Below are 54,038 nucleotides of genomic sequence, written 5' to 3' on the forward strand. Positions count from 1 at the left end.
CCGCTCCAGATCCTCCAGGGCGACCTTGTTCCGCCCGAACCGGTCGCGGGCGTCGAGCAGTGCTTCGAACAGGCTTTTGCGCGTCCGCGCGATATCGAATTCCGCCACGGGCGCTCTCTTTCGCTCAGCCTGCCGAGCCTTCGCGGATCGGCGCCTGGTAGGCGAGGCCCATGTCCCACGGGAAATAGATCCAGGTGTCCTGGCTGACCTCCGTCACGAAGGTGTCGATCAGCGGGCGCCCGGCCGGCTTGGCGTACACGGCCGCGAAATGGGCATTCGGCAGCATGTCGCGGACGATCTTGGCGGTCTTGCCGGTATCGGTGAGGTCGTCGATCACGAGCACGCCCTGCCCCTTGCCGTCGCCGATCGCCTTTACGGAAGGCGCGATGTCCTTCAGCACCTGCAACTCGCCCTGGTTCTTGTAGTCGTGATAGCTGGCGATGCAGACGCTCTCGATCAGGCGCACATCGAGTTCACGCGCCACGATGGCGGCGGGCACCAGGCCGCCGCGGGTGATGCAGACGATCGCCTCGAACGGGCCTGCCGAGGCCAGACGCCACGCGAGCGCGCGGCAATCGCGGTGGAACTGGTCCCAGGAGACGGGGAAGGCTTTCGGAGAGGTGGGGGACATCGGTTTGCTCGTGTGGCTGTCGTGATGAGGACGGGTTACAGGGGGGCCCGGTCGCCTTTCAGGCGGCCGAGCAGATCGCGGATAGCGGCGGCGGCGCTGCCGACGGCGGCGGGGTCCTTGCCCCGCACGACGATCTGGTTGCGAAAGCCGCTCGCGGAGAACGAGGGATAGGAGCCGATGGAGAGACCCGGATGCGCGGCAGCGATCTGAGTTAGACCTTCGGCATAGATGCCTTCGGCGAGGCCCTCGGCCTCGATGGTTTCAATGACCATGCGCGCGCCGGTCCGGAGCGTCGGCGCGATATTGTCGAGCATGGCCTGCATGATCGCGGGCACGCCTGCCATGACGAAGACATTGCCGATCCGGAAACCCGGAGCCTTGGAAATGGGGTTCTCGATGAGATCGGCCCCCTCCGGAATGCGGGCCATGCGCATCCGCGCCTCGTTCAGCTCCTCTGGCGTATAGCGCTCCCGCAGCATCCCGACGGCGCGCGGATCATGGCCGATGCCGACGCCGAAGGCCTTGGCCAAGGAATCGGCGGTGATGTCGTCATGGGTCGGGCCGATACCGCCCGTGGTGAAGAGATACGTGTAGCGGCTGCGCAGGGCGTTGACCGCGGAGACGATCTCCTCCTCGACGTCCGGCACGATGCGGACCTCGCGCAGGTCGATGCCGATGCCGGTCAGGTACTCGGCAATATAGCCTGTGTTCTTATCCTTGGTGCGGCCCGTGAGGATCTCATCGCCGATGATGAGAAGGGCGGCTGTGACGGAGACGGCCATGCGCATCGATCCCTTTTGAGGGCCTTTACCTTCAGAAACGGCAATTCTCAAGCAAGGGTTCAGTTGAAGACGACGCTTCTCCCCTGCTACGGGGGTCTGCATCAGCAACGATGGATTTCAATGCGTTTTCAGGAAACCCTGCTCGAAGGACGTCTCATCGAGCGCTACAAGCGATTTCTGGCCGATGTGGAACTCGATTCCGGTGAGGTCGTGACGGCCCATTGCGCCAATCCCGGCGCGATGATGGGCCTCAAGGAGCCCGGCAGCCGAGTGCTCCTCTCCCGGGCCTCCAACCCGGCCCGCAAGCTCAAGTACAACTGGGAATTCGTGGAGGTCGCCGCCGGCGGCGGCCCCCTGCAGCTCATCGGCATCAACACCTCCCGCCCCAACCTGCTCGTGGCGGAGGCCCTGCGCGAGGGGCGCCTTGCGCCGTTCGCGCATTACGATCGGGTCCGGCCGGAGGTGAAGTACGGCCGGAACAGCCGGGTGGATTTCCTCCTGGAGAAGGACGGGCAGCCGCCCTGCTATCTCGAGGTCAAGAACTGCCACCTGATGCGGGAGGCCGGCTTCGCGGAGTTCCCGGATTGCGTGGCGGCCCGCAGCGCCAAGCATCTCTACGAACTCGCGGACATGGCCGCCAGCGGAGCCAGGGCCGCCCTCGTCTATGTCATTCAAATGAACGCCGAGCGTTTCGATGTGGCCCGCGACATCGACCCGGCCTACGACAAGGCGTTCCGCCATGCCCTTGCGTCAGGCGTCGAATCCTATGCCTATGTCTGCAGGATCACGCCGCAGGAGGTCACCATCGACCGGCCGGTGGAGATCGTCACGCCGCGGTAGGGCTCCGTTGGAACAATAAGGGCGCACAGTCATACCCTCGTCATGACCGTCCCCGGACCTGAGCCGGGAATGATGCTGAGAGTTGGGAAAGTCCTACGCCCGCTCGAAAACCAGGTTCATGCGCGTCCGGAGGATCTTGCGATACCCCTTTTCCTTCAGCAGCTTCGGCACATCCACCTGCCAGCGGTCCGGAACGTCGGGGATGATGAGGAGCGCGGGATAGAGCGAGGCCGGGGCGTCGCGGAAGAACGGATCGAGGATCAGGTCCTCGGCCCCCTCCACGTCGAGCTTGACCGCGTCGAGATGAGCGAAACCCTCCTGACTTGCGAGATCGAGCAGGGTCACGGCGGGCACCCGGATCGTCTCGGTCTGGCTCGAATTCACGATCTTGAGGCTCGCCTCGCCTTTGTTGAGGGGGTCGAGGAAGAGCGTGAGCTCGCCGGTCTTGTCGGCGATGGCGCAGGCTACCGCCTTGATCGTCCCGAAGGGGTTCAGGCGGATATTGTGGATGAGCCGGTCGAAAATCTCGGGCTGCGGCTCCACGGCCAGGATCCGGGAGGAGGCGTCCACCTTCCGGGCCACGAGGAGCGAATACCAACCCACGTTCGAGCCGACGTCCACGAAGGTGAACCCCGGCCTGTTGCGGGCGGCGATGAGCTTGATTTCTTCGAGGTCGAAATATTGCGGAGTAAAGAGAATCCGCCGCTCGCAGACGTTCTTGTAGGGAACGACCCGCATGCGCACCCCGAAGGTCTCCAGATCGAGGGGCTGATCCTTGAGCGACCTCATGACCACCCGGCGCAGCATCATGGCGATGCGCCTCGCCACCCAGCCGCCCGGCAGACCGCGCGTGCGGTCGATCACCCAACGGGTGAGGCCTGAAGGCGCAAATGTCCCGAAGGGACGGGGGTCATTCATTACGGAAGTATCCAAAGCCCAAACCGGATGAACAGGGTTGCTCATGACACCCCTGAGGCTTATTCGCAAGCCATCGAACCAGGATCCTTGCTTGCGCCGGGCAAGATGATCCTTACATTCGGGCTTGAAAGCAAGGATCCAGAATGACCGAGACCGACATTGTCGAGCGCAAGCGCTCAGGCGATATCCCGCTTCATGGCCCCGAGGATTTCGAGGGAATGCGGCGCGCCGGGCGAATGGTGGCCGAGTGCCTGGACATGCTCACGGAGCATGTGAAGTCCGGCGTGACCACCGAATACCTCGACCGGCTCGCTTTCGAGTTCATCCGCGACAACGGCGCCTATCCGGCCTGCCTGCACTACCGCGGCTATACCAAGACGATCTGCACCTCGATCAACCACGTCGTCTGCCACGGCATCCCCAACGACAAGCCCCTGCGGGACGGCGACATCATGAATGTCGACGTGACCCTGATCCTGGACGGATGGCACGGCGATTCGAGCCGCATGTACTATGTGGGCGAAGTGCCCCGCCGAGCACAGCGCCTTTGCGAGATCACCTACGAATGCCTCCTGCGCGGGATCGCGGTCGTGAAGCCGGGCGCCACCACCAACGACATCGGGGCCGCCATCCAGGCCTATGCGGAGGCCGAGCGCTGCTCCGTCGTGCGCGATTTCTGCGGCCACGGCATCGGCAAGACCTTCCACGCCTCCCCGACGATCCTCCATTATGTGGAGCCGGCCTACAACGTGGTGCTGGAACCGGGCATGTTCTTCACCATCGAGCCCATGATCAACTTGGGCAGACCGCAGGTGAAAGTGCTCGCTGACGGCTGGACCGCCGTGACCCGCGACCGTTCCCTGTCGGCCCAGTTCGAGCACATGGTCGGCGTGACGGAAACCGGGGTGGAGGTCTTCACCTACTCGCCCAAGGGGCTGGACAAGCCACCGTACAATCTTGGCTGAGCATGAAGCCATAAAGCAACTTTGTATCTTATCGCCGCTGAGCTAAAGCTTCTTCGTTCCTTTGTCAGAGAGCGAAGATTCCTGCCAGCATGAGCGGCGACGACACTCCCCATTATCACGGCCATCGCGACCGCCTGCGCGCCCGTTTCATGGAGATCGGCGGCGATGCGCTGCCGGATTACGAGCTCCTGGAGTTGGTGCTCTTCCGCTCCATTCCCCGCCGCGACGTGAAGCCGCTGGCGAAGGACCTCCTCCGGCGCTTCGGCACCTTCGCCGAGGTTCTGACGGCCTCCCCCGGGCGTCTCCTGGAGGTCGAGGGAATCAGCGAGAAGGTCGTGGCCGACCTGAAGATCGTCGAGGCCTCGGCCCGCCGCCTGGCCAGGGGCGAAGTGGCGAAGCGGCCGGTTCTGTCATCCTGGGCATCGGTGCTCGATTACTGCCGCACGGCCATGGCCTTCATGGACAAGGAGCAGTTCCGCCTGCTCTTCCTCGACAAGCGCAATGCGCTGATCGCCGACGAGGTGCAGCAATCGGGAACCGTGGACCATACCCCGGTCTATCCCCGAGAGGTGGTGAAGCGGGCCCTCGAGCTCTCCGCCTCCGCCCTGATTTTGGTGCACAATCACCCCTCGGGCGATCCCACCCCCTCCTCCGCCGACATCAAGATGACCCGGGAGATCATCGACGTGGCGAAGCCTCTGGGCATCACGGTTCATGACCACATCATCGTCAGCCGCGAGGGCCACGCCAGCCTGAAGGGGCTGCGCCTCATCTGAGATCCGGGAGCCTGAACGGCCTTTATTCAGAGGAACGTGTCGAGCCCGGTAAAGATGGCGTAGACGAAGCCGAGGCTGAGCACCATGCCGATGGAGCCGACGATCAGCCCGCCGATGATGACCAGGCCGTCCCGCTCCACGAGGCCCAGGCCGACGAGGCAGACGGCCAAGCCGAGCGGGATCTGCCCCACGAAGGGAGGGGCGAAGAGGAGCCCCAGGGCCATGATCAGGATGATCGCGCCCATGACGCGCATGGCGAGCGGCGTGTCGAGGAAGGTCATGCGCGGCCGCGAGAAACGCTCCAGCTTCCGGAAGGCCGGCATGGCCCGGGCCACGGCCCGTTCCACGTCCGCGCTGGCCAGAGAGCGGTTCAAGAGCGCCCCAGGGAGCCAGGGCGCGTCGCGGCCGAAAAGGATCTGGATGGCGACCAGGGCCAGCAGCAGGCCGCAGACCAGCGGGATCGGCGGCGGCATGGGCAGACAGTTCGGCAGACCGAGCAGAACGATGAGGAGAGCGAAGGCGCGGTCCTGCAGGACGGCCATGATGTCGCGTACGGTCAGGCGATCGCCCGGCTGGGAGGCAAGGGCAAGCAGGATTTGCGATGTTCGAGCGTTAGAAAACAAGGAGTCCTGGCCAGTTCGAGGCGACGAGCCTCTCTATCCCATCGGACTCAAAAGTGAAATGCACTTTTGGGTACCATCCTATGCGCTTTCTCAAGGATGGGACGCGCTAATGAAGGTTGATCTCCCCCGAAACGGCCCTGAACTCGGCCGGGCGGATCAACTGCGCGTGCGTGATCGTGACCGAGTGCAGCGGCCCGGCCAGCTCCCGTTTCCAGAATTCCAGAAAATCGATGAGGACCGGGAAGCGCGGGGCCAGGTCGTAGTCCTGCCAAATATAGGTCTGAAGCAGCGTCGGATGGTCCGGCATCCGGTAGAGTATCTGAGCCGTCGTCAGCCCGTAGCCTTCCATTTGCCGGATGAAATCCTTGGATGCCATGCGAACTCCCTCTCTCATCTCGAGATCCAGAGGCAGGCATCCACCCGATCAGAGGGCGCTCTCCTGCCCTATGCTCAAGGCTAAATCTTGATCATTGCTCCGGGTTCCCGCAAGAGCCCGGAAGGCTCGATCCACCGCGCTCAAGCGGGCGTGATCTGCTTGTGGAAGTAGGTCGTGTCGCAGAGGCCTCCCTGCGGCCACAGGGCATAATTCGGGATGACGCCCACGCGTTGCCAGCCCAGGCGGGCGTAAAGGCGCTCCCCGTCGCTTCCGGTGACGGTATCCAGGACGAGCACCGACTTGCCCGCCAGGCGGGCAGCGTCCTCGGCGGCCTGCATGAGAGCCGCGCCGACGCCGCGCCTCCGGGCCCTGCGATGCACCAGCATCTTGGCGATGTCGGCCCGGTGAGGTTGGTTTTCCGGCTGATCGAGGATCACCTGGACGGTTCCCACGATCGCTCCGCCCGCCTCGGCCACGAGCAGGATGCGCTCGCCGAAGGCGACGCCATCGGCGACCCTTCTCCAGAAGGACTCCGCCTTGTCCCGCGTCATCGGCAGCATGAAGCTGACGGACGCGCCTCCCTCGACGCAGTCGATCAGAACCTCGGACAGGGCTTCGACCTGTCCGGCGGCTTCGCCCGGCGACAGGGTGCGGATCGTGACGGTGTCGCACAAAGGAACCTCCTCATCGGGTCGAGGACTTGGCGTCGGTGGTCAGCGCCACCAGGTAGCGGGCCGGTTCACCGGACGGATTGCGGAAGACCGTCGGCCGCTCGATGTCCATGCACAGGCAGTCACCGGCGAACAGCCGATGGATCTCGTCGCCGAGGCCCAGCTCGATCTCGCCCTCGACGATCCAGATCTGCTGGCTGACGCCCACGCTGCGGCGACCGGTGTCGTACGCCACGCGTGCGCCGGCCGGCAGGACCACCTCGACGAGTTCCAGAGGAGATGGGAAGCCCGGAGGAGACAGGTTGCGCCGCAGATACCCGCTGTCCGGATCGCGCCAGACGCGCTGGTCGGCTCGGCGGGCCAGGGGCGACGCGACCTCGCTCTCCTTCTCGGCGAACAGGGAAGCGAGCGTGACGCCCAGCCCTGCTGCAAGCTTGTCCAGAACCACCGCCGTCGGGCTGCTCTCCTCACGCTCGATGAGAGAGATCATGGAGCGGCTGACGCCCGTGCGCTCGGCCAAGGCATCGAGCGTCAAACCCCGCTCGATCCGCAATTCGCGGAGCCGGGCGGCGAGATGCGCGTTGATGTTGGAGGTCCCTTCCATGAAGATAGAATGCATTTCCAATATACTAGAGTCAACGGCCCAGCTCCATCGTTCCGGACTGAAACCCGGTTGACGACGATGCTCTGCAGGGGCACAGGAACGTGCCTTCGTTGAGCGCCCAGCCGGAGAGGAGTTCACCCGGAATGCGCTTCGCCTTCGCCGGTATCGATTTTCTCGGGGACGTCTTCGAAACCTTCATCGGCCAGGGTTGGCAGCCCGTGAAGCTGTTCAGTCGCCCCTGCGACAGCATCTACGATTTCAACGAGACCACCGTCGCCCGCGCCCGATCCCTGCGCATCCCGGTTCAGATGTCGCGGATCGTCCCGGCCGACCTCGCGGGGCTGAAGGCTTCGGGCTGCGAGGCTCTCGTCGTGGCGGGCTATCCGTGGCTCGTGAAGGGGTGGGAGCAGCATCTGCCCTATGCGTTGAACTTCCATCCCTCGCCGCTTCCCGACGGGCGCGGCCCCTACCCTCTCTTCAAGGCGATTCTCGACGGGCTTCCGGAATGGGGCGTCACGGCCCATGCTCTCGCGCCTGCTTTCGATACGGGCCCCATTCTGGCTCAGAAGCATTTCAACCTGAGTCCGCAGGAAACCCACGACACTCTGCTCGCCAAGTGCCAGATCGCCGCGAAGGAGATCGCCGCGCAGTTGGCCGAGGATCTTCCCCGGCTTTGGCGCGAGGCACGCCCGCAGGGCCCGGGCACCTACTGGCCGCGGATCACCCAGTCCGAACGAACGATCGACTGGGCGGGAAGCGTCGAGGACGTGCTGCGCACCATCCGGGCCTTCGGCTCCATCGAGGCCTTCGGCCGCGTCGATTCCCGTTACGTGTACGTTTGGGAAGCCTCGGGCTGGCGGGAGGCGCACCGCTACAGGCCGGGAACCCTGGTCCACAAGCACCGCAAACACATGGTTGTGGCGGCGAGCGACGGTCTCGTGCAGATCACAGGCTGGAGTCCTTTCGCGCCGGGACCGGCGCGAGGATCGTGAGCGCGCCGCTCACAACTCGTGATAGAGCCGCCCCTTATAGACGAGCGCAGGATTCGTCTCGCCGAGCCGGATGCTCACAATCTCGCCGATGATGACGTGGTGCGTGGCGACCACCCGCGCATCGCTCAGGCGGCAATCGAAGGAGACGAGGCTGGTCGCAAGGACAGGCGCGCCGGTGACGAGCTTGTCCCACTCGCCCGCCGAGAATCGGGCCGGTCCGTGCAGCTCCGTGCGGCCGGCGAAGACGTCCGCCAGATCCTGATCCGACGCGGCCAGGACGTTCACGCAGAACGCCCTGTTGGCGAGCAGCGCCTGCGCCGAGCGGGCGGCCGTGTTCACGCAGACCAGAAGCGAGGCCGGACTGTCGGTGACGGGCGTGACGGCGGTCGCGGTGAAACCGGCGAGGCCCGAGGGCCCGTCGGTGGTGACCACGTGGACGGCTGCGACAACACGGCTCATGCCCTCACGGAAGAGGACGGGATCGAGGCCATGTGCACCGGTTTCGGCGAGTGGGACAGGAGTCTTCAACATTTTATTCCAAGAAGCCTCTCCCACTCTTTCGAGCAGAGCACAAGGCCGTTGCGATGCATATGGGACTCAAGGAAAGGCTTTGAAAGCCGGCGTTCGTGCCTGCCCTTTATCGGGTCGGACTCTGCTACATATTCCATCAAAGTTGTAGATCCGAGACATAACAGTCCGTTGTCGAATGAAACAGCGTTTGCTACAGACGCGCTTAAGCAAACGTCCGGCTTGGCCTCGCACCCTCATCGTGCTTTGCTGAGCCGTTCCCAAGCAAGACCCGCTTCCAGAGGGCTAAGGGTAGGACATGGAAATTTTTGTGCAGCAGCTCATCAACGGGCTGACGCTGGGGTCGATCTACGGCCTCATCGCCATCGGCTATACGATGGTCTTCGGTATCATCGGCATGGTGAACTTCGCCCACGGCGACGTCTTCATGCTTTCCGCATTCATCGCGCTCATCTTCTTCTTGATCCTGACGACATGGCTCGGGATCTCGTCGGTCGTGCTGGCGCTCTTCATCGTGCTCATCATCGCGATGGTGCTCACCTCCCTGTGGGGCTGGGCGATCGAGCGGGTCGCCTATCGGCCCCTTCGCGGCTCGTTCCGCCTGGCGCCGCTGATCTCGGCCATCGGCGTCTCGATCTTCCTCTCCAACTTCGTTCAGGTCGCCCAGGGCGCGCGCAACAAGCCGACGCCTCCCATGATCCGCGACGTGATCGTCCTGTTCCAGGGGGAGAGCGGGTACAACGTGGCCATCTCCTACAAGCAGATCATCATCATGGTGATGACCGCCGTCCTGCTCTCGATCTTCTGGTACGTGGTCCAGAAGACGTCGCTCGGCCGCGCCCAGCGCGCCTGCGAGCAGGACCGCAAGATGGCCGCCCTCCTCGGCATCAACGTGGACCGCACGATCTCGCTCACCTTCGTGATCGGTGCGTCGCTCGCGGCCGTCGCTGGCACCATGTATCTGCTGTATTATGGCGTCGTGAGTTTCGCCGACGGCTTCGTGCCGGGCGTCAAGGCCTTTACCGCAGCGGTTCTCGGCGGCATCGGCTCCTTGCCGGGCGCGGTTCTCGGCGGGCTGATCATCGGTCTCATCGAGACTTTCTGGTCGGCGTACTTTTCGATCGAGTACAAGGACGTGGCCGCCTTCTCGATCCTGGCCATCGTCTTGATCTTCATGCCCTCCGGTATTCTCGGACGGCCTGAGGTCGAGAAGGTTTAAGGAGCAGCGAGCATGAACGCTCCTTCCATCACCACGACGTCCCAGACGGAAACCGTCACGAAAACATTCGACCTGACGGCCGCTCTCAAGGACGCCTCCAAAACGGCCCTGATCACCTTCGGCCTGTCCATTCCGATCCTGTCCTTCAAGACGGAGCAGAGCGGAGCCGATCTGTTCATCGCCTCCCGCTGGGGCCTCGCCCTGATCGTCACCGCCCTCGTGTTCGGCATGCGCCTTCTGGTTCATGCCTTCACCGCGACGCGCGCCTACCGGCAGGCGATTCCCAGCCCCAGACAGGCGACGGAACTCGTGCACGCCCAGCCGAGCGCGTTCCAGCACGTCTCGAAATTCGCGATTCCCTTCTTCCTGGGCGTGGCGATCGCCTTCCCGGTCCTGATCTATCTCATTCAGGGCGGGCTGAACGAATCCCGCTACTGGATCGATCTCGGAATCCTGATCCTCACCTACGTGATGCTCGGCTGGGGCCTGAACATCGTGGTGGGCCTCGCGGGCCTTCTCGACTTAGGGTACGTCGCCTTCTATGCGGTCGGCGCTTATTCCTATGCCCTCCTGTCGACGACCTTCGGGCTGTCGTTCTGGATCTGCCTGCCGCTCGCGGGAATCCTCGCCGCCTTCTGGGGCATGATCCTGGGCTTCCCGGTGCTGCGCCTGCGCGGCGATTATCTCGCCATCGTGACGCTGGCCTTCGGTGAGATCATCCGCCTCGTTCTCATCAACTGGGTGGACCTGACCAACGGCGCCGCCGGCATTTCCTCGATCCCGCGCGCGACCTTCTTCGGCATCCCGTTCAGTGCGGGTGAAGGCGGCTTCGCGGCGACCTTCGGGCTCGAATTCAACGGCATGCACAGGATCATTTTCTTCTATTACCTGATCCTGGCGCTCGCGCTGCTGACGAACTTCGTCACCATGCGCCTGCGCAAGCTGCCCGTGGGTCGCGCCTGGGAAGCCTTGCGCGAGGATGAGATCGCCTGCCGCTCGCTCGGCATCAACACCACCAACACCAAGCTGACGGCGTTCGCCATCGGCGCGATGTTCGGCGGCTTCGCGGGCTCGTTCTTCGCGGTCCGCCAGGGCTTCGTCTCCCCGGAGAGCTTCAACTTCCTGGAATCGGCGATCATCCTGGCCATCGTGGTCATGGGCGGCATGGGCTCCCAGATCGGCGTCGCCATCGCGGCCATCGTGCTCGTCGGCGGCCCCGAGGTCCTGCGCAACCTGACCTTCCTCAAGGCCGTGTTCGGCGAGGGCTTCGATCCGAACGAGTACCGCCTGCTGATCTTCGGCGCCGGCATGGTGGCGATGATGGTCTGGCGTCCGCGCGGCCTGATCTCGGAACGTGAACCCTCGGTGATCTTGAAAGAGCGCAAGGCCATTTCGGGCTCGCTCGTGAAGGAAGGACACGGCTAATGCGCTGGCTGAAGGATCCCATCCTCGACGTACAGCATCTCACGATGCGCTTCGGCGGCCTCGTCGCCGTCAACGACCTCTCCTTCCAGGCCGGGCGCGGCGACATCACCGCGCTCATCGGTCCGAACGGTGCGGGCAAGACGACCGTCTTCAACTGCATCACCGGCTTCTACAAGCCGACGGAAGGCATGCTCGCGCTGCGCAAGCCCGACGGCTCCCACCTGCTGCTGGAGAGGCTCCCCGGCTTCGACATCAACTGGAAGGCCAAGGTGGCGCGCACCTTCCAGAACATCCGCCTGTTCTCCGGCATGACCGTGCTCGAGAACCTGCTGGTGGCGCAGCACAACCCGCTGATGATCGCCTCCGGCTTCACGTTCCTCGGCGTTCTCGGAATCGGCGGCTACCGCAAGGCCGAGAGGGAAGCCATCGAGAAGGCGAAGTTCTGGCTTGAGAAGACCCGTCTCACGCACCGGGCCGACGATCCGGCCGGCGACCTGCCCTACGGCGACCAGCGCCGCCTGGAGATCGCCCGCGCCATGTGCACGGATCCGCTCCTGCTCTGCCTCGACGAGCCGGCGGCGGGCCTCAATCCGCGCGAGTCGCTGGAGCTGAACGAGCTCCTGCTCTCGATCCGCAAGGATCAGGGCACCTCCATCATCCTGATCGAACACGACATGTCCGTCGTCATGGAGATCTCGGATCACGTGGTGGTGCTCGATTACGGCACCAAAATCTCCGATGGCCCGGCCATCGAGGTGCGGAACGATCCCAGGGTCATCGCCGCCTATCTCGGCGTGGCCGATGAGGAAGAGGTGCAGCAAGTCGTAGCGGAGATCGGCGCATGACCGCTGGAGCAAGCATTCAACAGACCGCGCTCAATGCGGGCCGTCAGCCGCTCCTGAGCGTGCGGGGCGTCAAGACCTATTACGGCAACATCATCGCCCTCAAGGGCGTGGACATGGACGTCCACGAAGGCGAGATCGTCACGCTGATCGGCGCCAACGGCGCCGGCAAGTCGACGCTGATGATGACGATCTTCGGCAACCCGCGGGCGCGGGAAGGCACGATCACCTATGCGGGCCGCGACATCACCAAGATGCCGACCCACGAGATCGCCCAGCTGTCCATCGCCCAATCCCCAGAAGGGCGGCGCATCTTCCCGCGCATGACCGTCTTCGAGAACCTGCAGATGGGAGCCTCGATCAACGGCTTCGCCCATTTCAACCAGGATCTCGAACGGGTCTGCACCCTGTTCCCGCGCCTGAAGGAGCGCCTGCAGCAGCGCGGCGGCACCCTCTCGGGCGGCGAGCAGCAGATGCTGGCCATCGCCCGCGCACTCATGAGCCGCCCCAAGCTCCTCCTCCTGGACGAGCCGTCGCTGGGCCTCGCGCCCCTGATCGTGAAGCAGATCTTCACGATCATCAAGGAACTCAACGAGAAGGACGGCATGACCGTGTTCCTCGTGGAGCAGAACGCCTACCACGCCCTCAAGCTTGCTCACCGCGGCTACGTGATGGTGACGGGCAACATCACCATGAGCGGCACCGGCAAGGAACTGCTGGAGGATCCGCAGGTCCGGGCGGCCTATCTCGAAGGAGGGCATCACTGATGCAGGGCATTCTCTACGAAGAGCCTTCGATCTGGCTCTTTCTTCTCATCACCGTGATCATGGGCGGCTGGGCGGCCTGGATGACCGGGCGGGCTATCGCCCTGACCTGGCGTCCGTTCTGGATGCTCATCCTGTACCTGTTCATCCTCGGGGCGGCGGTGCGCTTCATCCACTTCGCCCTGTTCGGCGGGACGCTGCTGTCGGTCCACTATTACGCTGTGGATACGATCGTCATGCTGATCATCGGCTCGCTCGGCTTCCAGTATCGCCGCGCCCGGATGATGACCACCCAGTACCGCTGGCTCTATGAGCGGAGCGGCCCGTTCTCCTGGCGGGAAAAGGCAGCTGCGACGAAGGGTTAACGTTGCGTACGGACAGATGGGACCGGCTTCCCGCATGTCCGGCGCACTTATGAAGAAAGCGGAGCAACGGATTGACCCTAAAGGGAATTTCCAATTTTAGGACCGCTGCGCCGGCTCAAAAGATTCCCAGGTGACAACCGCTTAAAAAACGGCATGATGTTACCTTGGATGACGGGTTTCCCGTCAAACCGGCTCCTGAGGAAGAGGGGCCTAATAAAACCACCAGAGGAGTGACCTCATGAAAAAACTGCTGTTGACCGGCGTGGCGCTTGGTCTTGGCCTCGCCTTCTCCAGCGCAGCCAGCGCGCAGATCAAGATCGGCGTCGCAGGCCCCATCACCGGCCCGAACGCGGCCTTCGGCGCGCAGCTGAAGAACGGCGTCGAGCAGGCTGTTGCGGACATCAATGCCGCTGGCGGCATCAATGGCCAGAAGCTGGAACTCGTCGTCGGCGACGACGTGTCCGATCCCAAGCAGGGCGTGTCGGTGGCGAACAAGTTCGCGGCCGAAGGCGTGAAGTTCGTGGTCGGCCACTTCAACTCCGGCGTCTCGATCCCCGCCTCCTCCGTGTATGAGGAAGCCGGCATCGTCCAGGTTTCGCCTGCTTCGACCAACCCGCAGTTCACCGAGCGCGGCCTGTGGAACACCTTCCGCACCTGCGGACGCGACGACCAGCAGGGCAGTGTCGCCGGCGCCTACCTCGCCAACAACTTCAAGGGCAAGAAGGTCGCGGTTGTCCACGACAAGACCCCCTACGGCAAGGGCCTCGCGGACGAAACCCAGAAGGCCATGAACGCGAAGGGCCTGAAGGAAGTCGTCTACGAAGGCATCAACCCGGGCGAGAAGGACTACTCGGCTCTCGTCTCGAAGCTGAAGCAGGCCGGCGTCGACGTCGTGTATTACGGCGGCCTCCACACGGAAGCTGGCCTCATCATCCGCCAGATGCGCGACCAGGGCCTGAACGCCCCGCTCATGTCGGGTGACGGCATCGTGTCGGCGGAGTTCACCTCCATCGCCGGCCCGGGCGCCGAAGGCACCCTGATGACCTTCGCTCCCGATCCGCGCAAGAACCCGGCGGCTCAGGAAGTCGTCAAGAAGTTCCGCGCGAAGAACTACGAGCCCGAGGCTTACACCCTGTACTCCTACGCTGCGGCCCAGGTTCTGGCCGAAGCTGCGAAGCAGGCTGGCAGCACCGACGGCAAGAAGGTCGCCGACGCCATGAAGGCCGGCAAGCCCTTCAAGACCGTGATCGGCGATCTCACCTTCGACAAGAAGGGCGACATCACCCGTCCTGACTACGTCATGTATGTCTGGAAGAAGGGCGCCGACGGCAAGATCGACTACACCGGCAACGAGATGAACATGTAATCGATCGGCCTCGAGCCGACCAAACGGACCCGCCCTGGCGACAGGGCGGGTTTTTTCATGGAAGCACGCGCCCGGGAACGATCATGCCAGTCCTGACTCTGCAACTCCTCGAGAGCCCCTATGCGGTCTGCCGCCTTCCCGCGGGCGCTGCCGCGCCCTCCCCTTCGCCCGGCTCGTTCTCCTTGCTCGTCCAGGCCGTCGAGGAAACGACGATGGTCTGCCCTCTCGAGCAGGCTCCCGGCCATGCCGAGGTCGATTCGGGCTGGCGATGCCTTCGCATCCTGCAGGCCTTCGACTTCAGCGTCGCCGGGATTCTCGCCTCCGTCCTCGCCCCTCTCGCGCAAGCGGGCATCGGCATCTTCGCCTCGTCCACGTTCAGCACCGATTACGTGCTCGTGAAAGCGAGCGATCTGGACCGTGCCGTCGAGGCGCTCACAAGGGCCGGGCACACGGTCACGACCTGAACTCAGGCGCGCTCGATGCGAGCCCCGAAGCAGCCGCGCCGGGCGAAATGCGCATCCACGTGCGCCACCTTAGGATCGGCCAGAAAGCGCTCGATCACCCTCACGACCGCATCGCCCTCCGCCACCTCCGCATCGACGATCAGGGCTGCCCCATCATAGGCGCGCAGGGACAGGAGCCTGTCCCTGAGGATGGGAGCGAGTTCGCCCCGGTAATGACCGGCCGAGGCCGAGCGGCTGACGAAGATCGGCCCGCTGGCGCGATAGGGCGACGAGGGCGAGGGCTGGTGGACATGGTTGACGAGGAGGAGTTCCTCCCCCACGGCCACCCGCGTCAACGAGATGCGGCAGGGAAAGGCATCGGCCTCGTCCGCAAGGACCCGCTGTGCGCCGAGAGCCTGAAGCTCTCCGTCACTGAGCTGGAACAGGGGCGCGAAGGTTTCGGCCTCGAGGCCGCGCATTTGAAACGTCATGGATGGTCTCCTTGGTCAGACCCATCCCATGTGCGTCCCTTCCCGCAAGAGCGCGACCCGTTTCCTGTGATGTCGAAAGCGCCTCCCCTTTTCGCGGAGGAAGGCGCTAACCCAGCGTTCCCAGAACCGGAAACGTCTCGAGCAGCCAGAACGACATGTTGGTGATCCAGCCAGCCAGGAAGGCGATGCCGGTGAGGATCATCAGGACGCCCATGACCTTCTCCACGAGCCCGAAGCGGGAGCGCATGCGTTTGAGAAGGGCGACGAAGGGCTTCATGGCGAAGGCGGCGAGCAGGAAGGGGATGCCGAGCCCCGCCGAATAGGCGGCGAGCAGCATGGCGCCATAGGAGACGCTGTTCTCCGATCCGGCGACCGCCAGGATTGCGGCGAGGACCGGTCCGATGCAGGGCGTCCAGCCGAAGGCGAAGGCGAGGCCCATCACATAGGCGCCCCAGAGCCCGACCGGTTTCTCGACCGAGAACCGGGCCTCCCGGTAGAACAGGCCGATCCGGAAGATTCCAAGGAAGTGCAGGCCCATCACGATGATGGCGATGCCTGCGATGGTGCTCAGGACATCGAGATATTGCCGGATCACCTGCCCCAGCGCGGACGCCGTCGCGCCCAGAAGCACGAACACGGTCGCGAACCCGGCCACGAAGAGCAGGGCGGCCAGGACCGCGCGGCGGCGCACGGCCCGGTCATCGCCCGCGTGGAGCTGGTCGAAGGTCGTGCCTGCGAGAAACGACAGGTAGGGCGGCACCAGCGGCAGAACGCACGGGCTGAGAAAGCTGATCAGGCCGCCGAGGGCCGCGGCAGGAAAGGAAACACTGAGCATGACGCCTTCTAGCCTTTTCCGGACAAGGGAGAAAGCCGGTGGAAGCAGGGCTCGCCTGCTTGTGAAGCCGGCCGTTTTGAGGTTGCCTTGAGGGATGACGGATTTGCGCAATCTCATCACCGACGTCGCGGGCCTTCGGGTCGGCAACGCCCAAGACGCGGCTCTCGCCTCGGGCGTCACGGCCGTGCTGTTCGACGAGCCCGCCGTGGCCTCCTACGCCGTCAACGGCGGCGCTCCGGGCACGCGGGAGACGGATCTGCTCGAACCGGACAAGGCCGTGGCCGGGGTCAACGCCATCGTCCTTTCGGGAGGATCCGCCTTCGGCCTCGACGCGGCCAGCGGGGTGCAGGCGTATTTAAGGGAGAAAGGCATCGGCTTTGCGGTCGGCTCCGCACTCGTGCCTCTCGTCCCACAGGCGATCACCTTCGACCTGCTCAATGGCGGCAACAAGGACTGGGGCCGTTTCCCGCCCTATCGCGAGCTCGGCTATGACGCCGCCAAGGCCGCGGATCTCGATTTCTCTCTCGGCACGGCCGGGGGCGGATACGGCGCCACGACTGTCGACCTGAAGGGAGGCCTCGGCTCGGCGAGCGCCGTGACGGGCGCGGGCCACACGGTCGGCGCGCTCGTCATCGTCAACGCCCTGGCCTCGACCGTGATCGGCGACGGGCCCCATTTCTGGGCCGGGGCTTTCGAAGAGGACCGCGAGTTTGGCGGCCTGGGGCTCCCGCCCCGGATCACGCCGGAGATGCGCAAGCTCGACTGGAAGGGCCGCGTCAGGCAGACGCCTCCTCCCCTGTCCACGACCATCGCTCTCGTGGCTACGGACGCGGTCCTCACCAAGGCGCAGGCCAAGCGCCTCGCGGTCGTGTCCCATGACGGCCTCGCCAAGGGCCTGCGCTTCGCGCATGCGCTCTTCGACGGCGACACGGTCTTCTCGGCCGCGACCGGACGCAAGCCTATGAAGGACGAGGCGGCGGACTTCATCGAGATCGGCGCGCTTGCGAGCGACTGCCTCGCCCGCGCCATCGCCCGCGGCATCTACGAGGCGACCGCCCTGCCCTTCGATGGAGCGCTGCCCGCCTGGAAGGACAGATTCGGCGGGCTCGTAAAGATTTAAGTTGAATTCGTCATGGCCGGGCTTGTCCCGGCCATCCACGCCTTGAGAACCGCCCTGGCATAAAGACGTGGATGCCCGGCTCAAGGCCGGGCATGACGGGAACTCTCAGAACCGCTCGACGCGGTACGGCTTCGGATCCACCACCGGGGTCTCGCCCGTGATCATTTCGGCGAGCAGGCGGCCCGTGACGGGGCCGAGGGTCAGGCCGTGATGGGCGTGGCCGAAGCCGAACCACAGGTTCTTGTGGCGGGGGGCCTTGCCGATGATCGGCATCATGTCCGGCGTGCAGGGGCGCATGCCCATCCACGGTTCCGGATCGACCCTCTCGCCGAGCGGGAAGAACTCGCGGGCGATCGGCTCGGCGCGGGCGAGCTGGACCGGCGTCTTGGGCGCATCGCGGACGGCGAATTCCGCACCCGTGGTGAGGCGGATGCCCTTCACCATGGGGGCCAGGAAGTAGCCGCGGTCGAAATCCAGGGTCGGCTTGTTGAGGACCGCGTTGCCTTCCGGCTTGTAGTGCATGTGATAGCCGCGCTTGACCGCGAGCGGCAGATTGTAACCCAGACGCTTCGTCACCACGTCGGCCCAGGCCCCGAGGGCGACGACCACCGCGTCCGCCTCCACGGGCCCCTTCTCGGTCTGGACGCGCCATCCGGTCGGGGTTTCCTCCAGGGTCTTGGCGTCGCCTGCGGCCAGTTCGCCGCCGAGGCGCTCGAAGAGGCCCACATAGCCCATGGTGAGCGCGTGGGGATCGGAGACGCTTGCCGGGTCGGTCCAGTGAATGCCGCCCTTGGTCTCGACCTTCAGATGAGGTTCGCTGTCCGCGACGCCCTTGGTGTCGAGAGCGTTGAAATTCACGCCGAAATCACGCTTCACCTCTTCCGCGTCGTGGAACTGCTCGTCCCGGGTCTTTTCGTCGCGGAAGACCTTGAGCCAGCCCGTCGGGCGGATCAGGTGCGTGGAGCCCGATTCCTCGGCCAGCGCCATGTGCTCGGTGACGCTGCGCTCGATGAGCGGCGCGTACATGCGCGCGATCGCCTTGTGCTGGGCCGGACGGGAATGCATCCAGTACTGGAGCAGGAACGGGGCGATCTTCGGAAGCGCGCTCCAGTGATAATGGGCGTCGATGGTGTTGTTCAGGGCATAGCGCAGCAGCGCCCCGAAATCGTGCGGAAACCCGTAGGGATACACGCCCTCGCGCTGGATGAGGCCGGCATTGCCGAAGGAGGTTTCCTCACCGGGCTTGCGCCTGTCGACGAGGAGGACCGACCGGCCGCGTTTCTGCAAGTGCACGGCAATCGACACGCCGACGATGCCGGCGCCAAGAACAACCACATCCTTACGCATGAAGCCCTGCCTCTGTTGTTTCCTCTCGCGGAGAGAGCGGAGCTTTTCGCTCCGTTTCAGAAGGACTTCTACTCCCCTTCCAGAGAGGCCGCCATGCAATTCGTGCGGGAGAAGCGCCTCTCCCCAGGCAAGTGGTATCGGATTGGATCATGACATCCGCGAAACCCCGTTGCCGTCGAGGAAAGCGCGTGCTACCGCGCGTCCCATGACACGCCCGCTTCTCATCGCCCCCTCCATTCTCGCCTCCGACTTCTCCAAGCTCGGCGAGGAAATCCGCGCCATCGACGCCGCCGGCGCCGACTGGATCCACATCGACGTGATGGACGGCCATTTCGTGCCCAACATCACCATCGGCCCCGATGTGGTGAAGGCCCTTCGCCCCCACACCGCGAAGGCGTTCGACGTCCATCTGATGATCGCCCCGGTCGACCCCTACCTCGAGGCCTTCGCCAAGGCGGGCGCGGACATCATCAGCATCCATGCGGAAGCAGGGCCCCACCTGCACAGGTCCCTCCAGACCATCCGCAAGCTCGGCAAGAAGGCGGGCATCGTCCTCAACCCGGGCACCCATGAGGCCGCGATCGAGCCGGTGCTCGACGACGTGGACCTGATCCTCCTCATGACGGTCAATCCCGGCTTCGGCGGCCAGGCCTTCATCCCTTCCGTCTGCCCGAAGCTCCGGCGGATCAAGGCCATGGTCGGCAACCGGGACATCGACATCGAGATCGACGGCGGCGTCACCCCCGAAACAGCCCCGCTGGTCGCGGAAGCAGGCGCCAACGTCCTTGTGGCCGGCTCCGCCGTGTTCAAGGGCGGCCCCGACGCCTACGCGCCCAACATGGCAGCCATTCGCGAGGCCGCTACGAAAGCCCGTTGAGGTCGAAAGGCCATCATGCCGCCGCGTGGGCACATCACCCGCGCGGAAGAGAACGCTCCCATTCTCAATCCCGCTCGAGCTGCTGGTGTGCATGAAGGTAGTCGGGGTTGTACTGCCCCACCTGCTGGAGGCGCTGCCAGTCGATGATGATCAGGGTCTTGCCGCGTGAGGTGATCAGCCCCTCGGCGCGAAGGTCCTGAAGCACCCGGTTCACATGGACGGTGCTGGTGCCGAAAGCGTCCCCCAGCTCCTCCTGGGTGATCGGTAGTTCGTAGCTGTTGCCCTGCGTCAGACCGATCGCATCGAGACGGTCCCGCAACTCGCAGAAGAAATGCGCGAAACGTTCGCGCGCCTCCATCCGTCCGAGCGTCGTCATCCAGGCCCGATGGACGGCAGCATCGATGAGGGTCGTGAACCAGAGCGCACGGGTCAGGTACGGGTACTTCTTCGTGATGTCCTTCAGGTCGCTGTGGGCCACCATGGCCACCGTGCAGGTGGTGAGGGCCGCAACCCCATCGTCGATCGGGTGGAGCAGAAAGCTGTGCAGGTCTGCGAAATCGCCCGGAACATGCAAGGCGGTAATCTGGCGCCTCCCATCAGGGGAATGGTTGTTGCGGATGGCAAAGCCGGACATGATGAGGCTGCTGTAGGGCGGGCTGCTGCCCTCTCGCACGATGTCCTGGCGCGGCTCGTAGCGGGCCGTTCGGGATGAAATCTGCCGAAGGACCTCCTTCTCCTCCTCGGTCAGAGGGCCGTGCCGTTCGAGCCTGCCGATCAGCGAGTGGGACATGGTGGTTCCCCCCAAAGATTATGGTTTGGATGAGAACGTAGCGTCAGTGGAGGCTGCAGCAAGCAAGGCCCTTTGCAGGCGCGGAGGCAGGGCCTCGACGAAGGGGATCGTCATCAATTCCCGCCCCGCCTCGTCCGTGATGACGAGGGCATCGTCGAGCCAATCGTCACTTCCCTGTCGAATGACCGCGCCGAGAAGATCCCGAATGCTGGCAAGGGCCTCGGCCCGGGCGGCGTTGAGGTTCGGGCGCTCGACGCCTTCCGGATCTTCGATGATCTGTTCGCCTTGGCGGATATGGCGGTAATACCGAGGCATGCACCCCAACGAAGGCCTCCCTTCGTTGTTCCGTCAATCATCCGCACGATGGCCTCGCATAGCCCAAACGGGCCTTTCCCCGGGATGCCGGTGGCGGCGCCATCAGAGAAAGCCCAGTTGGAGGAACGAGCATCCAGGGGCGGCACGAACGAATTTGTCGAAGGGCCCCACATTTCAGGACCCGCTCCGAATGAGCCCGAAGAACAAGCACTTGGATGGCTTTCGAGGATACGGCATCGGCACGCCGAGAGCCCACGAGGCTTGTCATCGCCACGGTCATCACATAGTCACCACTCAATCGTCCCTGGAACCGTTCTCCCGACCGTTGGCGCCGCCCCTCAAAGGCGGAAAGGCAACGGTTTCCAACGGTTTCGTTGAGCATCGCGTCTTGCCCGCTGGAGAAGAGCAATGATTCCCCGCTACAGCCGTCCCGAGATGGTGGCCATCTGGTCGCCCGAGTCCAAGTTCCGCATCTGGTTCGAGATCGAGGCCCATGCCACCACGGCGCTCGCCAACCTCGGCGTGGTGCCGAAGGACGCGGCGGAGAAGGTCTGGGAGATGGGCTCCAAGGCCACCTTCGACGTGGAGCGCATCGATTCCATCGAGCGCGAGGTGAAGCACGACGTCATCGCCTTCCTGACCCATCTGGCCGAGATCGTGGGCCCCGAGGCCCGCTTCGTCCACCAGGGCATGACCTCCTCGGACGTGCTGGACACCACCTTCAACGTGCAGCTCGCGCGCGCCACCGACATCCTGCTGCGGGACATGGACGAACTGCTCGCCGCCATCAAGCGCCGCGCCTTCGAGCACAAGATGACGCCGACCATCGGGCGCTCCCACGGCATCCATGCGGAGCCCACCACCTTCGGCCTCAAGCTCGCCCAGGCCTATGCGGAGTTCGAGCGCTGCAAGCTGCGCCTGATCGAGGCGCAGCGGGAGATTTCCACCTGCGCCATCTCGGGAGCCGTCGGCACCTTCGCCAATATCGACCCGAGCGTGGAAGAATACGTGGCCGAGCAGATGGGTCTGCAGGTCGAGCCCGTCTCGACACAGGTCATCCCGCGCGACCGTCACGCCATGTATTTCGCGACGCTGGGCGTGATCGCCTCCTCCATCGAGCGCCTGGCGACGGAAGTGCGCCACCTCCAGCGCAGCGAAGTCCTCGAAGCGGAAGAATATTTCTCGGCGGGCCAGAAGGGCTCCTCCGCCATGCCGCACAAGCGCAACCCGGTGCTCACGGAAAACCTCACAGGCCTTGCCCGCATGGTGCGCGCCTATGCGCTGCCCGCCATGGAGAACGTGGCGCTCTGGCACGAGCGGGACATCTCGCATTCCTCCGTCGAGCGCATGATCGGCCCCGATGCGACGGTAACCCTCGACTTCGCACTGGCGCGCCTCACGGGCGTCATCGACAAGCTCGTGGTCTATCCCGAGAACATGCAGAAAAACCTGGACCGCCTCGGCGGCCTCGTGCACTCGCAGCGCGTTCTGCTGGCCCTCACCCAGAAGGGCGCCTCCCGCGAGGACGCCTATCGCTTGGTCCAGCGCAACGCCATGCCGGTCTGGCGCGGCGAGGGCGACTTCCTGACCCTCCTCAAGAACGATGCCGACGTGACCAAGTACCTGTCCCCCGAGGAGATCGAAACCTGTTTCGATTTGGGGTACCACTTCAAGCACGTGGACACGATCTTTACGCGGGTCTTCGGTTCCGCAGGGGCATAGCTCGGCTCTGGACATTTTTGCCTAAAGCGCAACAATCCCCGTGCAGGCGATCAATGGCACGGGGATTAGGTCCATGCTGTCAGAGAAGATCCTCGCCACCGCTTTCGCGCGCGCCGTGAAGCGGGGCACCCTCCGGATGACCACCGCCAAAGGGCAGAATTTCACCTTCGGCGATGGCGGCCCCCCGGAAGTCGCGATCCGGTTCACGGACAGCGCGGCCGAAACGGCCCTTTGCCTCCATCCCGAGCTGAAGCTCGGCGAGCTGTTCATGGAGGGCAGGCTCGTCATCCAGGAAGGCGATATCCTGGGCCTTCTCCAGCTCCTGCTGCAGGATACGCGCGGCGAGCTCGACGATCTCCCCCTCCACCGCCTGCGCAAGATCCGGCAATGGCTGACGCGGCGCGGCGAGAACGACGCCACCCGCTCCAAGCGGAACGTCGCCCACCATTACGACCTCGACGGGCGGCTCTATTCCCTCTTCCTCGACAGCGACAAGCAGTATTCCTGCGCCTATTTCGACCATCCGGATGCGAGCCTCGAAGAGGCCCAGGCCGCCAAGAAACGGCACATAGCGGCGAAGCTCCTGGTGGAGCAGGGCCACAGCGTGCTCGATATCGGCTCGGGCTGGGGCGGCATGGCGCTCTATCTCGCACGGGTGGCCGGTGCGGCTTCGGTGAAGGGCGTAACCCTGTCGGAGGAACAGCTCGACGTCTCGCGCAAGCGCGCGGCCGCGGCGGGCATCGGCGAGCGGGTGAAGTTCGAGCTCGAGGATTACCGCGCCACGAGCGGGCGCTTCGACCGCATCGTTTCGGTCGGCATGTTCGAGCATGTGGGCCTGGCGTCCTACGACGAATATTTCCAGACCTCCCGCAAGCTCCTGAAGGACGACGGGGTGATGCTGCTGCACACCATCGGCCGCACCGGGACGCCCTACCCGACCAATCCCTGGATCGCCCGCTACATCTTCCCGGGCGGCCACCTGCCGACCCTGTCGGAAATGATGCCGTCCGTCGAGCGCGCGGGGCTGATGATCACCGATGTCGAGATCCTGCGCCTGCACTACGCCTACACGCTCCAGGCCTGGCGCGAGCGCTTCATGGCCCATCGGGACGAGGTTCTGAAGCTCTACGACGAGCGCTTCTGCCGGATGTGGGAATGCTACCTCGCTATGTCGGAATCGGCCTTCCGCTGGCAGGATGCGGTGGTGTTCCAGGTCCAGCTGACCAAGCGCAACGACGTGGTGCCCCTGACCCGCGACTACATCGCAGAGCGGGAGGCCGCGCTCAAAGAGGCCGAGAGGATGGAGTTGAAGCGCAGCGCTTGAACGAGCAGGCCTCCGCCTTTATCTCGAAGGCATGAAAACCTCCGATTGCGACATCCTCATCGTCCCCGGCCATAAAAATTCCGGCATCGACCACTGGCAGAGCCGGTGGGAGCGCCAGCTCTCGACCGCATGGCGCGTCGAGCAGGAGAACTGGGACGCTCCCAACAAGGACAAGTGGGTCGAGCGGATCGCTCAGGATGTGAAGCGCGCCGAAAAGCCGGTCGTGCTGGTCGGCCACAGCCTCGGCGTCCTGGCCATCGTCCACGCCGCTCCGCTCCTCCCCCCCAACAAGGTGCAGGGGGCCTTTCTGGTGAGCATGCCGGATGTGGAGAGGCCCGATTTCATGCCCGCCATCGATCGCGCTTTCGCACCGATCCCGCGCGATCCTCTGCCCTTCCCTTCGGTGCTGGTGGCAAGCCGCACCGATCCGCATTGCGACTACGACAAGGCGGAAGACATCGCCTATGCCTGGGGCGCGTCCATTGTCGATGCGGGCGATGCCGGGCACCTGAACACGGAGAGCGGGCACGGCCCCTGGCCCGAAGGCCTGATGCGCTTCGCCGGCTTCCTCAAGCGACTGGCATAGAAAAGCCCGACATCTCGGAGGATGTCGGGCTGCCGCTCGGATCGGATCCGATCGCTTGCTTATTGCGTGGCGAGGACCGGGTCCGGAACTTTGTTCTTCACCGGCGGGATCTGGCGCAGATAGGCGTAGATCGCCTTCAGGTCCTCATCCGTCATCTTGCCGATCCAGGGCCACGGCATGGGCGGAAGGATGGCCCGGCCCTGCCCCTGATGCTTACCCGTCCGCATCGTCTGGATGAACTGCTGCTCGGTGAAGTCGCGCAGAACGCCGGTCTCCGGGTCGGGCGTGAGATTGGCGGTATAGGAGACGCCCCACGGTCCTGCCCAGGCCGTCAGTGTCGCGGCGCCATGGGCGATCCAGGGACCGGTCGGCCCCGGGGCCGGCGGCAGCTTCATGTCCTGGGGATGCCCCGACAGCATCCGCGACATGTCCGGCTCGGGACCATTGGCCCCCATCTTCAGGGGCGTATGGCAATCGTTGCAGACTGCAATGGTCACCAGGTACTCCCCGCGCTTGATCTGCTGGCTCTTGGCGGGTGCCTTGCTCTGCGCGAAGGCGATCACAGGGGCCGACATAGCGACGGCTGCTGCGAATATGACGATACGGCTTTTCTTCATTGACCCCTCATTCTGGTTGGGCGGTTTTCCTGGGTGCCTCGGCTGATGAAACCGGGGCTTCCAGATCTCGAATCCACTGAGTGACGAGGCGCACGGCTTCCTCGTCCGTCATCACGGTCGCCACGGGCGGCATCTGCACGATGGGATTGCGGGAGCTCATGCGCTGCAGCAGGACGCTGCGTTCGGGGTGCTGGGGCTCGATGCGCAGCGTCGCATCGGGCGCCTGCCCTGGGACATGTCCTTTGACCGGCTGTCCGACGGCCGTCGCCATGGTCCGCTCGGTTCCCGACGCCGGACCCTGCACATGCCGCAACGAAAAGCCGAGATTCCGCATGGAACCCACATCGTTGTGGCAATGGCTGCAATTGCCGTGGAGATAGCCGAGCGCCGTCCGCTCGACGGGCGTCGCGGCCTGGATGACCGGCGGCGTGTCGCGCAAGGTCCGCGGGAGCCGCTTCAGCAGCTTGTTGTCGGCGAGGTAGTTCAGGTCGACGCCGGGCGCGGGCATCGGCTCACCATGGATCGCGTTGGGGTCGCGCGCGGGCGACAATTGGAGCGCGCTGAAGCCGAGCACCTCCGAGGGATGCCCCTGGTGGCAGGATTTGCAATCGTTGATGCCCGGGATGACGTGCGAGCGGCCCCCGCCGAAATCGTACGCCTTCGAGCGGCCCCTCTCCGGGACGAGGCGGGCCTCGCTCTGATCCTCACTCCAGGCATAGGCGGCGTAGAGCCACGTGCCGTCGGCCTGCAGCTCCATGAAACGGGTCTCGATGCGGCGGCCGCCGAAGGAGAACTCCTTCCAGAACCGTGTTCCGGCCGGGAACACCCATGCGTCCGGATTGGAACCGTTGATGGCCGCATGCGCCGGCAGGGAAATCCAGCGCTTCTTGGCCGCCCCGTCTGACCAGAGCGGATATTGCGGCGAGAATTCCAGGTGGCGCGGATCCACCTGATGCCGGGCGAAGTCGGTATAGAGCCCCGTCTCCTGCAGCAACTCGGGAGCGGCCTTGACCACTGGCTTGCGCGCCGAGGCCGCGCTGCCCAGGAGGGCCATTGCGGCAAGCACGCAGCCGGCGATCAGAGCCCACCGCGTGGCACGCGGTTCACGCCCTTTGGACAGCGCTGGCGCGACGGCTCCTTCCACGACCGGCTCCTCTCTCCTGCTGGATTGTTGTTGGCATTTGCCGTTGAGAGCATCGGGTTCGTGATGCCCTCGTCTCACGGGATCGATTCGCTATATAACATTTCCTAAAACAATGTAATAGCCTTGCGTAACATTGACGGATCCTTTCGGTGACGGATCGAATGACGCAGGCAATCTGGCTCAGGCTTCGAAGGAATTCGGTGCGGCACGGCACACCGTCACGACAGGGGTGGATACCGTTTCTCGGAAGATGACGAAAAGTTCATGCGCGGGTCATCCTGCCGATAGCGTGGCTGATGCATTCTCCTTGCATCGATGTTCACGGAGGAGATAACCCGATGAAAAAGATCGCCACCCTCGCCACTGCCGCCGCCCTGCTCGCCGGAGTCGGGACGTACGCCTTCGCCCAGGCCCCGGCCGCCACGACGCCTCCGGCTGCGACGCAGGATCAGGGCCAGCAGGGTCGCCCCCGCCTGTCCCAGGACGACTTCAACCGTCTCGTCGATGCCCGCGTTGCGGCGATCAAGGCCGGCCTAAAGCTCAATGGCGACCAGGAAAAGCTCTGGGGTCCGGTGGAAAGCGCCATCCGTGACGCCGCCAGCCAGCGCTACACGCGCATGACGCAGTTCCGGGAGAATCGCGAGCAGCGCCGCTCGACGGACTTCATGCAGCGCCTGGAGCAGCGCAGCACCATGCAGGCGGAGCGCGCGCAGACCTCCGCGACCCTCGCGAAGGCCCTGCGTCCCCTGTGGGACACGTTCAGCGAAGACCAGAAGCGCATCGCTCCGCGCCTCCTGCGTGAAGCCGTGAACGACGGCATCGGACGGCAGGGGCGCGGCGGCCGGGAGGGCCGTCACGGACGCCATGCCGAGATGATGCGCCATCACGGACCAATGGGTCCTGGCGGCATGGGCTCCGGCCCGCAGCAGTAAGGAACCCCATCCGAAAACAAAAAGGCCGCCCATTGGGCGGCCTTTCCAGTCTGAGATTTTGCTTCGCGAATTAGCGCGAATAGAACTCGATCACGAGGTTCGGTTCCATCTGCACCGGGTACGGCACCTCGGAGAGGGTCGGGACGCGGGTGAAACGGGCCGTCATCTTGGAGTGATCGACTTCGATGTAGTCCGGAACGTCACGCTCGGCGAGCTGGGACGCAACCACCACAACCTCGAGCTGCTTGGACTTGTCCTTCACCTCGATCACGTCGCCGGCCTTCACGAGATAGCTCGGAATGTTCACGCGGCGGCCGTTGACCTTCACGTGACCGTGGTTGACGAACTGACGAGCGGCGAAGGGGGTCGCAACGAACTTCGCGCGATACACGATCGCGTCGAGACGGCGCTCGAGCAGACCGACCAGGTTCTCACCGGAGTCGCCCTTCTGACGAATGGCTTCCGCGTAGTAGCGGCGGAACTGCTTCTCGGTGATGTTGGCGTAGTAGCCCTTCAGCTTCTGCTTGGCGCGCAGCTGCGTGCCGAAGTCAGACATCTTGCCCTTGCGGCGCTGGCCGTGCTGGCCGGGGCCGTATTCGCGGCGGTTCACGGGGCTCTTCGGGCGGCCCCAGATATTCTGACCCATGCGGCGGTCAAGCTTGTGCTTGGCCTGAATGCGCTTCGACATCGCTGTTCCTCTTTGTTGTCGAATTTGCGAGGAACGCGCCCTCCTCTTCCCTTGCGGGACGACAGGCCGGCCGGAAGCCGGGCCACGGGAGCGTAAAAAGTTACGCGGCCCGTGAGGACCGCGTGAACGGGAGGGATGTATGAGAAAACGGGCCGGAAGTCAATCGAGGTCACCCCTCGCGGCCTCACCCTTGGAGGAGCGGCATGTCCTCGACGGTCACAAGCGGCAACCCCTTGTCGCGCAAGGCCTCCCGGAAGGCCGAAGTCATGCCGGCCCCGCTGGTGAAGACCGCGATCGCTTCGTTCTCGTCAGCCTCGTGCCCCGGAACAGGCGGGCCGATGAGCTGCGTCACCCGGCGCGCGATGGCCGGGGCGGGATCGATCCAGGCGACGGGCCAGGGCGCAAGCGTCCGGAGGCGGGGCAGCAGCAGCGGATAATGGGTGCAGCCGAGGGCCACCACATCGGTCCGCCCTCTCCCGTCCTCGACGAAGCAGGGCCTGAGCTCGGCCAGCAGGTCCTCGTCGGAGACCGGCAGCCCGGCCAGCTCCGCCTCGGCAAAGCCCGCCAGGCCGCGTGACCCCACGAGGTTGACCTTGCAGCCGCCCGCATAGGTTTCGATGAGATCACGGGTATAGTCCCGCGCCACCGTGCCGGGCGTGGCGAGCACGGTCACATAGCCCGTCCGGGTCGCGAGCGCCGCGGGCTTGATGGCGGGCACGGTGCCCACGAAGGGCACGGAAAAGCGCTCGCGCAGGGGCGGCAGCACGACCGTCGAAGCCGTGTTGCAGGCCACCACCACGAGTTGGGGATCGTAGAGGCCGATCAGCCGCTCCATCACCGCGAGGACCCTGGCGGTGAGAGCCGTCTCGCTCAGCCGTCCATACGGAAAACCCGCATCGTCCCCCGCATAAATGAAGCGGGCATCGGGACGGGCTTTCAGGACCTCGGAAAACACCGTCAGGCCACCAAGGCCGGAATCGAAGACGAGAATCGTGGGAACGGGGGAAGGCATGACAGCCGGGTTATAGGACGCGCCGGCCAGAAGATCGATACGCATGGGAGTGCTCCACCCATAGAATGGCGGCGACCCGTGAAAATTCCCTGAATGAGCATCGTGCAGGCACTGCCACTGCTCCATGCAATCCTCGATTGCAATTGCAATAAAGTATCATTGCAAGCATGCGGATCGTCCGCAGAAGATGATTGCGATGATCACGGGAGGAAATCGGATCATGGCATTATCGGCACTCGAGCAGGCCTATTTGGACCAGACCTTGCAGGGCGGAGGCGGGAACTCCGGCATCTACTGGGGCACGACCCTGACCGGCGGCTATGGCTCCATCGCTGGCAACAATAAAGGCGGAAAGAAGGGAAACGCAGATAGCGGGTCCGAACAGGGCGGCCATGCCCACAGGGGCCATGGTGCGGTCCCAGTCAAGGACGGAAAGCTCCCATTCGACCCGAAGAGCTATACCTATCACGACTCCTTATCGACGGTCGGTCCCCACTTCTACTACAACAATTTCTACATGGAGCATGATCGGAAGGTGCCATGTGACGGCTGGGTCTGGTGGGAGGCCCCGCCTCCCGGTGAAGTGGTCAAGCTGCCGGCATGCCCGACGGATCAGCCATCGACCACAAAGCCGCCGCTGGTGAGCTATAACGACTGGCCTTAATGCCCCGAACGTGGAAGGGGCTCACAACCCAAAAGCGAATGCAGCGGATGTGAGTTCGACGGCACGTTCAACGCTTTCAAAGTCCGGCCCTGGTTTCCGCCAGGGCCGATCCTTTCCCAAAGGCTTGTTTTACGAGCGCTGCCCAAGCACCTGGGGCACGCTTCCACGCGTGTTGTCGATCGGAGCCTGGTTGAGCCTGCGCCGTGGTCCGGGCTCGGGCTTCTCCTCCCCCTGCTCGCCTGCCTTCGGCATTTGGGCCGACAGGCGGCGCACGGGCCAGCCGTCGCTCCAGTTGCCCATGTCCACGAATTTCGGATCGCGGGCGAGGACGGCGGCGTCCTTCCCGGCGAAGGCCGCATCGGCGGCGATCTCGAAGGTCTTCCAGAGGGCGAGATAATCCAGCGTGTCGGTCGGGTTGTTGCCGAGCTGCTGAGTCAGGATGGTCTGCGGACCCGAGAGCGCCATGTCGGCGCTCCACTTCCACGTGCTCTTCTGCTTCGGATCACGCGGAGGATCGGGCTGCAGCTTGATGGCGGCGGCGTCGTACGCTGCCTTGGGCGAGCCGGGGAAGGCCAGCGTCGCCGTCAGGGCCGGGTAGCCGTGATCGTCCGAGCTTGCGCGCATGAACAGCTTGCGCGTCGAGGGGATCGCGCTGGTCGCCTCGAAGATTCGGCGGGAAGCGCGATCGCTCGGCAGGTGCTCCCGGTCGCCGCTCATGGTGATGAGAAGTGTCTCCTTGCCCACCGTCGAGAGGTCGCGGAGCATGATGCCCCGCTCCTTCTCGTTCGCAGCAATGCCGCCGGGTACGAGGCCGAAGATCAGCTTCGGAGCCGGAAGCTTGCTCTGCCCGATATTGGCCGCCACGTTGAGCGCGATCGGCACGCCTGCGGAATGGCCGATATAGGCGACGCGGCTCGGGTCGGGCCGCGCCTTCTGGTCATTGGCGAGTTGCGCCAGCGCGTCATTGATCAGGACTTCCGCCATCGACGGCGCATCGGCAGGACGGGAGCGGTTCACTTCCTGAAAGCGTGGGAAGATGACGAGATAGCCCTTGCGCGCCAGATGGTCGATGAAGCCGCCATAAAGACCCGGGTTCACGGCTCCCCAGGAATGGAAGAAAACCACCACCGGACGAGGCGCCGAAGGCGTATCGTTGCCGTAGAAGATATAACTGCCCGAACTGACGATGCCGGTTCCGGTCTTGACGACCTCCGCTACCGCGTAATCCGACCCGCCCGGCCCCTGCTCGGGCTGCTTCGGCGGCGTTGCCGCGGAAGCGGTCACGGGGGAAAGACACGATGCGAGAAGAACGATGGCAGGCAGTGAGCGGCGCATGGCGGTCTCGGGTCAGGAGGTGCGGTGCGGACGGCACCAGGCGACATTGCAGCACAAGTTCTTTAAGGCTTCCTCAACCGGCGACCTTCCGCAAGGGCACGAATCGCCCCGCGCAGAGTGCGCACATCCTGCTCCGTCATTTCCAGGCGATGAAAGATGTCCCGCATGTTGCGGGTCATCGTCGGCTTCTTGTCCTCGGGATAGAAGTTCACCGCATCGAGCTCGGCTTCGAGATAATCGAAGAACGAGGTCACCATCTCGCGGGCTGCCGGCGGCGAGAGCCTTTCGCCGGAGAACGGCAGCGCCCCGCCGGTGGCGAGCTTGTACCATTCGTAGGAGACGAGCAGCACGGCCTGGGCCAGGTTCAGGGACGAAAACTTGGGATCAACCGGGAAGGTGATGATGGCATCGGCGAGCGACACCTCGTCGTTCTCCAGTCCCGTCCGCTCGCGCCCGAACAGGATGCCGATGCGCTGCCCTTCCGCGCCGCGCCGGTGCGTCTCGGCCATGGCTTCGCCGGGCCCGTACACCCGCTTCATCTGCCCCCGCTCCCGCGCCGTCGTGGCGAAGACGAAGTTCAGGTCTGCAATGGCCTCGCGAACGGTGTCGTAGAGCGTCGCGCTCTCCAGCACATGCACCGCGCCCGAGGCCGCGGAATGCGCTCCCTTGCGGGGCCAGCCGTCGCGGGGGGCGACGATGCGCAGCTCCGAGAGGCTGAAATTGGCCATCGCGCGCGCCACCATGCCGATGTTTTCGGCAAGCTGTGGCTCCACGAGGATGATGATGGGGCGGATCATGGTGCGCCTTCGATGGGAAACTGGCCCAACAGACTGAAAGTGCCTCTCCATAACGCCAAATACGGTCGCGCGACTAGGGTAATGACGCCCGCACGACCTCCGCTCAGTCGGCAGAACCGCTCCTGGCGGGCAAAACCTTCCGCCGTGACCGGGCACGTGACCTTATGCGCGCAGGTGTAGCGGGCAAAGTTTCTCAAAGCCGGAACCGAAACCCAGACGTCGCACTTTCTCCAGGCCTTTTCTTCCCAATCCAGCTCGCGTTTCCGGAGAGCGAAACTGTTCCAACTCCGTCCTGTCCTCTTGTCGGCCTGTCTCAGCCTCGCGGCCCTGGGCTCCAGCCTGGCCGCCCCCTCGACGGCGCCGGTTGCCCAGCCCGCTCCATCCCTCTTTCACGGCAATTGGTGCGGGCTCGGCGACCTCAACCGCAGGAAGCCCGTGGATGCCCTCGATGCGGCCTGCCGGGCGCACGATCTCTGCTACGAGCGGCGTGGCCGGGGCGCCTGCTCCTGCGACCGGGCCTTCCTGAGAGCGACGGCGGCCCTCTCCCAGCGCCCGACGATCGACGAGGCCACCAAGGCGAAGGCGTCCCTGGCGAATACCCTTTTCGCCGTCACGCCCTGCATCGAGACCGGGAAAACTCCCTATCGCGCCAGAAACCGCTGAATTCCCGGTCTCCCCCCACCTTCCCCACCGGCCTTAACCGCGCTATAGGCCCCGGTAACTGCCTGCCGCCGGCGGGCCTGTTCCAGCTCCTCAAGAAGCGCAAGGTGAGATCATGGCGAAGATCAAGGTTGCCAATCCGGTCGTCGAACTCGACGGCGACGAGATGACCCGCATCATTTGGCAGTTCATCAAAGACAAGCTGATCCACCCCTATCTCGACATCGACCTGAAATACTACGACCTGGGCATCGAGCACCGCGACGCCACCAACGACAAGGTCACCGTCGAGGCCGCCGAGGCGATCAAGAAGTATGGCGTGGGCGTCAAGTGCGCCACCATCACGCCGGACGAGGCCCGCGTGAAGGAGTTCAACCTCAAGGAAATGTGGAAGTCGCCCAACGGCACGATCCGCAACATCCTCGGCGGCGTGATCTTCCGCGAGCCCATCATCTGCAAGAACGTGCCGCGCCTCGTGCCGGGCTGGACCCAGCCGATCGTCGTCGGCCGCCACGCCTTCGGCGACCAGTACCGCGCGACCGACTTCAAGGTGCCCGGCAAGGGCCGCCTGACCATCAAGTTCGAGGGCGAGGACGGCACGGTCATCGAGAAGGAAGTCTTCAAGTTCCCGGACGCAGGCGTGGCCATGGCCATGTACAACCTCGACGAGTCGATCCGCGACTTCGCCCGCGCCTCCATGAACTACGGCCTGATGCGCAAGTATCCGGTCTATCTCTCCACGAAGAACACCATCCTCAAGGCCTATGACGGGCGCTTCAAGGACATCTTCCAGGAAGTCTACGAGAACGAGTTCAAGGCGAAGTTCGACGCCGCCGGCATCACCTACGAGCACCGCCTGATCGACGACATGGTGGCTTCGGCCCTCAAGTGGTCGGGCGGCTATGTGTGGGCGTGCAAGAACTACGACGGTGACGTGCAGTCCGATACGGTCGCTCAGGGCTTCGGCTCGCTCGGCCTGATGACCTCCGTGCTGATGACGCCGGACGGCCAGACGGTGGAGGCGGAAGCCGCCCACGGCACCGTGACCCGCCACTACCGCGAGCACCAGAAGGGCAAGGAGACCTCGACGAACTCCATCGCCTCGATCTTCGCCTGGACCCGCGGCCTGGCCCATCGCGCCAAGCTCGACAACAACCCCGAACTCGCCAAGTTCGCCGCGACCCTCGAGAAGGTCTGCGTGGACACGGTCGAGTCCGGCTACATGACCAAGGACCTCGCCCTCCTCGTCGGCGCCGAGCAGAAGTGGCTCTCCACCAGCGGCTTCCTCGACAAGATCGACGAGAACCTCAAGAAGGCGATGGCAGCTTAAGAGCCCTCCATACCGTCCGACGGACGCCCCAGCGACGATCCCGGATCCTCGCTTCGCGGATCTGGAAGACCTGTGAATGCCTGCAAAGCCCGGCGGAAGCCGGGCTTTTTCGTTGCGCGGATGCCGTTCCGCATTTGACAATGTTCCTAATTTGTTCCAGGAAAATATCCATGAAATAAAACGTTGGACCGTTATGACTTCACCAGGATCGTCTCGTCGGCATTGAATGGAGGCCCGCCATTTCCTCGCCGTGGCCCAGCTTGACGTCAGACGTCTCCGTCTTGCCCTCCTGCTCCGGCGCTTCAACCCCAGCCAGCCGCGCCTGCCGGCGGGCCAGCCCGGCGGCGGACGCTGGACGAACGGAGGCGGCAGCGGTGAGGCCAGCGTCGAACCTGTTAATTGGCGGCCCCGCCAAAGCGGGGGAACGCGCGTCATCCGGGGGCAGGTTTATGAAACGACCGCCGGCCAGGAAGTCCGCCTCGCCATAGCAGAGGCCAGGGCGAACGCCCTGATCCGCGAGGTGCGGCGGCGCGATCCGAACTGGCGCCCCAGGGAAAGCATCCATCAGGGGGTTGAGGGAGAAATCCTTGCCACCGAAGCGCAGGCTGAGCAAGCCTTTGCGCGCCTGCGGGAGTTGCGCGCGCAGGAGCCTGTTTGCCGCCCGGTGGGGCAGACTTACCCGTTCTCGACGGGAGCACGGGGCGACTCCTCAGATCGTATTCATACCGTATCACCCTCGGAATTCCGTGAGCTATTGACGCAAATTACGCCTCAAGCCGAAGCCGTGCCGTCTCCTCGAGGCTATCTGGGTCAATGGTACCGGCAGCCAGACGGGTCCGTGTTCGGCGTACGGTGGAGCGAGCGCTACGGCGTGACCGTCGATGTGATCCGCAGCACCAATCCTCTTGTGAGTCCTGGCCATAAGGCGCACCAACAATGAACGACGAACCCCGCGATAGCCGCTCCGGTCTGCCGCTGAGCCAATTCATCAAAGCGATTGCCGACGAACTGCCCATGGATGCGGTAGGAATGTGGCAGATCATCCCGGCGGGTCGCTATGGAGTTGGCCTTGAGGACAAAGCTCTGACCGACTTCGTGCGCCGCTGCATCGCGGAACTGCTCGCGCGCGGCGCGGTGCCGGTTGTCGGCGGTGGGCTGGAGGGCGAGCACGAATGGATCGTGGAACGCCAGTACGGCACCAGGCCCGATGAGATCATCGAGAATGTGGTGCGCGAGTGGTTGGCGAAAGGCGCCCAGGACGAGGATCCAGGCGGCCTCTGGTTCGCGCTGCGCGAATATGCGTGGGAGCCGCCGCAGGAGCGAGATGTCTCTGACGATCATGCGCCTTGAGAAAGTCCAATGACTGTCAATGATAGACATTCGCATTCGGTCACGCACCAGGAGCGCCCATGACAAGACAGCAAGGAACTCTCACCGGAGGCTGCCAGTGCGGCGCAGTGCGTTATGCGCTGACGGCTGAGCCGACGCATGCGAGCATCTGCCATTGCCGCATGTGCTGGAAGTGATCACGAGGGATCGGGAAGCATCAGAAATCCCTTATTTCCAACGAAATTCAGCCCTAGCATCTGTCCATCGTGATCGGAAGAGATCGTTGGGAAGCAGGAGACTGCTTCCCATACGCTTCCCACGGAGGGTGCGATGCGCCTTACAAAGCCAAACATCGCGAAACTGAAACTGCCCGCCGGAAAGGCCGAAGCTATCGTCTTCGACGAAAGCCTGTCCGGCTTCGGGGTTCGCATCAGGGCCGGGGGCAAGCGAACCTGGATTGTGCAGTACCGCATCGGCACCAAGCAGCGCAGGATTACCCTCGGGACGGTGGAAGCCCTCGATCCTGATCGGGCACGGCAGGCTGCCAAAGACGCACTGGCGCGAGCGCAACTCGGCAGTGACCCGCAGATCGAAAAGGCGGAGGCGCGAGCCCGTGCCTCGCTCACAACGGGCGTGGTGGTGCAGCACTATCTCGATGTAGCCGTTCAACGGCAGCGGCAGCGCAGCTTCTATGCAACGCAGCGGTATCTGGTGCAGCTCTGGGCTCCGCTGCACGAAGTCCCCATCAGTCGGGTAACACGGGCAGCTGTCGCTGTCCGTCTCGCGGAGATCATACGGGGTTATGGGCCAGTGACGGCGAACCGCGCCCGCCAGTCCCTCTCCACCTTCTTTGGCTGGGCCATGCGCGAGGGCCTTACTGAGGCGAATCCCGTCACCGCGACGAACCAGGCGACGGAGGAGAGGTCCCGCGAGCGCGTTCTCTCCGACGACGAGTTGGCAGCGATCTGGCGGGCCTGCCACGACGATCATTTCGGGGCCATCGTGCGCCTGCTCATGCTGACTGGTCAGCGCCGCGACGAGGTCGGCGGTATGCGCCGCAACGAGATCGATGTTGAGAAAGCACTCTGGTGCCTTCCACCGCAACGGACAAAAAACGGCCGCGCACATGAAGTGCCACTGTCGCCTCAGGCTCTGGCGATCATCACGGTGGCCATGGCTGCCAGCAATCGCACGGTCCTGTTTGGTTACGAGGAGCGCCCATTCTCGGGCTGGAGCAGTGCGAAGGCCGCTCTTGAGAAACGCCTGAAGGGGGCAGGCACCCTGATTGCGGAGTGGCGTCTCCATGACCTCAGGCGCACGGCGGCCACGCGCATGGCTGACATGGGCACTCTCCCCCACGTCGTGGAAGCAATCCTCAATCACGTCTCGGGCCACAAGGCGGGAGTGGCGGGTGTCTACAACCGCGCAACCTACGCCAAGGAAAAGCGCGAGGCGCTCGACCGCTGGGGGGCTCATATCGCGGCAACCGTGGAATACGATAGGCTCTCCCGGAGCAGTTCCTGAATAGACGCGACTGGGCGTGAGGACGCAAACCCGCTGCGGCGAACGAGCGCAGACTTGCCGCCCTTTCCCATCAACTTCGGCCGGACCGAAGATTCCGCTCGGTATAGTTGACCTCGCCCCTCAAGCCTTTTGGATGACGCGGAGCGAGCCTATTTTTGGCCCAACGCATTGATCATAAAGGGAACTTCATCCCTGTTCCGCAAGCCACCATCTAAGTATCATTCTCCGAGTGTATTCAGCTAAACCGAATGTATAGTACGCTTTTAACGTACTATACTTTCCGTTCCGCACAAATATTTTGATGTTCTCTTTTTGTATCAGAAGCGATACTGCAAGTTCATAAAGTTGGCCGGAGGGGCAACGGCCGATAGGTTTGAGGAACCCTTGCCATGCATACCCGTCTCCCCTTCCGTCACTGCGGCCCTGATCCAGAGGTCAGAACAGCGGCCCGCCCGCTGCCGCATGAGGTTCTCGGTGCGCTTCCACCGGAAATCGCCCGTTTTCGCATCCTGAACGCCGCCCAGAGCGCCGCTTTCTGGGGCGTCAGCCTCCCGCAGTGGCGTCGGCTTTACCGTGCCAAGCAAGTGCCTGCTCCTGTCATGTTGTCAAAAAGGCGCATGGGATGGAGGGTCTGTGATCTGGTCGATGCACTAGCGGCTCGCTCCGCCGCCTGACTTCGAAAAGAACCCGCGCAAACGGGGGTTGGCGCGGGATTCAAGGCGTCATCAATGGTTACCAATCATACCATACCGATCCGCGCGCACAAATCGGCCCTCGATCCGCGAAGGCTTGAAAATGCCTTCTCCATCAACGATTGCATGGTCGTGGCAGCCTGCCAAAAACATTGCGCTGCCCGCAAGAGGACCGGCAACAGCACGGCCAGAATTACGCGCTTGGCGCGCGGCGGCAGGGCTCGAGCGGCTCTGGTTGCGCAGCCGATCGGGATTGGCAGGGGGGAAAGCCTGTGAGCACCTTCTCTCCCGTCTACATCGAGAGCGTCTTCGGCACACTTGGGAATCCGACACCGCGCGAAGTTAGCGAATTGGAGCGGATGGGTATCCCGCCGGACACCCTCGCCGGGCCGACTGCTGCTGTACGGACCAGCTACGTGCACTTGCACAGCGAGCACTTCGAATTTGATCATCACTGCCCGCAAGAAGGAAGCATCCGCGCATTCGTTTTCCTTATCACCAACAGGTGGGACGAAGCGGTCGATATCGTCGCGTGGCACCCCGCCAGCCGCCAGCTGGCTACTTGGCTCGGGCGAGCCTGGGCGCTGGGTGAAGAGACGATCTACGCTCCGCGCCTGACCGATCATGGCGCGCTGCTCGTGCATCGCTCGCCGGTCGGATGGTTGAGGGCAAGCCGTGAGGGCATCTGCGTTGTGCGGCAGCAGGCGGCAGCTATGCATCTCAGTGATGCCGGGCCGCTGCTCGCCGAAGACCCTGACCATGGGGTCGAACTGAAGCGGCTCCTGACGCGCCCCACGCCGCGCATCATCATCCCATCCAACTTCTTGAAAGCGGCCTGACAATGAACGGCTTTATTGATTTAGAAGATGTTCTACGCAGCAGAACAAACACGGGACCCCATACTGCGTCCGGAGACGAGGGGAACGGCGCTGCGCGCAATGACCCGTGGGCCAGTCCCGACTTGAGTCTACTTGGCAACGGCCGCAGGCCCGCACCGCCCTTTCCTATGAGCATCCTGGGCAGCTTCTGGGCCGACTGGGTCGAGCGTCGCGCGCGCGGCGCTTCCGCGCCGGTCGACTATGTCGCCACAAGCCTCCTGGCAACGGCAGGCGCGCTCCTGTCCAACGTGCGCCGACCACAAGCGGGGGCGTCTTGGTCCGAACCGCCGCTGCTGTGGATCGGGAATGTTGGCTCACCCTCTTCGGGCAAGTCGCCCGCCATGGATACCGCGCTGAGTCTGCTCCGCAGCATCGAGGATCGTTGGGCGGCAGATTTCGAACAGGATCTCATGATGTATGAGATGAAGCGCGAAGAGGCGGAGGCAAAAAGGGAAGCCTGGAAAGGATTGGTCAAAGCGGCAGCCAAGGATGGCCGCCAACCACCGCTGCTGCCCGAGAATGCCGTTGTTCCTGAAAAGCCTGTGCGTCCTCGCATCCGAGTCGCCGATGCGACGACGGAGAAGTTGGCGATTCTGGCCGCTGCGTTGCCACGCGGCCTTCTCCAGGTGCGGGATGAGCTTTCCGGCTGGTTGGGCTCCTTTGACCGCTATGGCGGCAGAGGCAACGACCGTGCCTTCGCTCTCGAAATGTGGGGCGGCAGGTCGCACACGGTGGATCGCGTGAAAAACTCCGAGCCCGTGCGTATCCGCCACCTCTCCGTGGGTGTCGTCGGTGGCATTCAGCCCGACAAGCTCTCCAGCATTCTTGAGGGCGACGACGACGGCCTTGCTGCACGCTTTCTCTGGAGTTTTCCCGACGCGGTCCCGCAATTCAAGCTGGCTCGCGAGGTGGTTGACGACTGCGCGGCCCAGACCGCTGTTGCACGCCTCGCAGACCTCCGGATGGGTGTTGACGCCTACGGGAATCCCGCTCCGGTGCTCATCCCGCTGACGGAGTCCGCCGAGAACACGCTGGAAGAGTTCGCACAAGAGATGATCGCCAGAGCCAACGATGCCTCCGGCGTCTATGCGGGCACACTCGGCAAGGTGCGCGGCTACGCCTTGCGTCTGGCAGCGATCCTGGAATTTCTCTGGTTTGCAGCTGAGGGCGGACCGGAGCCGACGCACATATCGGAGCAAGCAATGCTCACCGCCTGCGGCCTCCTCGATGGCTACTTCATTCCGATGGCAGAGCGGGTCTTGAACGACGCGCGGCTTCCAGCGGCGGATCGCAATGCCATGACTCTCGCCCGTTATATCAGGCGTGAGCACCTGCGCGAGTTCAACGCCCGAGCCCTGCGGCGAGAGCTTCGCGGTGCCTTGCGCGAGCCGGAGGCGATGAAGGCAGCATGCGCGACGCTGGTCGAGGCGGGCCTGATCAGGACCAGGTTTTCCAGAACTGGCGAAAGCGCCGGTCGCAAGGCCGTCAACTACGAGGTCAACCCGGCGCTATTCGGGAGCGTCCAATGATCAGCACGAGTAAATGGCTCAGCCGTGCCCTCGCCCAGCAGCGCCACCCTGCTGCCGAGAACGTGCGTCTTGAGGGCCGTGCCAATAGTACCCCTAGGGCCAAAAGCCTTCCGGCAAGCGATCAAGCGACTGTGCCAATAGTGCCAATAGTGCCAAAAGCTTCCGATCCCGGAGCTACTGGCTCAAATGGCAAAGAGGCCGAACTAGACATCGACGAGCGCACGGCGATGGCTGAGATCGAGGGCGGCGTCTCGCCTGTCTTCTCGCTCGGGTTCGCGGCCTTTCAGATTGGATGCCCGGCAGGCTGCCCCGTCGAAGAGTGGCGGCAAGCCGTCGATGACGCTGGCTGCTTCCTTGATTCCTACGGCCACCAAGCCGAGTCAATGGGCTGGCGGTCGAGTGATCTGTTCGCGCACGGTGGCCTCGCCTACAGCCTGAGAGGCGCAACTGTTGTCTCGCTCGATGCCACCGCAGCCACTTTCTCGGACGGCCGCACTTTCAAGCGCACCCTGTAGACGGAAAACGGGGTGCTGTTTAAACCGCTTGCCGAGTCCGTGGGCCGCCTCCTCATACTCGCTGGTGTGGGTCTTGCCTTGAGCCGAAAATCGCGCCTAGAGGACTCGCTACGCGGGCCGTTTAAACAGCAGCTCAGAAAGATGATCCGACAGCCTGTGGCGAGCAGTCAAAGTACCGAATGGCTGCGGCATCGCGGCCCGGATTCACGCCCGCCATATGCTCTCATACTTTCAGGCCATCGGATCGCTGCGCCCGTTCCGCTCCGCCGCTGTCCCCGACCTGAATCGCTTAATATCGCTTTAAGGAGCATGCCGATGGAGTTGCCCCCGGAACAGGAGAAGGCCCTGATCCTTGCCCGAGCGCGCGTTCGCAAACAGGCTGCCGAGGCGCAGGCTGGGGGCCGACCTTGGGAGCGGTTCCGCCAGGATGCCCGTCGGGCAAGCCATGGGATCAGATAACGAAAATGTCGGAGTATGTCAGGAGAGGCTTGTTTTCTAGCGTCGCAATATGGATCTGCTGGGCCTTGCCCGTTCCGTCGGCATCGTAATAGAGCTTGCCATTCTTTTCGTTGTAGATGATCCGGTCATTTGCATCATGGGCCTTTGAACCGCTCCAGAATTTTTCCTTGGACAGCTTGAGAGGCTTTTTCTCGGTTCCACCGCTGCCGAGCTTGGTAAAGATCTTGTTGTCGAGCCAGATGTCGTCCTGGAAGCTCCAGTCCTTGATCTTGTCTATGTTCTTGTTCTTTGTTTTTTCCACTTTTGAGTCGAAGACAAAGATGTCCTTGCCGAACCCTCCCACCAGGGTGTCGACGCCCAAGCCGCCATAGAGCTTGTTGTTTCCGCTGTTGCCCTGGATCAGATTGTTGCCGGCATTGCCTTTCAGGGTGAGATTCGATGTGTCGAAGAAGGACGCCACGAGGTTCTCGAGGCCAGTTCTGAGAGTGTAGCTCACACTCGTGTTCACGACATCGAAGCCGGATGTATCCTGGATGACGGTGAGAGAGTTGCTCACGTAGTAGGTGTCATTCCCGGCTCCGCCCACCAAGGTGTCCTGACCGCCTCCCCCGGTGAGCGTATCCCTCCCCGCAGTTGCTTCGATCCTGTTGCTGCCGGCGTCCCCCTTCAGGCTAACATTGAGAACCCCTGGAGCCACCTTCAGCAGCTCGACACCGGAGTTTCTCTCGAGAGCGTAGCTTCCTGCTGCAATGACCATGTCATACCCGGCACCGCCGTACGCACTGTCGTGTTCGAAGCCGATAGTCGAGTCACCATCGACGAAGATCACATCGTTTCCATCGTCCCCGTAGAGGGTATCGCTGCCTGAGCCGCCAATAAGGGTATCGTTGCCCGCGCCGCCGAAAAGCGTGTCGTTGCCATCCAAGCCCTCTAGGCGGTCATCTCCCGCGAGACCACGGAGGACGTCTACCTTGTTCGAGCCGACGAGGTAATCGCTTCCATCCGTCGGATTGTAGGTCTCGGTGATGAACTCGAGGAACGTCGGTATTCCCAGGGCCGCCAACTCATAGGGAAAGTAAGTGCGAGTGTTCCCGGTCACGTCGCTTACAGTCACCTTCGTGACGTTGTACATGCCCGGCCCATTGTATTGCGAGATCGTCCTTGTATCACTCCAGACACCCGGAGACGGGTTGTCGAACAGGATGGTGAGTGAGAACGTGCCGAGGTCGTCGGTGTATGCATGATCAAACCAAACGACGACTGTATCCACCCCGGAAAGGTCGTCGGTGACATTGGCCGTATAGGTGATTGGCTTCGGGCCCTCTCTTAGGTCAAATGTGGCCTGGAAGGTCAGGCCCGTCAAAACGGGCGCGGTAGTATCGGCCATGGGACGCTCCGAGGAAATGATGGAATATCAGCAACTGCCAGGGCAGAACGCAATCTCACGCACCCGCTGCATCGCTGCTCAGAAGAAGTAGAGCGGAACCGTATTGGGTAGCCCCATGGCAAGCTTCGTGAGCGATACGCGGGCACGCGAGGGTTCGTGAATTTTCCGAGGCCCTAAAAAGGGAGGTCCCTGCCGGGGCGACCTTGAGTTTTGCGAGGCCCTAAAAAGACCCCATGCAGGCCGACGCTGGATAGCCAAGAGCGAGGACGTCCCGTCAACTTCGCGCATGGGCATGGATGGAATAAGGGAGCGCAGGGAAACGAGGCTTCCTTTAAAGAGGCGCAAGATGGATGGCGAAGCCACAGGTGCCAAGCGAATGCGCCAACCGCCGTTCCCGCCCGGCTCCATTTCGATTGTCAGTGTTTCGCCAGATTCAAGATGGTGCTGCGCCAAGTAGCAGCTCGTTCCAAGGAGATGCTTTGGCAGACCGCCGGCGAACTCCTGGACAAGTCCGCGCCCGAGGAGTTCGCCAACGACTTCAGGGTCACCGAGTATGAACTGGAGTAAGCGGAAATGACTCAGGCGTATATGAGAAAGTCGCGCGCTGCCAGATTGGTGACGTTGTGGACAGTGATGCTGTTGTTCCCGCCAAAGTCGATGATGCTGCTGTCGACGATCTTGTCATTGTTCGTGTCGATCACGCGGATCTTTAGATCCTTGAATGAGGTGACCTTCGAGATGCCATTCAGCTCGATGACGTCCTTGCCCCGCTCGAAATCGTAGATGAAGTCTGATCCGTTGTTCGAGCCGAAAATAAACGCGTCCCTCCCACCTTTTACGGAACCGTCCTTGTCCTGGAAATCACCCCACATGTGGTCCGACGTGTTCGCGGCGCTGATGAGGCGATCATCTCCGCCCTTGGAGCCTTGCGTTCCGGACTTGGCATCGCCAACGAGAGTGTTGCCGCCAGTATTTGCCCGGCCAATGAGTACGTCGTTCCCGCCCTTCGAGACCCTCATGGAGAGGGCATCCCCGCAAAGCTCATTCCGGTCTCCAAAGTAGTTATACGTACCGCCGACCAGAAGGTCATTCCCACCCTTTGAGTCTACCATCTCCTCAGCATCGCCAAGGAGGGTGCCTGCGGCCACACTCGTGATCCTATCATCGCCACCCTTGGAGGACGTCATGAAGATGGCATCACCGGTAAGAAAGCCGTACCGCCCCCCTGGGCACGTCACCGTGTCGTCTCCGCCCGTCGAGTCTATCATGGATACAGCATCACCCACTAAATAGGTGCCGTCGCCTCCTGAACCTGTGAGGACGTCGTTTCCGCCTCTGGAGGACGTCATTCTGTAGCCCTCGCCAAACAGCGCCGAAAAAGCGCCCCCGCCTGTGAGGGTGTCGTTTCCACCTTTAGAGTTCGTCAGCTCTTCCGCCTCGCCCAGGAGGGTGACGTCGTAGCCCGTGCCCTTCAAGGAATCGTTCCCGCCTTTGGCATTGAGCATCTGCTCTGCATCCCCTAATATAGTTTCAGAGACACCAGAGACTTCAATAATATCGTTTCTGAGGGTTCCGACGTGACGCGGCATCGCACAATCCTCCCGAAGTGCAGATTAAAACTATGCTTGTGATTGCAGCTGACGAATATTGTCTCGGCCGAATCGTACATAGGATCAGCTGCAATAAAGATTGAAACTGCTGGTTACCGCCTTCGTATGCCTTCGTAAGAGGAGCCCACGACCGATCAACCACGCCGCCTGCTTGCCAGCCCCACTCGTTGAGGACTATTGAAAGCTCAATAACAAAATCGATTGTTGTGGGGCATTTTAGTGAGACAAGTATCGTCTACTCTCGCCCGGCGAGTGATGGCGTTCGCTGGACACAATCCTTTCATTGCCGCCATTGTGCCTTTGACTCTTCTGTCAGTGGTGATTGTTGCCTTCGTTGGCGAGCGGAGTGCTGGCGACTACCTTGCCCAGCACTCGGCATCATTGCAGGCGGGCCTCAACAAGCCTCTGGACTATGGGGACCTGCACGCTCCCCAGATCATCCTTCTCGTTCTGCTTGCTTCGGCTGCAGCAGTGCACCCTGCCTATAGGTTTTACGCGTTCCTCAAAGGCGCTTTGACGAGATCTGCGGAGAGAATTTGATTGTGCGCGTTTGACCGTCGGGCGGCGTTTGACAGATAACGCTCCGCCCTGGTTGGCCCGGCCGGCTGACCGCGCAGGAGTGTAGCTCAATCGGCTAGAGCACCGGTCTCCAAAACCGGGGGTTGGGGGTTCGAGTCCCTCCACTCCTGCCAGAGCCACAACGGTAATCCTGCACTCTGGCGGTTAACCCGAGCCTGGCTCGGTAGCTCCCTGAAATTCTTGCTCAACTCAGCGCAAGCCGCTTCTGCGTTGATCTCCCTGGGCCACAAGACGCATCTCACCTACGAAGTCTGGAATGTGCAAGGATCTGGGCCCCATTTGTCACGGAGTGACCCTGGCCCCTTGGAAACGGCTGGACAGCCATCGAAAGCGGACCTTCGATCTCCTTCCGTTCAGTGCCAAGAGCCGACCTTGACCGTAGTTCTTGCGCAAGCGCTGCCCGAGGAGCGTCCTTGCCGGATGCTTTCAAGCGGTCCCGGCTGACCGGCGGACCCAATCTGTCAATCGGGTGTCCTCTCCGGTCAAGCAGGCTCCGCAGCCCTGCCGATAATGGCGCTTCGCGGCGCAAGCTGTGCGCACGGAAGACCACGGTCGCCGGCGACCTGGGCCATGTCGACGACGTCGACTGTATTCATACGGTGCAGGGCTATGGCCGCGCTGAAGTCAAGGGTTGGTCGTCATGATGCTCATCGAACCCGGACCTCCTTCAACCTCGCCGCCATCGGAGCCGTCGCATCCCGGCATGGTCCGGATTCCAGGCGGCACGTTCCGCATGGGGTCGGACCGTCACTATCCGGAGGAGGCACCGGTGCATCGCGTCACCGTCGACGGCTTCTGGATCGACCGCACGCCCGTCACCAACCGCCAGTTCCGCGATTTCGTCCGGGCCACGGGGCACGTCACCTTCGCCGAGAAGCGTCCCGACCCCAAGGATTATCCCGACGCCCTGCCGCACATGCTCTACCCGGGCTCTCTCGTGTTCACGCCACCCGACCATCCGGTCGACCTACGCGACTGGAGTCAGTGGTGGACCCTGCGGCAAGGCGCCGACTGGCGACATCCTTACGGCCCGAGGAGCAGCATCAATGGCCTCGATAACCATCCCGTCGTGCATGTGACCTTTGCCGACGCGCTCGCTTATGCACGCTGGGCCGGCAAGGACCTGCCAACCGAGGCCGAGTGGGAGTTCGCCGCCCGCGGTGGACTGGACCAAGCCGAGTTCGCTTGGGGCGACGCGCTCACGCCGGACGGTCAGCACATGGCCAACACTTGGCAAGGTTCCTTTCCGTTCCAGAACCTCGCGCAGGACGGCTTTGAGCGCACCTCGCCCGTCACCGCCTTCCCCCCGAACGGCTACGGCCTCTACGACATGATCGGCAATGTCTGGGAGTGGACCAGCGATTTCTACGCGGAGAGGCATCCGGCCGACGCCCCGAAGGCCTGCTGCATCCCCGAGAACCCGCGCGGCGCCCGCGAGGACCAGAGCTACGATCCCTGCCAGCCGCGGCTCCGCATTCCGCGCAAGGTGCTCAAAGGCGGCTCGCACCTGTGCGCCCCGAACTACTGCCGCCGCTACCGTCCGGCCGCACGCCATCCGGAGCCGGTCGACACCTCGACGAGCCACGTCGGCTTCCGGTGCGTGATCGGAGAGAGGAGCATCCCATGACAAGTGATCGTGCGTCTTCACCAGCCCACGACAGACGATCCCGCGTCCGGAGCATGCAGGCCAAGGCCGCCCTCTTTGGTGCGACGGCCCTGATCTCGGCCACGATGAGCGTGCCGACCTTCGCCCAGGCCCCACAGCCACAGAAGCCCAACATCGTCCTGATCGTCTCCGATGACACTGGCTACGGCGACCTCGGCCCGTACGGCGGTGGCGAAGGGCGCGGCATGCCCACGCCCAACATCGACCGGCTGGCTCAGGAGGGCATGACCTTCTTCTCGTTCTATGCCCAGCCGAGTTGCACCCCGGGCCGGGCCGCGATGCAGACCGGGCGGATCCCGAACCGCAGCGGCATGACAACGGTGGCCTTCCAGGGACAGGGCGGTGGCCTGCCGGCGGCTGAGTGGACTTTGGGGTCGGTGCTCAAGCAGGCGGGCTACCGCACCTTCTTCACCGGCAAGTGGCATCTCGGCGAGGCGGACTACGCCCTGCCCATCGCCCAAGGCTACGACGAGATGCGGGATTGCTTCCTGTATCACCTCAACGCCTACACCTACGGTGACCCCGAATGGTTCCCCGATATGAGCCCGGACCTGCGGGCGATGTTCCAGAAGGTGACCAAGGGTGCGCTGTCGGGCAATGTCGGACAGCCGGTGCACGAGGACTTCAAGGTCAACGGCGAGTACGTCAACACACCCGACAAGGGCGTGGTCGGGATCCCGTTCCTCGACGAGTATGTCGAGAAGGCTTCTCTCGACTATCTCGACCGGGCGGCGCAGTTAGGCGGACCGTTCTTCATGAGCATCAACTTCATGAAGGTGCACCAGCCTAACCTGCCGGCGCCGGACTATGTCCATAAATCGCTATCCAAGAGCAAGTACGCCGACTCGATCGTGGAACTCGACACCCGGATCGGGCACATCATGGACAAGATCCGACAGGTCGGCGGCAACAACACGCTCGTGTTCTACACGACCGACAACGGTGCCTGGCAAGACGTCTATCCTGATGCCGGCTACACGCCGTTCCGCGGTACCAAGGGCACCCTGCGCGAGGGCGGCAACCGTGTGCCGGCGATTGCCTGGTGGCCAGGGAAAATCAAGGCCGACACGAGGAATCACGACATTCTCGGCGGTCTCGACCTGATGGCGACCTTTGCGTCCGTCGCGAACACAAAGTTGCCTGAGAAAGACCGCGAGGGCGAGCCGATCATCTTCGACAGCTACGACATGTCCCCGGTCCTGTTCGGGACGGGCAAATCCGACCGGAAGTCGTGGTTTTATTTCACGGAAAACGAGCTGTCGCCCGGCGCCATCCGCGTGAACAACTACAAGTTCCAGTTCAATCTGCGCGGCGATGACGGCACCGCGACCGGCGGCCTGGCGGTCGACACCAACCTCGGATGGAAGGGGCCCGACAAGTACGTCGCCACGGTCCCGCAGGTCTTCGACCTCTGGCAGGATCCGCAGGAGCGTTATGACATCTTCATGAACAACTTCACCGAACACACCTGGATGGGCGTGGTCATGGAGGAGGAGTTGAAGAAGATCATGGCGACCTATGTGCAATACCCGCCCCGCAAGGTGCAGGGCTACGGCTACACGGGACCGCTCACCCTCTCGGATTACGAGCGGTTCCAGACGGTGCGGGAGGAACTGGCCAAGGAAGGCGTCCATATCCCACTTCCAACTGGAAACTGAGGCGTCGAGAAACTGGCGCGCGCCTGCGCGCGCCAGTTCGGAGGATGCTGAATGACCTCAGAGCATTCGGTTCCTGATCGATTCCAGCATTCCCGCGGGGACAGCCGTATTGGTCGGGCTCCCCCACGGAGGCGGGACCACGGAATTCTCCGGCGGCAGGAACGGCAGGGATGGACCGGTCAGCAGGCCGTTGAGTACGGCAACGACGCGGCCCCATCAGCAGTCGATCACCGGTGCCCCGGATGCACCGCCATTGAGCAGGAGGCAATCCGACCCTTGAACCTCGAGAAGCTCCAGGCCGGGGTATCGGTCCGCAACCCTCTCGGTTCCCCCGATGATGCCGAACGCGACCTTCATCTGCCCCTCGGGGTAACCCAGGATCAAGACAGTTGCATTCTTCAACGGCGCCTCCGACTGAATGTCGAGGACCTGTGCATCTGGGAACGGCTCCTGCAATTCCAGGATCGCAAGGTCCTCCGCCACCTTGGCACTTCGTCCCGTCCCGCTGGCGCAGCCTTCGGAGATCGACCCTTGGACCGTCACGCGCAGCCGGACCTTGACCGTGATGTCAGGTTCTCCCTCCCAGGGGGACTGCCGCAGCTCGGCCTCCTGCTATCCGTCGGCGGGGAGTTCCTTCGCGAAGTGCGCCGCCGTCACCAGGAAGCATGGCGTGCCCATGCATTTCCTCGCTGTCCGCTTCTGGAACTGCGAAACATCGAAGCGACACTGACGCAACAGATCCTGGAGTGCTCCCTCAACTATGGGCATCCTCGGATGTTCCCGGCGCCTGAACCTGTCTCCACTCGACAGGCGCTCGCTCCGGGACCAGGAGCGAGACAATGACGCTTGCACGCCCAGCCATGTTCTGGATCACGATCACGAGCGTCGCGCTCCTGATGCTGGTGCTGCTGCGTCCGATCCTGCTGCCGTTCGCAGTCGGCATGACACTTGCCTACCTTCTGGCCCCGCTCGTCGACCGGTTGGAGCGGGCCGGAGTCAACCGCTCTCTCGCAGCCGTCATGCTCGTGCTGCTCCTCGTCCTCGGTTGTGTCGGTCTCGTGCTGGTCGCTCTCCCGGCCCTCATCGGAGAACTGCGGTTCTTCATCGACGAGTTCCCCCGCTATGTCACGCGGGTCCAAGCCCTCGTGCTCGATACGAGCCGACCCTGGCTGCATGCGGTCATGGGGCAGGAACTCCGGATCGAGGAAACGGCCACGCATGCGGTGGGGACGATGGGCAGGGCCTGGCTCGACGACCTCCTTAGCTCGGCATGGTCGGGCGGGAAAGCCTTGTTCTCCCTTCTGTCTCTGCTCGTGGTGGTTCCGATCGTCAGCATCTACCTTCTGATCGACTGGGAACGGATGACGGCGGCGATCGACGGCTGGGTGCCGGCCAAGCACCGCGAGGACGTCCGAGCCCTCGGACAAGAGATCCACGAGACGGTGGCTGGCTTCGTGCGCGGGCAGAGCGTCATCTGCCTGATACTGGCCGTGTTCTACGCCGCCGCCCTGCGGCTGACGGGCCTCAATCATGCCATCCTGATCGGCGTTTCGGCCGGCCTGATCAGTTTCGTTCCCTTTCTCGGGCTCGGCACCGGCTTCGTCGTCGCAACCTGCGTCGCCATCGCCCAGTTCTGGCCCGATTGGAAGCCCCTGGCTGCGGTGGCCGGCGCTTTCCTGATCGGGGAAATCCTTGCCGATTACGTGCTGTCGCCGCGTATCATCGGGAGCCGGGTCAAGCTCAATCCGGTCTGGCTGATATTCGCCCTGTTCGCCTTCGGATATCTGTTCGGCTTCGTCGGCCTGCTGGTTGCAATCCCACTCGCGGCCTCGCTGGGCGTCATCCTGCGGTTCGTCATGCGGAGGTCGCTCGCGACTCCAGATCTGGATGCCATGCCGCTGCCGCCTGCACCCGGCGCAGCCCCTTCGAGACCGGCTCCTCCTGCAAGAGAGATTGCACGGTCCTCCGAAGAGATTCTCACCTCAGCGCGACGTGACACGCGGGTTGTTCATCCAAGTGAAAAGCCCAAACCATCCTGAGACACCGCCACCGCTTAGTCGCTCTGCATCTATCCAGGAACACGGCGTACCATTCCATGCCCGCAGAGAGGAATGTCAGCACAGGGTCTTGGTCGTGTCAAAACGCTTTGGCAGAAGATAGATTGCGGCTTTCCCCGCTCCAAAGCCCTTCACCATCATTGGCGAGCGCGGATTGGCTTATCGTCAATGGAATGAAGCTTCCATCGTCTCTGAGGCGAGCCTTGGACGCGTCAGAGGAGATGACACGAGCACAGCCCGGCCCCTATGTCCTGAGGGCGGCCATCAGCGGCGGGATGCCCAGGATGTTCAGCACCCGGGTGAGATTGTAGGCCAGCACGTGCAGGGCCATCTCGCCCCTCACCGTCGGCAGCCGCTTCAGCAGGAAGTGGGTGGCGCCCATGCGCAGCTTGATCGTGCCGAACGGATGCTCGACCACCTCGCGCCGCTGGCGCATGGCTCCTGGGTTCAGATCAAGCCTGCGTTGCACCGCCTCCAGCACCTCCTCATGCTCCCAGCGCACGATCCGGCGCTCCTTGGCGGTGGTGCAGTGGCTCTTCAGCGGGCAGGTGTGACAGGCCATGGTCCAGTAGCGCCGTAGTGTCAGCCCGCGCTCGACGTTGCTGTAGTAGTATTTGAGCTTCTCACCCGCCGGGCAGCGGTAGGCGTCCTCGTCGGGCAGATAGACGAAGTCCTGCTTGCCAAACCGCCCATCCGCCTTCGAGCCGGAGGTCATCGGCTTGGGCAGGGTGACGGTCACTCCCGCCTGGTCGCAGGCCAGGATCTCTTCGCTGTCCCAGTAGCCGCGGTCAGCGACTGCTTCGAGTTCCTCCACCTCCAGGGCAGCCTTCGCTTCCTGGCCCATGGCGGAAAGCTGGGCACGATCACAGCCGTCGTTGATCACCTCGTGCGCCACGATCAGGTGGTGCTCGGTCTCGACCGCCACCTGCATGTTGTAGCCCACCACCCCGGAGCCGCGCCCGCTCGTGGCCATCGAGCGGGCATCCGGATCGGTGAGCGAGATCTGCTGATCGGGCGAAGCCAGCATCTGCGCCTCCAACTCGGCCAGACGCTGCATCTCCTGCTCAAGCCGAGTGATCTTCTCCTTCAAACGGGTGGTCCTGGCCGCCAACGCTTCTGAGGGCTCCTGCCGATCCGCCGTGTCGAGTTGCCGGAGATAACGCGCCACACTCTCCTCGATCTGGGCCCGGCGGCGCTCGACCTTCGCCCGCGTGAAGTTCTTATCGCGGTTGTTGACCGCCTTGAACTTGGAGCCGTCGATCGCCACGCTGGCGGTGTTGAGCAGCCCCAGCTTGCGGCAGAGCACAACAAACTGGGCACAGACCTGCCGGATCGCGCGACCATCGTCCTTGCGGAAATTGGCGATGGTCTTGTGATCGGGAGCCAGGCGGCCGGTGAGCCACATCAGCTCGACATTGCGACCGGCCTCGCGTTCCAGTCTGCGGCTCGACTGCACCCGATTGAGGTAGCCGTAGATGTAGAGCTTGAGCAGAATGGCGGGATGGTACGACGGGCGCCCTGTGGCTTCGGGCACGACACCGTCGAAGCCAAGCGCCCTCAGATCGAGGGTGTTGACGAAAGCGTCGATGACACGGACCGGGTTGTCCTCGCCGATCCAGTCGTCCAGGCTTTCGGGAAACAGGGTGGTCTGGCTGCGATCCACGCCTTCAACAAAGCGTCTCATCGGATCCCCCAAACAAGGCTGAGAGATCATATCATCGGCCGCGTTTTGACACAGCCAGGGTCAGGCGTTGAAGTTCGACGAGGGTTCGGAATGTCCGGTGCTTCCCGCGTGAGCGGACAATTGGCTGCCATTCGGAGCCCAGGTTCAAACATCAACAGCCGAACTGGCCAAGAATAAGCGGTCAACGAGTGCTCTTGACCAAGGCGATAAGGCAGGTCGCTTCCACGTCGCCACCTCTTGAAGCTCGTTGCAGCACCTGCTGAATGGTTTCGCCTTCATCGGGCGAATGCCTGTCACAGACCGCAAGCACGTGCTCGTACAAGGCTCGATCCGCAAGGTCGATGCCCCACACCGAGGCGAACGCCGCCTGGATCTCCTCCAGGCAGACGTCGGGGACGTTCGCTGCCACAAAGGGGTAGGCCAGCTCAAACAAACCGCCGGCTGCGACCGACCTTTGGTCTTCCGCAAGTGACCCGACGGCCCGCCGGACCGCTTGCTCGATCAACTGTTCACGCTCATGGATCACCGGGGCACCTCCAGCGGCTGTCAGCATCAGGCTACCCCAACTCCCGTCACCGACGATAGGCGGGATCTTTGCAGGTGCTGGCTTCCGAGAACACGGCCGGCTGGCGCTCAAGCCCCCACACCCACTCGCCCGCTCGCTCGGGGTGGGCTTGGAAGTGGGCATTGCGTTCGGCCAGGTAGCGGTCGATCGCCGCCTTCGCCGCCTCCGCAGAAGGATAGTTGCTGTTGTGGATGACGGCGCGCGCCATGCCGCTGAAGACGGCTTCAATGACATTCAGGAACGGCGCACAGGACGGCAGCGGCACCACCGTGATCTGCGGCCCGCCCCTGACCTGAGCCTCGGCATTCTGCTGCGCCAGCCAGTCTTTGAGCCGGCTCGACGTGTGCCAGGACGCCGCGTCCCAGGACAGATAGAGCTGACGGCACGCCGCATACTTCGTGGCGAGGATCTCGATCAGCCGGATCATCTCGGCTGTGTTCTTGTTCGCGCTATAAACATGCGTGACCTGGTTCGCCGACAGTTCCAGGGCTGCGGTCAGGATCAGCGTGCCGCGCGCCCTCTGCCGTGCAGGGACCACCCGGACCGTGCCAGGAGGCGTCAGGGCTGTGCCGCCCTGCTGCCTTACAATGAACGGCCCATACTCATCGATCGAGAAGAAGGCTTCGTCTGCTTGCAGTGCAGCGAGCGTCGAGCGCAGGGTGCGAACCTTCGCCGAGTAGTCCGGGTCGGTCGATGTGAGCACCTTGCGCGCTTTGAGCCAGCGCCAGCCTGCCTGGTGCGTGATCGTGCGGATCGTATCCCGACACGCTGGGCTGCCTTTCGCCGCGAGGGCGTGCTGCAACGTGCCCATGGTCCAGGCCGTTCGGTTGATGCCATAGTTGAGCGGCGGCTCATGCAGGATTGTGAAGATCAGGCTCTTCAGGGACTCGCTATCGACCTTCTTGTGGGTTGGCGGGCGGGCGGCAAACAGGGCTGCTGCGCCGCCCCGTTCATAAGCCTGGCAGTAGCTGCGATAGGTCTTCTTCTCGATGCCGAGAAAGGCGCAGATCGCCGGCGACGGCCAGCCGCGCAAGCTGCCAAGGACCACGAGCGATCGATTGCGGGCGTGGCGGCCACTGTCCTGAAGCCTGTCCAAGAGCACGTCGAGGTCCGGCACATCGCCCAGCTCCCGCCGCAGGTCAGGGACCGGCATCCTGTGTTGCAGAAGCTGGCGCAGCCACGTGAACGCCGCCTGCCTGGCCACCTCCTTGTGGGTCGTGCGGGCTCGGGACGCCGTCAGTCTGTGCCGCTCGTTGGCCCGGCACTGCTGGGCGACACGCATCAGCAGGGCGACAGCGGACTTTCGATCCAAGGTCGCGATCGCGTCGTAGGCGGCTTCCCACAGCGTGCGATCCGCTGGCTTCAGCGAGCGAATGTAGTTTCCGACAGCGTCGTACGTTCCGGTGAAGCCTTGCGTCCGGAGGTGCCTGTAGATCTCGCGATAGGACAAGCCTGGAGGCTCCCCGCTCGCCAGCATCTGCCGGATGGTCGGCAAGTAGGGTCCGAGCTTGGGAAACACCCGGTCTCGCGGGCCATAGGGCCCGGGCTGTCTCGCGCGCAGCATCTTCCGAATTGTATTCGGGCTGATCCCGGTCTCACGCGCGACCTGCCGCTGGGTGGCGCCTTCGACCAGAACCCGGTAGCGGATCCGCGCCCATTGCTCGGGGTCACGGTACATGAGGGGCCCTCACGCGCGCCGGCACTCTTGCAGAGCACGAATGTAACAGGATCCAAGCGCGATGTGAATCGTGAACCGGCCGGGCGACAGCACCCCATCTTCCGACAACAAGCTCGCGCAGAAGAGTTGAAGGGGCTCCTAAGAAGCAGGCAAGCAATTGCCCATCCTTTAAACGTCTGATGCTTCTTTCTTAAGCAGCCTTGTCAACATCGAGTGACAATACTCTTTCAGACTTCACAACGGGTTGATTGGCCTTACGTCTACCTAACACCACGCAGCGCAGGCAGCACCATCTCAGAGCTTTCGTCTTCCTTTGGCTCTTGGCCCCTCCCGGAGGTTCGGAAGTTGACTACGCCGAAAGGAACACCCTCGGGCAGCTCGTGCTCCTGCGTGAGGCGCTCGCCATACCGCTTGGGCGCGCGCTTGGCCATGATCCATTTGCGCGTGTCGATCCGGAGTCTGCACTCCGGCACCGTGTCAGAGGTGGCTGCGTCGGCGATTTGCAGCAGCTC

56 protein-coding genes, 1 tRNA gene and 2 pseudogenes (2 of these 59 running past the window's edge) are annotated in these 54,038 nt (G+C 63.4%); 32 read left to right on the plus strand and 27 right to left on the minus strand.

Annotation, left to right across the window (positions count from 1 at the left end):
* The 3 genes in view from ACS5Q0_RS02935 to ACS5Q0_RS02945 are tightly spaced (at most 35 nt apart) and all read right to left on the minus strand, a layout consistent with a single transcriptional unit that may run on beyond the window.
* Positions 1-108: the start of an AMP-binding protein gene (locus ACS5Q0_RS02935; protein WP_473125103.1), read on the minus strand. The gene continues 1,449 nt to the left of window position 1, outside the view; the window shows 108 of its 1,557 coding nt (coding positions 1-108); the start codon lies at positions 106-108; its stop codon lies off the left edge, out of view.
* 16 nt (positions 109-124) lie between these two features.
* Positions 125-631: a xanthine phosphoribosyltransferase gene (gene gpt / locus ACS5Q0_RS02940; protein WP_473125104.1), complete on the minus strand. Its 507-nt coding sequence runs from the start codon at positions 629-631 to the stop codon at positions 125-127.
* Positions 632-666: 35 nt separating this feature from the next.
* Positions 667-1,419 carry a competence/damage-inducible protein A gene (locus tag ACS5Q0_RS02945; RefSeq protein WP_473125105.1) on the minus strand — a complete coding sequence of 251 codons (753 nt, stop codon included), beginning with the start codon at positions 1,417-1,419 and terminating at the stop codon, positions 667-669.
* A gap of 114 nt (positions 1,420-1,533) precedes the next feature.
* Between ACS5Q0_RS02945 and sfsA the strand changes: the two genes are divergently transcribed.
* The gene (gene sfsA / locus ACS5Q0_RS02950) at positions 1,534-2,253 is read left to right on the plus strand and encodes a DNA/RNA nuclease SfsA (protein ID WP_473125106.1); all 720 of its coding nucleotides are present in this window, start codon (positions 1,534-1,536) and stop codon (positions 2,251-2,253) included.
* Between the two features lie 93 nt (positions 2,254-2,346).
* Here the strand turns inward: sfsA and ACS5Q0_RS02955 are convergent, their stop codons facing one another.
* Positions 2,347-3,171 (minus strand): FkbM family methyltransferase, encoded by an 825-nt coding sequence (locus tag ACS5Q0_RS02955; protein WP_473125107.1) that lies wholly within the window; start codon positions 3,169-3,171, stop codon positions 2,347-2,349.
* Between the two features lie 143 nt (positions 3,172-3,314).
* Here ACS5Q0_RS02955 and map point away from each other — a divergent pair, with 143 nt between their 5' ends.
* Entirely contained in the window at positions 3,315-4,136 is an 822-nt protein-coding gene (map, locus tag ACS5Q0_RS02960; protein ID WP_473125108.1) for a type I methionyl aminopeptidase, read from the plus strand.
* Positions 4,137-4,225: 89 nt separating this feature from the next.
* On the plus strand, positions 4,226-4,912 hold the full coding sequence (gene radC / locus ACS5Q0_RS02965) for a RadC family protein (RefSeq protein WP_473125109.1): 687 nt from the start codon (positions 4,226-4,228) through the stop codon (positions 4,910-4,912).
* 26 nt (positions 4,913-4,938) lie between these two features.
* On the opposite strand, the gene ACS5Q0_RS02970 is transcribed toward radC, so the two are convergent.
* The 4 genes from ACS5Q0_RS02970 to ACS5Q0_RS02985 all read right to left on the minus strand — a co-directional run bounded on the left by ACS5Q0_RS02970 (position 4,939) and on the right by ACS5Q0_RS02985 (position 7,186).
* Positions 4,939-5,535 (minus strand): exopolysaccharide biosynthesis protein, encoded by a 597-nt coding sequence (locus ACS5Q0_RS02970; RefSeq protein ID WP_473125110.1) that lies wholly within the window; start codon positions 5,533-5,535, stop codon positions 4,939-4,941.
* Between the two features lie 106 nt (positions 5,536-5,641).
* Entirely contained in the window at positions 5,642-5,911 is a 270-nt protein-coding gene (locus tag ACS5Q0_RS02975) for an usg protein (protein WP_473125111.1), read from the minus strand.
* A gap of 140 nt (positions 5,912-6,051) precedes the next feature.
* Positions 6,052-6,585 carry a GNAT family N-acetyltransferase gene (locus ACS5Q0_RS02980; protein WP_473125112.1) on the minus strand — a complete coding sequence of 178 codons (534 nt, stop codon included), beginning with the start codon at positions 6,583-6,585 and terminating at the stop codon, positions 6,052-6,054.
* 10 nt (positions 6,586-6,595) lie between these two features.
* Positions 6,596-7,186 (minus strand): helix-turn-helix domain-containing protein, encoded by a 591-nt coding sequence (locus ACS5Q0_RS02985; RefSeq protein WP_473125113.1) that lies wholly within the window; start codon positions 7,184-7,186, stop codon positions 6,596-6,598.
* A 143-nt stretch (positions 7,187-7,329) separates the two neighbouring features.
* Here ACS5Q0_RS02985 and ACS5Q0_RS02990 point away from each other — a divergent pair, with 143 nt between their 5' ends.
* Positions 7,330-8,178 (plus strand): methionyl-tRNA formyltransferase, encoded by an 849-nt coding sequence (locus tag ACS5Q0_RS02990; RefSeq protein ID WP_473125114.1) that lies wholly within the window; start codon positions 7,330-7,332, stop codon positions 8,176-8,178.
* Between the two features lie 9 nt (positions 8,179-8,187).
* On the opposite strand, the gene ACS5Q0_RS02995 is transcribed toward ACS5Q0_RS02990, so the two are convergent.
* Entirely contained in the window at positions 8,188-8,709 is a 522-nt protein-coding gene (locus ACS5Q0_RS02995; protein WP_473125115.1) for a flavin reductase family protein, read from the minus strand.
* A gap of 295 nt (positions 8,710-9,004) precedes the next feature.
* On the opposite strand from ACS5Q0_RS02995, the gene ACS5Q0_RS03000 reads away from it, so the two are divergent.
* The 7 genes and pseudogenes from ACS5Q0_RS03000 to ACS5Q0_RS03030 all read left to right on the plus strand — a co-directional run bounded on the left by ACS5Q0_RS03000 (position 9,005) and on the right by ACS5Q0_RS03030 (position 15,151).
* A complete protein-coding gene (locus ACS5Q0_RS03000) occupies positions 9,005-9,925 on the plus strand; it encodes a branched-chain amino acid ABC transporter permease (protein ID WP_473125116.1) in 921 nt (306 codons plus the stop codon).
* Positions 9,926-9,937: 12 nt separating this feature from the next.
* Positions 9,938-11,350, plus strand: a complete 1,413-nt coding sequence (livM, locus tag ACS5Q0_RS03005) for a high-affinity branched-chain amino acid ABC transporter permease LivM (protein WP_473125117.1) — start codon at positions 9,938-9,940, stop codon at positions 11,348-11,350.
* A pseudogene (locus ACS5Q0_RS03010) lies at positions 11,350-12,159 on the plus strand (ABC transporter ATP-binding protein); the annotation flags it as partial. The gene livM and the pseudogene ACS5Q0_RS03010, both read left to right, overlap by 1 nt.
* 32 nt (positions 12,160-12,191) lie before the next feature.
* The gene (locus ACS5Q0_RS03015; RefSeq protein ID WP_473125118.1) at positions 12,192-12,959 is read left to right on the plus strand and encodes an ABC transporter ATP-binding protein; all 768 of its coding nucleotides are present in this window, start codon (positions 12,192-12,194) and stop codon (positions 12,957-12,959) included.
* The gene (locus ACS5Q0_RS03020; protein ID WP_473125119.1) at positions 12,959-13,321 is read left to right on the plus strand and encodes a DUF6867 family protein; all 363 of its coding nucleotides are present in this window, start codon (positions 12,959-12,961) and stop codon (positions 13,319-13,321) included. Before ACS5Q0_RS03015 ends, ACS5Q0_RS03020 begins: the two co-directional genes overlap by 1 nt.
* Positions 13,322-13,559: 238 nt before the next feature.
* The gene (locus ACS5Q0_RS03025) at positions 13,560-14,687 is read left to right on the plus strand and encodes a branched-chain amino acid ABC transporter substrate-binding protein (protein ID WP_473125120.1); all 1,128 of its coding nucleotides are present in this window, start codon (positions 13,560-13,562) and stop codon (positions 14,685-14,687) included.
* A gap of 83 nt (positions 14,688-14,770) precedes the next feature.
* Positions 14,771-15,151 carry an ACT domain-containing protein gene (locus tag ACS5Q0_RS03030; protein ID WP_473125121.1) on the plus strand — a complete coding sequence of 127 codons (381 nt, stop codon included), beginning with the start codon at positions 14,771-14,773 and terminating at the stop codon, positions 15,149-15,151.
* A gap of 2 nt (positions 15,152-15,153) precedes the next feature.
* Here the strand turns inward: ACS5Q0_RS03030 and ACS5Q0_RS03035 are convergent, their stop codons facing one another.
* The gene (locus ACS5Q0_RS03035; protein WP_473125122.1) at positions 15,154-15,621 is read right to left on the minus strand and encodes a DUF1203 domain-containing protein; all 468 of its coding nucleotides are present in this window, start codon (positions 15,619-15,621) and stop codon (positions 15,154-15,156) included.
* A 106-nt stretch (positions 15,622-15,727) separates the two neighbouring features.
* Positions 15,728-16,456 carry a cytochrome c biogenesis CcdA family protein gene (locus ACS5Q0_RS03040; RefSeq protein ID WP_473125123.1) on the minus strand — a complete coding sequence of 243 codons (729 nt, stop codon included), beginning with the start codon at positions 16,454-16,456 and terminating at the stop codon, positions 15,728-15,730.
* 94 nt (positions 16,457-16,550) lie between these two features.
* Between ACS5Q0_RS03040 and ACS5Q0_RS03045 the strand changes: the two genes are divergently transcribed.
* Positions 16,551-17,576, plus strand: a complete 1,026-nt coding sequence (locus ACS5Q0_RS03045; RefSeq protein ID WP_473125124.1) for a P1 family peptidase — start codon at positions 16,551-16,553, stop codon at positions 17,574-17,576.
* A gap of 105 nt (positions 17,577-17,681) precedes the next feature.
* On the opposite strand, the gene ACS5Q0_RS03050 is transcribed toward ACS5Q0_RS03045, so the two are convergent.
* On the minus strand, positions 17,682-18,923 hold the full coding sequence (locus tag ACS5Q0_RS03050) for an NAD(P)/FAD-dependent oxidoreductase (protein ID WP_473125125.1): 1,242 nt from the start codon (positions 18,921-18,923) through the stop codon (positions 17,682-17,684).
* A 205-nt stretch (positions 18,924-19,128) separates the two neighbouring features.
* Here ACS5Q0_RS03050 and rpe point away from each other — a divergent pair, with 205 nt between their 5' ends.
* The gene (rpe, locus tag ACS5Q0_RS03055; RefSeq protein ID WP_473125126.1) at positions 19,129-19,800 is read left to right on the plus strand and encodes a ribulose-phosphate 3-epimerase; all 672 of its coding nucleotides are present in this window, start codon (positions 19,129-19,131) and stop codon (positions 19,798-19,800) included.
* 64 nt (positions 19,801-19,864) lie between these two features.
* On the opposite strand, the gene ACS5Q0_RS03060 is transcribed toward rpe, so the two are convergent.
* Both ACS5Q0_RS03060 and ACS5Q0_RS03065 read right to left on the minus strand, forming a co-directional pair.
* Positions 19,865-20,590 (minus strand): Crp/Fnr family transcriptional regulator, encoded by a 726-nt coding sequence (locus ACS5Q0_RS03060; protein WP_473125127.1) that lies wholly within the window; start codon positions 20,588-20,590, stop codon positions 19,865-19,867.
* An 18-nt stretch (positions 20,591-20,608) separates the two neighbouring features.
* Positions 20,609-20,905 carry a DUF6894 family protein gene (locus ACS5Q0_RS03065; RefSeq protein WP_473125128.1) on the minus strand — a complete coding sequence of 99 codons (297 nt, stop codon included), beginning with the start codon at positions 20,903-20,905 and terminating at the stop codon, positions 20,609-20,611.
* Positions 20,906-21,313: 408 nt separating this feature from the next.
* Between ACS5Q0_RS03065 and purB the strand changes: the two genes are divergently transcribed.
* The 3 genes from purB to ACS5Q0_RS03080 all read left to right on the plus strand — a co-directional run bounded on the left by purB (position 21,314) and on the right by ACS5Q0_RS03080 (position 24,537).
* A complete protein-coding gene (gene purB / locus ACS5Q0_RS03070) occupies positions 21,314-22,627 on the plus strand; it encodes an adenylosuccinate lyase (protein WP_473125129.1) in 1,314 nt (437 codons plus the stop codon).
* A 73-nt stretch (positions 22,628-22,700) separates the two neighbouring features.
* A complete protein-coding gene (locus ACS5Q0_RS03075; protein ID WP_473125130.1) occupies positions 22,701-23,951 on the plus strand; it encodes a class I SAM-dependent methyltransferase in 1,251 nt (416 codons plus the stop codon).
* A 31-nt stretch (positions 23,952-23,982) separates the two neighbouring features.
* Positions 23,983-24,537: an RBBP9/YdeN family alpha/beta hydrolase gene (locus tag ACS5Q0_RS03080; protein ID WP_473125131.1), complete on the plus strand. Its 555-nt coding sequence runs from the start codon at positions 23,983-23,985 to the stop codon at positions 24,535-24,537.
* A gap of 59 nt (positions 24,538-24,596) precedes the next feature.
* On the opposite strand, the gene ACS5Q0_RS03085 is transcribed toward ACS5Q0_RS03080, so the two are convergent.
* Together ACS5Q0_RS03085 and ACS5Q0_RS03090 are read right to left on the minus strand one after the other, a co-directional pair.
* Complete coding sequence (locus ACS5Q0_RS03085) at positions 24,597-25,154, minus strand: c-type cytochrome (RefSeq protein ID WP_473125132.1); 558 nt, start codon at positions 25,152-25,154, stop codon at positions 24,597-24,599.
* 7 nt (positions 25,155-25,161) lie between these two features.
* Entirely contained in the window at positions 25,162-26,298 is a 1,137-nt protein-coding gene (locus tag ACS5Q0_RS03090) for a hypothetical protein (RefSeq protein WP_473125133.1), read from the minus strand.
* A 338-nt stretch (positions 26,299-26,636) separates the two neighbouring features.
* On the opposite strand from ACS5Q0_RS03090, the gene ACS5Q0_RS03095 reads away from it, so the two are divergent.
* Positions 26,637-27,230 (plus strand): Spy/CpxP family protein refolding chaperone, encoded by a 594-nt coding sequence (locus ACS5Q0_RS03095; protein ID WP_473125134.1) that lies wholly within the window; start codon positions 26,637-26,639, stop codon positions 27,228-27,230.
* Between the two features lie 70 nt (positions 27,231-27,300).
* On the opposite strand, the gene rpsD is transcribed toward ACS5Q0_RS03095, so the two are convergent.
* Together rpsD and murI are read right to left on the minus strand one after the other, a co-directional pair.
* Complete coding sequence (gene rpsD / locus ACS5Q0_RS03100; protein ID WP_473125135.1) at positions 27,301-27,918, minus strand: 30S ribosomal protein S4; 618 nt, start codon at positions 27,916-27,918, stop codon at positions 27,301-27,303.
* Positions 27,919-28,102: 184 nt separating this feature from the next.
* Entirely contained in the window at positions 28,103-28,975 is an 873-nt protein-coding gene (gene murI, locus ACS5Q0_RS03105; RefSeq protein WP_473125136.1) for a glutamate racemase, read from the minus strand.
* A 175-nt stretch (positions 28,976-29,150) separates the two neighbouring features.
* Here murI and ACS5Q0_RS03110 point away from each other — a divergent pair, with 175 nt between their 5' ends.
* Entirely contained in the window at positions 29,151-29,594 is a 444-nt protein-coding gene (locus ACS5Q0_RS03110; protein WP_473125137.1) for a hypothetical protein, read from the plus strand.
* Positions 29,595-29,723: 129 nt separating this feature from the next.
* On the opposite strand, the gene ACS5Q0_RS03115 is transcribed toward ACS5Q0_RS03110, so the two are convergent.
* Entirely contained in the window at positions 29,724-30,929 is a 1,206-nt protein-coding gene (locus ACS5Q0_RS03115; RefSeq protein WP_473125138.1) for an alpha/beta hydrolase family protein, read from the minus strand.
* 62 nt (positions 30,930-30,991) lie between these two features.
* Positions 30,992-31,726, minus strand: a complete 735-nt coding sequence (locus ACS5Q0_RS03120; RefSeq protein WP_473125139.1) for an RNA methyltransferase — start codon at positions 31,724-31,726, stop codon at positions 30,992-30,994.
* Between the two features lie 300 nt (positions 31,727-32,026).
* Between ACS5Q0_RS03120 and ACS5Q0_RS03125 the strand changes: the two genes are divergently transcribed.
* The 9 genes and pseudogenes from ACS5Q0_RS03125 (at position 32,027) to ACS5Q0_RS03165 (ending at position 40,183) form a co-directional block, all read left to right on the plus strand.
* A complete protein-coding gene (locus tag ACS5Q0_RS03125) occupies positions 32,027-32,389 on the plus strand; it encodes a phospholipase A2 family protein (protein WP_473125140.1) in 363 nt (120 codons plus the stop codon).
* A 112-nt stretch (positions 32,390-32,501) separates the two neighbouring features.
* Positions 32,502-33,716, plus strand: a complete 1,215-nt coding sequence (locus ACS5Q0_RS03130) for an NADP-dependent isocitrate dehydrogenase (RefSeq protein ID WP_473125141.1) — start codon at positions 32,502-32,504, stop codon at positions 33,714-33,716.
* Between the two features lie 226 nt (positions 33,717-33,942).
* Entirely contained in the window at positions 33,943-34,656 is a 714-nt protein-coding gene (locus ACS5Q0_RS03135; RefSeq protein ID WP_473125142.1) for a hypothetical protein, read from the plus strand.
* Positions 34,653-35,066 (plus strand): hypothetical protein, encoded by a 414-nt coding sequence (locus tag ACS5Q0_RS03140; protein WP_473125143.1) that lies wholly within the window; start codon positions 34,653-34,655, stop codon positions 35,064-35,066. Before ACS5Q0_RS03135 ends, ACS5Q0_RS03140 begins: the two co-directional genes overlap by 4 nt.
* A 59-nt stretch (positions 35,067-35,125) precedes the next feature.
* A pseudogene (locus tag ACS5Q0_RS03145) lies at positions 35,126-35,239 on the plus strand (GFA family protein); the annotation flags it as partial.
* Between the two features lie 136 nt (positions 35,240-35,375).
* The gene (locus tag ACS5Q0_RS03150) at positions 35,376-36,569 is read left to right on the plus strand and encodes a tyrosine-type recombinase/integrase (protein ID WP_473125144.1); all 1,194 of its coding nucleotides are present in this window, start codon (positions 35,376-35,378) and stop codon (positions 36,567-36,569) included.
* Between the two features lie 964 nt (positions 36,570-37,533).
* The gene (locus tag ACS5Q0_RS03155) at positions 37,534-38,100 is read left to right on the plus strand and encodes a hypothetical protein (RefSeq protein WP_473125145.1); all 567 of its coding nucleotides are present in this window, start codon (positions 37,534-37,536) and stop codon (positions 38,098-38,100) included.
* A 2-nt stretch (positions 38,101-38,102) separates the two neighbouring features.
* Positions 38,103-39,668 carry a DUF3987 domain-containing protein gene (locus tag ACS5Q0_RS03160; RefSeq protein WP_473125146.1) on the plus strand — a complete coding sequence of 522 codons (1,566 nt, stop codon included), beginning with the start codon at positions 38,103-38,105 and terminating at the stop codon, positions 39,666-39,668.
* 227 nt (positions 39,669-39,895) lie between these two features.
* Positions 39,896-40,183, plus strand: a complete 288-nt coding sequence (locus tag ACS5Q0_RS03165) for a hypothetical protein (protein WP_473125147.1) — start codon at positions 39,896-39,898, stop codon at positions 40,181-40,183.
* Positions 40,184-40,634: 451 nt separating this feature from the next.
* Here ACS5Q0_RS03165 and ACS5Q0_RS03170 read toward each other — a convergent pair whose 3' ends face one another.
* Positions 40,635-42,029: a calcium-binding protein gene (locus ACS5Q0_RS03170; protein ID WP_473125148.1), complete on the minus strand. Its 1,395-nt coding sequence runs from the start codon at positions 42,027-42,029 to the stop codon at positions 40,635-40,637.
* Positions 42,030-42,467: 438 nt separating this feature from the next.
* Between ACS5Q0_RS03170 and ACS5Q0_RS03175 the strand changes: the two genes are divergently transcribed.
* The gene (locus ACS5Q0_RS03175; RefSeq protein WP_473125149.1) at positions 42,468-42,596 is read left to right on the plus strand and encodes a hypothetical protein; all 129 of its coding nucleotides are present in this window, start codon (positions 42,468-42,470) and stop codon (positions 42,594-42,596) included.
* A gap of 11 nt (positions 42,597-42,607) precedes the next feature.
* Here ACS5Q0_RS03175 and ACS5Q0_RS03180 read toward each other — a convergent pair whose 3' ends face one another.
* The gene (locus ACS5Q0_RS03180; protein WP_473125150.1) at positions 42,608-43,618 is read right to left on the minus strand and encodes a hypothetical protein; all 1,011 of its coding nucleotides are present in this window, start codon (positions 43,616-43,618) and stop codon (positions 42,608-42,610) included.
* Positions 43,619-44,254: 636 nt separating this feature from the next.
* On the opposite strand from ACS5Q0_RS03180, the gene ACS5Q0_RS03185 reads away from it, so the two are divergent.
* From ACS5Q0_RS03185 to ACS5Q0_RS03195, 3 genes are all read left to right on the plus strand, one after another.
* A tRNA-Trp gene (locus tag ACS5Q0_RS03185) sits at positions 44,255-44,331 on the plus strand.
* 590 nt (positions 44,332-44,921) lie between these two features.
* Positions 44,922-45,845 (plus strand): formylglycine-generating enzyme family protein, encoded by a 924-nt coding sequence (locus ACS5Q0_RS03190; protein ID WP_473125151.1) that lies wholly within the window; start codon positions 44,922-44,924, stop codon positions 45,843-45,845.
* A 104-nt stretch (positions 45,846-45,949) separates the two neighbouring features.
* A complete protein-coding gene (locus tag ACS5Q0_RS03195; protein ID WP_473125273.1) occupies positions 45,950-47,542 on the plus strand; it encodes an arylsulfatase in 1,593 nt (530 codons plus the stop codon).
* A 216-nt stretch (positions 47,543-47,758) separates the two neighbouring features.
* On the opposite strand, the gene ACS5Q0_RS03200 is transcribed toward ACS5Q0_RS03195, so the two are convergent.
* Positions 47,759-48,025, minus strand: a complete 267-nt coding sequence (locus ACS5Q0_RS03200; RefSeq protein WP_473125152.1) for a S1 family peptidase — start codon at positions 48,023-48,025, stop codon at positions 47,759-47,761.
* A gap of 356 nt (positions 48,026-48,381) precedes the next feature.
* On the opposite strand from ACS5Q0_RS03200, the gene ACS5Q0_RS03205 reads away from it, so the two are divergent.
* Positions 48,382-49,581, plus strand: a complete 1,200-nt coding sequence (locus ACS5Q0_RS03205) for an AI-2E family transporter (protein WP_473125153.1) — start codon at positions 48,382-48,384, stop codon at positions 49,579-49,581.
* A 262-nt stretch (positions 49,582-49,843) separates the two neighbouring features.
* On the opposite strand, the gene ACS5Q0_RS03210 is transcribed toward ACS5Q0_RS03205, so the two are convergent.
* The 4 genes from ACS5Q0_RS03210 to ACS5Q0_RS03225 all read right to left on the minus strand — a co-directional run.
* Entirely contained in the window at positions 49,844-51,283 is a 1,440-nt protein-coding gene (locus ACS5Q0_RS03210) for an IS1182 family transposase (RefSeq protein ID WP_473125154.1), read from the minus strand.
* 181 nt (positions 51,284-51,464) lie between these two features.
* Positions 51,465-51,809 (minus strand): hypothetical protein, encoded by a 345-nt coding sequence (locus ACS5Q0_RS03215; protein WP_473125155.1) that lies wholly within the window; start codon positions 51,807-51,809, stop codon positions 51,465-51,467.
* Between the two features lie 46 nt (positions 51,810-51,855).
* Positions 51,856-53,526 (minus strand): IS630 family transposase, encoded by a 1,671-nt coding sequence (locus ACS5Q0_RS03220; protein WP_473125156.1) that lies wholly within the window; start codon positions 53,524-53,526, stop codon positions 51,856-51,858.
* A 260-nt stretch (positions 53,527-53,786) separates the two neighbouring features.
* Positions 53,787-54,038 carry the 3' portion of a terminase small subunit-like protein gene (locus ACS5Q0_RS03225; protein ID WP_473125157.1) on the minus strand. It continues 207 nt past the right edge of the window, so only the last 252 of its 459 coding nucleotides appear in the window; the start codon falls outside the window, past its right edge — the gene reads right to left on this strand; it ends in the stop codon at positions 53,787-53,789.

This window comes from Microvirga sp. HS2 (assembly GCF_055792805.1).

Coding starts and splice junctions, on each gene's coding strand:
- gpt (WP_473125104.1), bottom strand. CDS start 631: ATGTCCCCCACCTCTCCGAAAGCCTTCCCCGTCTCCTGGGACCAGTTC.
- ACS5Q0_RS02945 (WP_473125105.1), bottom strand. CDS start 1,419: ATGCGCATGGCCGTCTCCGTCACAGCCGCCCTTCTCATCATCGGCGAT.
- sfsA (WP_473125106.1), top strand. CDS start 1,534: ATGCGTTTTCAGGAAACCCTGCTCGAAGGACGTCTCATCGAGCGCTAC.
- ACS5Q0_RS02955 (WP_473125107.1), bottom strand. CDS start 3,171: ATGAATGACCCCCGTCCCTTCGGGACATTTGCGCCTTCAGGCCTCACC.
- map (WP_473125108.1), top strand. CDS start 3,315: ATGACCGAGACCGACATTGTCGAGCGCAAGCGCTCAGGCGATATCCCG.
- radC (WP_473125109.1), top strand. CDS start 4,226: ATGAGCGGCGACGACACTCCCCATTATCACGGCCATCGCGACCGCCTG.
- ACS5Q0_RS02975 (WP_473125111.1), bottom strand. CDS start 5,911: ATGGCATCCAAGGATTTCATCCGGCAAATGGAAGGCTACGGGCTGACG.
- ACS5Q0_RS02985 (WP_473125113.1), bottom strand. CDS start 7,186: ATGGAAGGGACCTCCAACATCAACGCGCATCTCGCCGCCCGGCTCCGC.
- ACS5Q0_RS02990 (WP_473125114.1), top strand. CDS start 7,330: ATGCGCTTCGCCTTCGCCGGTATCGATTTTCTCGGGGACGTCTTCGAA.
- ACS5Q0_RS02995 (WP_473125115.1), bottom strand. CDS start 8,709: ATGTTGAAGACTCCTGTCCCACTCGCCGAAACCGGTGCACATGGCCTC.
- ACS5Q0_RS03000 (WP_473125116.1), top strand. CDS start 9,005: ATGGAAATTTTTGTGCAGCAGCTCATCAACGGGCTGACGCTGGGGTCG.
- livM (WP_473125117.1), top strand. CDS start 9,938: ATGAACGCTCCTTCCATCACCACGACGTCCCAGACGGAAACCGTCACG.
- ACS5Q0_RS03015 (WP_473125118.1), top strand. CDS start 12,192: ATGACCGCTGGAGCAAGCATTCAACAGACCGCGCTCAATGCGGGCCGT.
- ACS5Q0_RS03020 (WP_473125119.1), top strand. CDS start 12,959: ATGCAGGGCATTCTCTACGAAGAGCCTTCGATCTGGCTCTTTCTTCTC.
- ACS5Q0_RS03025 (WP_473125120.1), top strand. CDS start 13,560: ATGAAAAAACTGCTGTTGACCGGCGTGGCGCTTGGTCTTGGCCTCGCC.
- ACS5Q0_RS03030 (WP_473125121.1), top strand. CDS start 14,771: ATGCCAGTCCTGACTCTGCAACTCCTCGAGAGCCCCTATGCGGTCTGC.
- ACS5Q0_RS03035 (WP_473125122.1), bottom strand. CDS start 15,621: ATGACGTTTCAAATGCGCGGCCTCGAGGCCGAAACCTTCGCGCCCCTG.
- ACS5Q0_RS03040 (WP_473125123.1), bottom strand. CDS start 16,456: ATGCTCAGTGTTTCCTTTCCTGCCGCGGCCCTCGGCGGCCTGATCAGC.
- ACS5Q0_RS03045 (WP_473125124.1), top strand. CDS start 16,551: ATGACGGATTTGCGCAATCTCATCACCGACGTCGCGGGCCTTCGGGTC.
- ACS5Q0_RS03050 (WP_473125125.1), bottom strand. CDS start 18,923: ATGCGTAAGGATGTGGTTGTTCTTGGCGCCGGCATCGTCGGCGTGTCG.
- rpe (WP_473125126.1), top strand. CDS start 19,129: ATGACACGCCCGCTTCTCATCGCCCCCTCCATTCTCGCCTCCGACTTC.
- ACS5Q0_RS03060 (WP_473125127.1), bottom strand. CDS start 20,590: ATGTCCCACTCGCTGATCGGCAGGCTCGAACGGCACGGCCCTCTGACC.
- ACS5Q0_RS03065 (WP_473125128.1), bottom strand. CDS start 20,905: ATGCCTCGGTATTACCGCCATATCCGCCAAGGCGAACAGATCATCGAA.
- purB (WP_473125129.1), top strand. CDS start 21,314: ATGATTCCCCGCTACAGCCGTCCCGAGATGGTGGCCATCTGGTCGCCC.
- ACS5Q0_RS03075 (WP_473125130.1), top strand. CDS start 22,701: ATGCTGTCAGAGAAGATCCTCGCCACCGCTTTCGCGCGCGCCGTGAAG.
- ACS5Q0_RS03080 (WP_473125131.1), top strand. CDS start 23,983: ATGAAAACCTCCGATTGCGACATCCTCATCGTCCCCGGCCATAAAAAT.
- ACS5Q0_RS03085 (WP_473125132.1), bottom strand. CDS start 25,154: ATGAAGAAAAGCCGTATCGTCATATTCGCAGCAGCCGTCGCTATGTCG.
- ACS5Q0_RS03095 (WP_473125134.1), top strand. CDS start 26,637: ATGAAAAAGATCGCCACCCTCGCCACTGCCGCCGCCCTGCTCGCCGGA.
- rpsD (WP_473125135.1), bottom strand. CDS start 27,918: ATGTCGAAGCGCATTCAGGCCAAGCACAAGCTTGACCGCCGCATGGGT.
- murI (WP_473125136.1), bottom strand. CDS start 28,975: ATGCGTATCGATCTTCTGGCCGGCGCGTCCTATAACCCGGCTGTCATG.
- ACS5Q0_RS03110 (WP_473125137.1), top strand. CDS start 29,151: ATGGCATTATCGGCACTCGAGCAGGCCTATTTGGACCAGACCTTGCAG.
- ACS5Q0_RS03115 (WP_473125138.1), bottom strand. CDS start 30,929: ATGCGCCGCTCACTGCCTGCCATCGTTCTTCTCGCATCGTGTCTTTCC.
- ACS5Q0_RS03120 (WP_473125139.1), bottom strand. CDS start 31,726: ATGATCCGCCCCATCATCATCCTCGTGGAGCCACAGCTTGCCGAAAAC.
- ACS5Q0_RS03130 (WP_473125141.1), top strand. CDS start 32,502: ATGGCGAAGATCAAGGTTGCCAATCCGGTCGTCGAACTCGACGGCGAC.
- ACS5Q0_RS03135 (WP_473125142.1), top strand. CDS start 33,943: ATGGAGGCCCGCCATTTCCTCGCCGTGGCCCAGCTTGACGTCAGACGT.
- ACS5Q0_RS03140 (WP_473125143.1), top strand. CDS start 34,653: ATGAACGACGAACCCCGCGATAGCCGCTCCGGTCTGCCGCTGAGCCAA.
- ACS5Q0_RS03150 (WP_473125144.1), top strand. CDS start 35,376: ATGCGCCTTACAAAGCCAAACATCGCGAAACTGAAACTGCCCGCCGGA.
- ACS5Q0_RS03160 (WP_473125146.1), top strand. CDS start 38,103: ATGAACGGCTTTATTGATTTAGAAGATGTTCTACGCAGCAGAACAAAC.
- ACS5Q0_RS03165 (WP_473125147.1), top strand. CDS start 39,896: ATGGCTGAGATCGAGGGCGGCGTCTCGCCTGTCTTCTCGCTCGGGTTC.
- ACS5Q0_RS03170 (WP_473125148.1), bottom strand. CDS start 42,029: ATGGCCGATACTACCGCGCCCGTTTTGACGGGCCTGACCTTCCAGGCC.
- ACS5Q0_RS03175 (WP_473125149.1), top strand. CDS start 42,468: ATGGTGCTGCGCCAAGTAGCAGCTCGTTCCAAGGAGATGCTTTGGCAG.
- ACS5Q0_RS03180 (WP_473125150.1), bottom strand. CDS start 43,618: ATGCCGCGTCACGTCGGAACCCTCAGAAACGATATTATTGAAGTCTCT.
- ACS5Q0_RS03190 (WP_473125151.1), top strand. CDS start 44,922: ATGGTCCGGATTCCAGGCGGCACGTTCCGCATGGGGTCGGACCGTCAC.
- ACS5Q0_RS03195 (WP_473125273.1), top strand. CDS start 45,950: ATGAGCGTGCCGACCTTCGCCCAGGCCCCACAGCCACAGAAGCCCAAC.
- ACS5Q0_RS03205 (WP_473125153.1), top strand. CDS start 48,382: ATGACGCTTGCACGCCCAGCCATGTTCTGGATCACGATCACGAGCGTC.
- ACS5Q0_RS03210 (WP_473125154.1), bottom strand. CDS start 51,283: ATGAGACGCTTTGTTGAAGGCGTGGATCGCAGCCAGACCACCCTGTTT.
- ACS5Q0_RS03220 (WP_473125156.1), bottom strand. CDS start 53,526: ATGTACCGTGACCCCGAGCAATGGGCGCGGATCCGCTACCGGGTTCTG.